The 56,678-nt window shown below is 70.4% G+C and carries 53 protein-coding genes (1 of these 53 running past the window's edge); 36 read left to right on the top strand and 17 right to left on the bottom strand.

All coding sequences use genetic code 11. The features are described from left to right. On the bottom strand, positions 1–928 hold the 5' portion of the coding sequence (uvrB, locus tag VJ693_RS12780; RefSeq protein ID WP_324154636.1) for an excinuclease ABC subunit UvrB. The gene continues 1,202 nt to the left of window position 1, outside the view; the window shows 928 of its 2,130 coding nt (coding positions 1–928); its start codon is at positions 926–928; its stop codon lies off the left edge, out of view. 152 nt (positions 929–1,080) lie between these two features. Between uvrB and VJ693_RS12775 the strand changes: the two genes are divergently transcribed. From VJ693_RS12775 to VJ693_RS12690, 18 genes are all read left to right on the top strand, one after another. Further along, entirely contained in the window at positions 1,081–2,277 is a 1,197-nt protein-coding gene (locus VJ693_RS12775) for an amino acid aminotransferase (RefSeq protein WP_324154634.1), read from the top strand. A 96-nt stretch (positions 2,278–2,373) separates the two neighbouring features. Next, positions 2,374–2,778, top strand: coding sequence for a VOC family protein (locus tag VJ693_RS12770; protein WP_414652272.1), 405 nt, complete (start codon positions 2,374–2,376; stop codon positions 2,776–2,778). Continuing rightward, positions 2,775–3,788 (top strand): questin oxidase family protein, encoded by a 1,014-nt coding sequence (locus VJ693_RS12765; RefSeq protein ID WP_324154631.1) that lies wholly within the window; start codon positions 2,775–2,777, stop codon positions 3,786–3,788. Before VJ693_RS12770 ends, VJ693_RS12765 begins: the two co-directional genes overlap by 4 nt. Continuing rightward, positions 3,785–5,050, top strand: a complete 1,266-nt coding sequence (locus VJ693_RS12760; protein WP_324154630.1) for an MFS transporter — start codon at positions 3,785–3,787, stop codon at positions 5,048–5,050. The genes VJ693_RS12765 and VJ693_RS12760 overlap by 4 nt, the downstream gene beginning before the upstream one ends. Continuing rightward, complete coding sequence (locus tag VJ693_RS12755; RefSeq protein ID WP_324154629.1) at positions 5,047–5,676, top strand: metalloregulator ArsR/SmtB family transcription factor; 630 nt, start codon at positions 5,047–5,049, stop codon at positions 5,674–5,676. Before VJ693_RS12760 ends, VJ693_RS12755 begins: the two co-directional genes overlap by 4 nt. 210 nt (positions 5,677–5,886) lie before the next feature. Further along, positions 5,887–7,194 carry a polyhydroxyalkanoate depolymerase gene (locus tag VJ693_RS12750; RefSeq protein WP_324154627.1) on the top strand — a complete coding sequence of 436 codons (1,308 nt, stop codon included), beginning with the start codon at positions 5,887–5,889 and terminating at the stop codon, positions 7,192–7,194. A 71-nt stretch (positions 7,195–7,265) separates the two neighbouring features. Next, the gene (locus tag VJ693_RS12745; protein WP_324154625.1) at positions 7,266–8,036 is read left to right on the top strand and encodes a substrate-binding periplasmic protein; all 771 of its coding nucleotides are present in this window, start codon (positions 7,266–7,268) and stop codon (positions 8,034–8,036) included. Between the two features lie 31 nt (positions 8,037–8,067). Next, complete coding sequence (locus VJ693_RS12740) at positions 8,068–9,423, top strand: GGDEF domain-containing protein (protein WP_324154624.1); 1,356 nt, start codon at positions 8,068–8,070, stop codon at positions 9,421–9,423. A 21-nt stretch (positions 9,424–9,444) separates the two neighbouring features. Beyond that, complete coding sequence (locus VJ693_RS12735; protein WP_324154622.1) at positions 9,445–10,182, top strand: transporter substrate-binding domain-containing protein; 738 nt, start codon at positions 9,445–9,447, stop codon at positions 10,180–10,182. A gap of 25 nt (positions 10,183–10,207) precedes the next feature. Beyond that, positions 10,208–10,939, top strand: coding sequence for an electron transport complex subunit RsxB (gene rsxB / locus VJ693_RS12730; protein WP_324154620.1), 732 nt, complete (start codon positions 10,208–10,210; stop codon positions 10,937–10,939). Beyond that, positions 10,936–11,574, top strand: coding sequence for an endonuclease III (nth, locus tag VJ693_RS12725; RefSeq protein WP_324154619.1), 639 nt, complete (start codon positions 10,936–10,938; stop codon positions 11,572–11,574). The genes rsxB and nth overlap by 4 nt, the downstream gene beginning before the upstream one ends. Continuing rightward, positions 11,574–12,446 carry a cobalamin-binding protein gene (locus VJ693_RS12720; protein WP_324154617.1) on the top strand — a complete coding sequence of 291 codons (873 nt, stop codon included), beginning with the start codon at positions 11,574–11,576 and terminating at the stop codon, positions 12,444–12,446. The genes nth and VJ693_RS12720 overlap by 1 nt, the downstream gene beginning before the upstream one ends. A gap of 133 nt (positions 12,447–12,579) precedes the next feature. Next, positions 12,580–13,020: a hypothetical protein gene (locus VJ693_RS12715; RefSeq protein WP_324154616.1), complete on the top strand. Its 441-nt coding sequence runs from the start codon at positions 12,580–12,582 to the stop codon at positions 13,018–13,020. 7 nt (positions 13,021–13,027) lie between these two features. Next, the gene (locus VJ693_RS12710) at positions 13,028–13,447 is read left to right on the top strand and encodes a hypothetical protein (protein ID WP_324154615.1); all 420 of its coding nucleotides are present in this window, start codon (positions 13,028–13,030) and stop codon (positions 13,445–13,447) included. A gap of 45 nt (positions 13,448–13,492) precedes the next feature. Then, positions 13,493–14,500, top strand: coding sequence for a D-2-hydroxyacid dehydrogenase family protein (locus VJ693_RS12705; RefSeq protein WP_324154613.1), 1,008 nt, complete (start codon positions 13,493–13,495; stop codon positions 14,498–14,500). Then, positions 14,497–15,738, top strand: a complete 1,242-nt coding sequence (locus tag VJ693_RS12700; protein ID WP_324154612.1) for an MFS transporter — start codon at positions 14,497–14,499, stop codon at positions 15,736–15,738. Before VJ693_RS12705 ends, VJ693_RS12700 begins: the two co-directional genes overlap by 4 nt. Next, entirely contained in the window at positions 15,728–16,357 is a 630-nt protein-coding gene (locus VJ693_RS12695; RefSeq protein ID WP_324154611.1) for a chromate transporter, read from the top strand. The genes VJ693_RS12700 and VJ693_RS12695 overlap by 11 nt, the downstream gene beginning before the upstream one ends. 29 nt (positions 16,358–16,386) lie before the next feature. Further along, the gene (locus VJ693_RS12690) at positions 16,387–16,884 is read left to right on the top strand and encodes a chromate transporter (protein WP_324154661.1); all 498 of its coding nucleotides are present in this window, start codon (positions 16,387–16,389) and stop codon (positions 16,882–16,884) included. Here VJ693_RS12690 and VJ693_RS12685 read toward each other — a convergent pair. The 5 genes from VJ693_RS12685 to VJ693_RS12665 are packed head-to-tail and all read right to left on the bottom strand — an operon-like array spanning position 16,881 to position 22,275. Beyond that, positions 16,881–17,291, bottom strand: a complete 411-nt coding sequence (locus tag VJ693_RS12685) for a low affinity iron permease family protein (protein ID WP_324154609.1) — start codon at positions 17,289–17,291, stop codon at positions 16,881–16,883. The genes VJ693_RS12690 and VJ693_RS12685 overlap by 4 nt on opposite strands. 13 nt (positions 17,292–17,304) lie before the next feature. Then, complete coding sequence (gene upp / locus VJ693_RS12680; RefSeq protein ID WP_324154608.1) at positions 17,305–17,946, bottom strand: uracil phosphoribosyltransferase; 642 nt, start codon at positions 17,944–17,946, stop codon at positions 17,305–17,307. A gap of 42 nt (positions 17,947–17,988) precedes the next feature. Beyond that, a complete protein-coding gene (locus tag VJ693_RS12675) occupies positions 17,989–18,744 on the bottom strand; it encodes an NAD-dependent protein deacylase (RefSeq protein ID WP_324154607.1) in 756 nt (251 codons plus the stop codon). A gap of 2 nt (positions 18,745–18,746) precedes the next feature. Continuing rightward, entirely contained in the window at positions 18,747–19,499 is a 753-nt protein-coding gene (gene rlmB / locus VJ693_RS12670) for a 23S rRNA (guanosine(2251)-2'-O)-methyltransferase RlmB (protein ID WP_324154606.1), read from the bottom strand. A gap of 34 nt (positions 19,500–19,533) precedes the next feature. After that, the gene (locus VJ693_RS12665) at positions 19,534–22,275 is read right to left on the bottom strand and encodes a protein kinase domain-containing protein (RefSeq protein ID WP_324154605.1); all 2,742 of its coding nucleotides are present in this window, start codon (positions 22,273–22,275) and stop codon (positions 19,534–19,536) included. 191 nt (positions 22,276–22,466) lie between these two features. On the opposite strand from VJ693_RS12665, the gene VJ693_RS12660 reads away from it, so the two are divergent. Beyond that, the gene (locus VJ693_RS12660) at positions 22,467–23,114 is read left to right on the top strand and encodes a hypothetical protein (protein WP_324154603.1); all 648 of its coding nucleotides are present in this window, start codon (positions 22,467–22,469) and stop codon (positions 23,112–23,114) included. A gap of 134 nt (positions 23,115–23,248) precedes the next feature. Continuing rightward, complete coding sequence (locus VJ693_RS12655) at positions 23,249–24,907, top strand: hypothetical protein (RefSeq protein ID WP_324154602.1); 1,659 nt, start codon at positions 23,249–23,251, stop codon at positions 24,905–24,907. Here VJ693_RS12655 and VJ693_RS12650 read toward each other — a convergent pair whose 3' ends face one another. Further along, on the bottom strand, positions 24,908–25,693 hold the full coding sequence (locus VJ693_RS12650; RefSeq protein ID WP_324154601.1) for a heparan-alpha-glucosaminide N-acetyltransferase: 786 nt from the start codon (positions 25,691–25,693) through the stop codon (positions 24,908–24,910). A gap of 68 nt (positions 25,694–25,761) precedes the next feature. Between VJ693_RS12650 and VJ693_RS12645 the strand changes: the two genes are divergently transcribed. Beyond that, entirely contained in the window at positions 25,762–26,670 is a 909-nt protein-coding gene (locus tag VJ693_RS12645; protein ID WP_324154600.1) for a DUF2167 domain-containing protein, read from the top strand. A gap of 12 nt (positions 26,671–26,682) precedes the next feature. Further along, positions 26,683–27,414: a site-2 protease family protein gene (locus VJ693_RS12640; RefSeq protein ID WP_324154599.1), complete on the top strand. Its 732-nt coding sequence runs from the start codon at positions 26,683–26,685 to the stop codon at positions 27,412–27,414. Here VJ693_RS12640 and VJ693_RS12635 read toward each other — a convergent pair whose 3' ends face one another. Genes VJ693_RS12635 through VJ693_RS12615 form a run of 5 tightly spaced genes read right to left on the bottom strand, consistent with a single transcriptional unit; the run spans position 27,415 to position 32,762 of the window. Beyond that, positions 27,415–29,577, bottom strand: coding sequence for a 3-hydroxyacyl-CoA dehydrogenase NAD-binding domain-containing protein (locus VJ693_RS12635; protein WP_324154598.1), 2,163 nt, complete (start codon positions 29,575–29,577; stop codon positions 27,415–27,417). It lies immediately after the preceding gene. 2 nt (positions 29,578–29,579) lie between these two features. Beyond that, a complete protein-coding gene (locus tag VJ693_RS12630; RefSeq protein WP_324154597.1) occupies positions 29,580–30,785 on the bottom strand; it encodes an acetyl-CoA C-acetyltransferase in 1,206 nt (401 codons plus the stop codon). A 25-nt stretch (positions 30,786–30,810) separates the two neighbouring features. Next, complete coding sequence (locus VJ693_RS12625) at positions 30,811–31,989, bottom strand: acyl-CoA dehydrogenase family protein (RefSeq protein WP_324154596.1); 1,179 nt, start codon at positions 31,987–31,989, stop codon at positions 30,811–30,813. Positions 31,990–32,002: 13 nt separating this feature from the next. Then, positions 32,003–32,452 (bottom strand): MerR family DNA-binding transcriptional regulator, encoded by a 450-nt coding sequence (locus tag VJ693_RS12620; RefSeq protein WP_324154595.1) that lies wholly within the window; start codon positions 32,450–32,452, stop codon positions 32,003–32,005. Between the two features lie 13 nt (positions 32,453–32,465). Continuing rightward, entirely contained in the window at positions 32,466–32,762 is a 297-nt protein-coding gene (locus VJ693_RS12615; RefSeq protein ID WP_324154594.1) for an SCP2 sterol-binding domain-containing protein, read from the bottom strand. 113 nt (positions 32,763–32,875) lie between these two features. Here VJ693_RS12615 and VJ693_RS12610 point away from each other — a divergent pair, with 113 nt between their 5' ends. The 8 genes from VJ693_RS12610 (at position 32,876) to VJ693_RS12575 (ending at position 42,101) form a co-directional block, all read left to right on the top strand. After that, a complete protein-coding gene (locus tag VJ693_RS12610; protein WP_324154593.1) occupies positions 32,876–33,775 on the top strand; it encodes an SDR family oxidoreductase in 900 nt (299 codons plus the stop codon). 510 nt (positions 33,776–34,285) lie between these two features. Beyond that, positions 34,286–35,896 (top strand): acyl-CoA carboxylase subunit beta, encoded by a 1,611-nt coding sequence (locus tag VJ693_RS12605; RefSeq protein ID WP_324154592.1) that lies wholly within the window; start codon positions 34,286–34,288, stop codon positions 35,894–35,896. Between the two features lie 10 nt (positions 35,897–35,906). Then, complete coding sequence (locus tag VJ693_RS12600) at positions 35,907–37,064, top strand: acyl-CoA dehydrogenase family protein (RefSeq protein ID WP_324154591.1); 1,158 nt, start codon at positions 35,907–35,909, stop codon at positions 37,062–37,064. Further along, a complete protein-coding gene (locus tag VJ693_RS12595) occupies positions 37,064–37,867 on the top strand; it encodes an enoyl-CoA hydratase/isomerase family protein (RefSeq protein WP_324154590.1) in 804 nt (267 codons plus the stop codon). Before VJ693_RS12600 ends, VJ693_RS12595 begins: the two co-directional genes overlap by 1 nt. 7 nt (positions 37,868–37,874) lie before the next feature. Then, positions 37,875–39,893: an acetyl/propionyl/methylcrotonyl-CoA carboxylase subunit alpha gene (locus VJ693_RS12590; RefSeq protein WP_324154589.1), complete on the top strand. Its 2,019-nt coding sequence runs from the start codon at positions 37,875–37,877 to the stop codon at positions 39,891–39,893. Then, a complete protein-coding gene (locus tag VJ693_RS12585) occupies positions 39,890–40,777 on the top strand; it encodes a 3-keto-5-aminohexanoate cleavage protein (protein ID WP_324154588.1) in 888 nt (295 codons plus the stop codon). Before VJ693_RS12590 ends, VJ693_RS12585 begins: the two co-directional genes overlap by 4 nt. After that, positions 40,774–41,619: an NAD(P)-dependent oxidoreductase gene (locus tag VJ693_RS12580; RefSeq protein WP_324154587.1), complete on the top strand. Its 846-nt coding sequence runs from the start codon at positions 40,774–40,776 to the stop codon at positions 41,617–41,619. The genes VJ693_RS12585 and VJ693_RS12580 overlap by 4 nt, the downstream gene beginning before the upstream one ends. Beyond that, entirely contained in the window at positions 41,619–42,101 is a 483-nt protein-coding gene (locus tag VJ693_RS12575; RefSeq protein WP_324154586.1) for a thioesterase family protein, read from the top strand. Before VJ693_RS12580 ends, VJ693_RS12575 begins: the two co-directional genes overlap by 1 nt. On the opposite strand, the gene VJ693_RS12570 is transcribed toward VJ693_RS12575, so the two are convergent. Both VJ693_RS12570 and VJ693_RS12565 read right to left on the bottom strand, forming a co-directional pair. Next, complete coding sequence (locus VJ693_RS12570; RefSeq protein ID WP_324154585.1) at positions 42,094–42,657, bottom strand: response regulator; 564 nt, start codon at positions 42,655–42,657, stop codon at positions 42,094–42,096. The two genes, VJ693_RS12575 and VJ693_RS12570, sit on opposite strands and share 8 nt — an antisense overlap. Then, entirely contained in the window at positions 42,645–43,070 is a 426-nt protein-coding gene (locus VJ693_RS12565) for a hypothetical protein (RefSeq protein WP_324154584.1), read from the bottom strand. The genes VJ693_RS12570 and VJ693_RS12565 overlap by 13 nt, the downstream gene beginning before the upstream one ends. Positions 43,071–43,180: 110 nt before the next feature. Here VJ693_RS12565 and VJ693_RS12560 point away from each other — a divergent pair, with 110 nt between their 5' ends. From VJ693_RS12560 to thrH, 3 genes are all read left to right on the top strand, one after another. Beyond that, positions 43,181–44,017 carry a helix-turn-helix transcriptional regulator gene (locus tag VJ693_RS12560; RefSeq protein ID WP_324154582.1) on the top strand — a complete coding sequence of 279 codons (837 nt, stop codon included), beginning with the start codon at positions 43,181–43,183 and terminating at the stop codon, positions 44,015–44,017. 61 nt (positions 44,018–44,078) lie between these two features. Further along, positions 44,079–46,325, top strand: a complete 2,247-nt coding sequence (locus VJ693_RS12555) for a molybdopterin-dependent oxidoreductase (RefSeq protein ID WP_324154581.1) — start codon at positions 44,079–44,081, stop codon at positions 46,323–46,325. Between the two features lie 49 nt (positions 46,326–46,374). Next, positions 46,375–46,992 carry a bifunctional phosphoserine phosphatase/homoserine phosphotransferase ThrH gene (gene thrH, locus VJ693_RS12550; protein ID WP_324154579.1) on the top strand — a complete coding sequence of 206 codons (618 nt, stop codon included), beginning with the start codon at positions 46,375–46,377 and terminating at the stop codon, positions 46,990–46,992. Between the two features lie 14 nt (positions 46,993–47,006). Here thrH and VJ693_RS12545 read toward each other — a convergent pair whose 3' ends face one another. Beyond that, positions 47,007–47,999 carry a hypothetical protein gene (locus VJ693_RS12545; RefSeq protein WP_324154578.1) on the bottom strand — a complete coding sequence of 331 codons (993 nt, stop codon included), beginning with the start codon at positions 47,997–47,999 and terminating at the stop codon, positions 47,007–47,009. Positions 48,000–48,129: 130 nt separating this feature from the next. On the opposite strand from VJ693_RS12545, the gene VJ693_RS12540 reads away from it, so the two are divergent. The 3 genes from VJ693_RS12540 to VJ693_RS12530 all read left to right on the top strand — a co-directional run bounded on the left by VJ693_RS12540 (position 48,130) and on the right by VJ693_RS12530 (position 53,917). Then, positions 48,130–48,738 (top strand): NAD(P)H-dependent oxidoreductase, encoded by a 609-nt coding sequence (locus tag VJ693_RS12540; RefSeq protein ID WP_324154576.1) that lies wholly within the window; start codon positions 48,130–48,132, stop codon positions 48,736–48,738. A gap of 69 nt (positions 48,739–48,807) precedes the next feature. Next, positions 48,808–51,948 carry an ATP-binding protein gene (locus VJ693_RS12535; RefSeq protein ID WP_324154574.1) on the top strand — a complete coding sequence of 1,047 codons (3,141 nt, stop codon included), beginning with the start codon at positions 48,808–48,810 and terminating at the stop codon, positions 51,946–51,948. A gap of 100 nt (positions 51,949–52,048) precedes the next feature. Then, positions 52,049–53,917 carry a putative bifunctional diguanylate cyclase/phosphodiesterase gene (locus VJ693_RS12530; RefSeq protein ID WP_324154572.1) on the top strand — a complete coding sequence of 623 codons (1,869 nt, stop codon included), beginning with the start codon at positions 52,049–52,051 and terminating at the stop codon, positions 53,915–53,917. 25 nt (positions 53,918–53,942) lie between these two features. On the opposite strand, the gene VJ693_RS12525 is transcribed toward VJ693_RS12530, so the two are convergent. Both VJ693_RS12525 and VJ693_RS12520 read right to left on the bottom strand, forming a co-directional pair. Continuing rightward, on the bottom strand, positions 53,943–55,079 hold the full coding sequence (locus VJ693_RS12525; RefSeq protein WP_324154571.1) for a glycoside hydrolase family 5 protein: 1,137 nt from the start codon (positions 55,077–55,079) through the stop codon (positions 53,943–53,945). Positions 55,080–55,138: 59 nt separating this feature from the next. Further along, a partial coding sequence (locus VJ693_RS12520; RefSeq protein WP_324154569.1) for a phosphoribosylformylglycinamidine synthase subunit PurQ occupies positions 55,139–56,678 on the bottom strand: 1,540 nt, incomplete at its 5' end.

The raw sequence follows: 56,678 nt of genomic DNA, 5'->3' as shown, positions 1-56,678 counted from the left end.
GGCGCTGCGCTTCGACGAGCTTGCCCTCCTTGACGAAGAAGTCCAGCCGCTCGCGCAGCTCGGCCTTGATCGTCTCGATGGCGGCCAGCACACGGTCGCGCGGCGTCACGTAGTGGCTCGACGGGTAGATCGTGAAGCGCGGCACCTTCTGCCGGATGCGGCCGGTCAGCGGATCCAGCAGGCTCAAGGATTCGACCTCGTCGTCGAACAGCTCGATGCGCACCGCGAGCTCCGAGTGCTCGGCCGGGAAGACATCGATCGTGTCGCCGCGCACGCGAAACGAGCCCCGCGAGAAATCGGTCTCGTTGCGCGTGTACTGCATGCGGATCAGTTGCGCGATCACGTCGCGCTGGCCGATCTTGTCGCCCACACGCACGATGAAGCGCATCTGCGTGTAGTCCTCGGGCTTGCCGATGCCGTAGATCGCGCTGACAGAGGCGACGATCACCGTGTCGCGCCGCTCGAGCACGCTCTTGGTGGCGCTCAGGCGCATCTGCTCGATGTGCTCGTTGATCGACGAGTCCTTCTCGATGAAGAGGTCGCGCTGAGGCACGTAGGCCTCGGGCTGGTAGTAGTCGTAGTAGCTGACGAAGTACTCGACGGCGTTCTTCGGGAAGAACTCTCGAAACTCGGAATACAGCTGCGCCGCCAGCGTCTTGTTCGGCGCGAAGACGATCGCCGGCCGGCCCAGGCGCGCAATCACGTTGGCCATCGTGAAGGTCTTGCCCGACCCGGTGACGCCCAGCAGCGTCTGGTACGCCAGGCCGTCGTTGACACCCTCGACGAGTTGCTCGATCGCAGTCGGCTGATCGCCAGCTGGCGGGTACGGCATGAAAAGCTGGAACGGCGAATCGGGGAAGCTGACGAATTCGCCCTGCGGCGCCTCTTGGGCATCGGCTTCCGGCATCACCTCAGAAATATCCGGCATGGGGTTATCCCTGGTCGAACGACTAAAATCGGCCGCGCTGCCGGGGGCCCCGACCCACGCGAAGAACCTGGCAGCTTAAAGCCTGCGCGGTTCCCTTGCCTACCCAGGCCCCTGCCTCCTCCTGCCACCGTCCCTTCAGGAAGCTTTCAGCGATGTCCATGTTTGCCGCCGTCGAAATGGCCCCCCGTGATCCGATCCTGGGCCTGAACGAGCAGTTCAATGCCGACCCCAACCCCGCCAAGGTCAACCTGGGTGTCGGCGTCTACACCGACGAGAACGGCAAGCTCCCGCTGCTGGCCTGCGTGAAGGCCGCCGAGGCCCAGCTGGTCGAGGCCGCTCGCGCCCGAGGCTACCTGCCGATCGACGGCATCGCCGCCTACGACAAGGCCGTGCAGGGCCTGGTGTTCGGCGAAGGCAGCCCGCTGCTCGCCGCCGGCCGTGTGGCCACCGTGCAGGCCCTGGGGGGCACCGGCGGTCTGAAGGTGGGTGCCGATTTCCTGAAGAAGGTCAACCCGGGCGCCAAGGTGCTGATCAGCGACCCGAGCTGGGAGAACCACCGCGCCTTGTTCACCAACGCCGGCTTCACCGTCGAGACCTACCCCTACTACGACGCCGCCAAGCAGGGCGTCGACTTCGACGGCATGCTGGCCGCCCTGAACGCCGCGCCGGCCGGCACGATCGTCGTGCTGCACGCCTGTTGCCACAACCCGACCGGCTACGACATCAGCACCGCCCAGTGGGACGCGGTGATCGAAGCGGTCAAGGCGCGCAAGCTCGTGGCCTTCCTCGACATGGCCTACCAGGGCTTCGGCGACGGCATCGCCGAAGATGGCGCGGTTGTCGGCCGCTTCGCCGCCTCGGGCGTCGACTTCTTCGTCTCGACCTCGTTCTCGAAGAGTTTCTCGCTCTATGGCGAGCGCGTCGGCGCGCTGTCGGTGGTCTGCGAGAGCAAGGAAGAAGCGGCGCGCGTGTTGTCGCAGCTGAAGATCGTGATCCGCACCAACTACTCGAACCCGCCGACGCACGGCGCCCAGGTGGTGGCCACCGTGCTGACCACGCCGGCGCTGCGCGCGCAGTGGGAGCAGGAGCTGGCCGGCATGCGCAACCGCATCAAGGCCATGCGGGGCGCGCTGGTGGAGAAGCTCAAGGCCGCCGGTGTGAAGCAGGACCTCGGCTTCATCACCACCCAGCGCGGCATGTTCAGCTACTCGGGCCTGACCAAGCCGCAGATGGAGCGGCTGCGCAGCGAGTTCGGTGTCTACGGCGTCGATTCGGGCCGCATCTGCGTGGCGGCGCTGAACGACAAGAACATCGGCTACGTGGCGGAGTGCATCGCGAAGGTGCTCTGACCCGGCGCACCGGTGACGCAGTCCCAGGGCCGCAAGGCCCTTTTCGTTCCGGTGTTTATAAACTATTTGTTTATGAATGGCGGCATCATGCGCGCCATGCTTGCTCACCTTCGCATTGCCCGCCCCGTCCCCGACCTCGATCGCAGCGCAGATCTCTACACCCGCGGGCTCGGCCTTCAAGTGCTGGGCCGATTCGAAAACCATGGGGGTTTCGACGGCGTGATGCTCGGCCAACCCGGCGGCGCGTGGCACTTCGAGTTCACGCATTCGCGCGCCCACGCGATCACGCCGACGCCCACACCGGAAGACCTGGCCGTCCTGTACCTGCCCGACCCCCCTGAGTGGCACGCCACCTGCCAACGCATGCTCACTGCGGGCTTCCGCGCCGTGGCCTCGTTCAACCCGTACTGGGACCAGCACGGCCGCAGCTTCGAGGACCCGGACGGCTACCGCGTGGTGCTGCAGAACGCCGACTGGCACAACGCCGCCGAGACACCATGACGGCCGGTGCCATGCCGATGGGCCGTGCAGAGCTTCACGGGGCACTCGACGCGAGCCTCGCCTATGCCGCAACCTACCCTGCCGGTGGGATGCGGCTGTCGAATCACCTGCCAATGGTGCTGACCGCGCTGTGGCATCTCGGCGCACCAGCCGATGCGCTCCATGCACCGCTGCGGCGCGCCGAAGAGCGGCTGGAACGCCTCACCCCCGACCGCTCGGAGGCGCGAGTTGCGAGCGAACTGTCGGCCAGGATCAGCCGCAGCGGCGTGCCCGATGTGTTGATGGAAGAACTGCCGGAGTTGCTCCTTGCCGCTGAAACCGCCGCGTTTCACGGCCTCATCCGTCTCGCTTATGCCCTGGCGGCGGATCACCAGCGTGAAATCGCCCAGGCGTTGGCAGCGTGGCGAACGACGCTCGTGCGCCTGGGCCCGCCCATGGACGCGCGACCGGCCGGGAATCACCCGAGCATCGCAAGCGCCCTCGGCGCGCTGCGCCAGCGCCCGGGCCTGGCCTTCGGGCCGCGCAGCGGCACGACCATCACGGCCGACATGCAAGCCTGCGTCGCGCTGCCGGGCTTTGACGCCGCAGTTGCGGGCGCGGATGCACCAACCGACACAGCGCTGACGCCCGATGCATTGGCCGAAGCGTCGCTGGCCGTCTACCTGGCAAGCCGCGATTTCACGGCGCTACACCTGGTCACCGCCTGTCATGCCTGGCGCCAGGTCGAGCCGCTGGCGCATTTCGACGCGGACCGGGCCCGCATCGCACGCCGCGGCCTGTGGCGTGCCTGGCTCGCCGCCTGGCTGTCGATCGGTAGGCCGAAACCGGACTTCGACGCAGTGCATGCAGGAGGGGCCACTGAGATCCTGTGGGAAGCAGCCTTGCCTGGATTGGCCGCCTCCCCGGATGAGCATCGGATCAAGCTCGCATGGACCGCGCTGGACGAATGGCGGCATCGGGGATGGCCAGGGTATGCCGGGGCGCTGCCGGCGCCCAGGACGCAACCATGACCGGCAACGGCGGTTCCTGGCGCCTGCTCGTTGCCGTCTGCGCCGTGACGCTGCTGTGCACGATCGGCGTCGCGATGCCCTACCCGATCCTGGCGCCGATCTTCGTCGATGGGCCGGCCGACGGCTTCACGCACTTTGCCGGCATGCCACCGGAATGGCTGCTGGGTGTCGCGCTGGCAGCCAACCCGGCCGGCATCTTGCTCGGCAGCCTGGTGCTGGGGCCGCTGTCGGATCGGCTCGGCCGCCGGCGCGTGCTGATGGCCACGCTGCTGGCCTGTGCGCTGGGCTACCTGCTGACCGCTGCCGCGCTGCAAGCGAGGCTGTACCTGCTGTTCGTCGCCGCGCGCTTCGCGGTCGGGCTGACCGAGGGCAACATCGCGGTCGCCCGCGCCTTGCTGGCCGACCACTACGCCGAAGCGATGCGCGTCAAGGCCTTTGCGTGGCTCAACGCCTTCCAGTATGGCGGCTGGCTGCTCGGGCCGCTGATCGGCGGCCTGCTGCTGCGCTGGGGCGAAGCGGTGCCTTTCGCCTTGGCGGCCGGCGCGATGCTGCCTTGCCTCGGGCTGGTGATGATCGGCGTGCCGGCCGGCGCGCCACCGCATGCCAAGGCGGCAGCGGGCGCCGAGGAGCGCCATCGGCCGATGACCGGATCGACGCTCGCTCCGCTGATGCACGACCCGGCGCTGCAGCGGCTGTTCGCGCTGCAAATGGCCTACATGTGCGGCGTGACCGCGCTGTACGAGTACGCGCCGCTGTGGTGCGTCACCGAGGCCGGCATTGGCCCGGCAGGCATCGCCTGGATCACCGCGGTGCAGTGTGCGGCGATGGTGGCCGGCACGGCGCTCGCGAGCCGCTTGCCGGCGCTCGACCACCCCTTGCGAACGACTGCGCTGGCGGCCCTTGCAGGCGCTGCCGGCCTCGCGCTGCTGGTCGTCGTGCCGGCCACGCCGGGCCTGGTGACGATCGTCGCGCTGGGCGTGCCCCTGGCCGTGTACAACGCCTTCATGCCGGCCTGGGTCTCGTCGCGCTTCGCCCGGCACGGCCAGGGCCGGGTGATGGGCCTGCTGACGACGATCTTCTGCTTCGCCAACGTGCTGGTCGCGCTGGCCGGCGGGCTGCTGTCGCTGTGGTCGGTGCGGGGCGTGATGGCCCTCGGTGCGCTGTGCGCCGGCACGGCGGGCTGGGCGCTGTGGCACTGGGCGCGGCGCGAGGCCGCGGCCGACGGCGCCGCGGTGGCGACCGAACCCGCCCTGACGCGATGACAAGCACCGCCGACCGCCTGCTCTACCAGCTCAAGAGCCGCGGGCCGCAAAACGCCGCCACGCTGGCCGGCGCCTGCGCGATCACGCCGATGGGCGCGCACAAACAGCTCCAGGCGCTGGCCGCGCAGGGCCTGGTCGCCTTCCACGACGAAGCCCAGGGCGTGGGCCGCCCGCGCCGCATCTGGACGCTGACCGACGCAGGCCACGGCCGGTTCCCCGACCGCCATGGCGACCTCGCCGTCCAATTGCTGCGCCACGCCGCCGAGCGGCTGGGCCCCAAGGCACTGGACACGCTGATCGCCGCCCGCGAAGCCGAGGCCGAAGCGCTGTACGCGGGCCGGCTGGCCGGCCTGGCCAACCTGGGCCAGCGGGTGCAGGCGCTGGCCGCCTTGCGCAGCGAAGAGGGCTACATGGCGCGCGCGCTGCCGGCCGACGATGGCGGCTGGCTGCTCGTCGAAGACCACTGCCCGATCTGCGCCGCCGCAACGCAATGCCAGGGCTTCTGCCGCTCCGAGTTGGCGATCTTCCAGCGCTGCCTCGGCCCCGGGGCCAGCGTCGAGCGCACCGAACACCTGCTGGCCGGCGCGCGCCGCTGTGCCTACCGCATCCGGCCGCGCTCGCCGTGAACTGATGACCCAGCGCGCCCCTTTTCGGTGCTTGGCGCACCCTGGCGCGGCGTTCTAATGCGGGTGAATGCCGATCGTGAATCCACTCATGCAGGCGTGGATGTTGCGATGCACAATCCTGTATGAAAACGTTTGTGTCAGCCGTTCAGTCGGGCCGGCGCACCATGGCCGCTGCCTCTCCCCGCCTGCACTGTCCCCGGAGTCTCCTCAATGCTGTACCAGCTCTATGAAACCCAACGTGCGCTGATGGCGCCGTTCGCCGAGTTCGCGAGCGCCTCGGCCAAGCTGTACAGCCACCCGCTGTCGCCCTTCACCCACACCCCGATGTCGCAGCGCGTGGCCGCCGGCCTCGACCTGATGCACCGCCTGGCCAAAGACTACGAAAAGCCCGAATTCGGCATCAAGTCGGTGAAGGTCGACAACGTCGACGTGGCCGTGCAGGAGCAGGTCGCGATCGAGAAGCCGTTCTGCCGGCTCATCCGCTTCAAGCGCTTCACCGACGACGCCCGCGCGCTCGCCGACATGAAGTCTCAGCCCACGGTCCTGGTCGTCGCGCCGCTGTCGGGCCACCACAGCACGCTGCTGCGCGACACGGTCAAGAGCCTGCTGCAGGACCACAAGGTCTACATCACCGACTGGACCGACGCCCGCATGGTGCCGGTCGAGGCCGGCCCCTTCCACCTCAATGATTACGTGACCTATGTGCAGGAGTTCATCCGCCACATCGGCCCCGAGGTGAACGTGATCTCGGTGTGCCAGCCGACCGTGCCGGTGCTGGCTGCCGTGTCGTTGCTGGCCAGCAACGGCGAGTTCACACCGCGCACGCTGACGATGATGGGCGGCCCGATCGACGCCCGCAAGTCGCCTACGGCTGTGAACAACCTGGCGATGAACAAGAGTTACTCCTGGTTCGAGAACAACGTCATCTACCGCGTTCCCCCGCATTTTCCGGGCGCCGGGCGCTGGGTCTACCCCGGCTTCCTGCAGCACACCGGCTTCGTGGCGATGAACCCGGACCGGCACCTCTCGTCCCACTACGACTACTTCCTGGATCTGGTGCGCGGCGACGATGACAGCGCCGAGTCGCATCGCCAGTTCTACGACGAGTACAACGCCGTGCTCGACATGCCGGCCGAGTACTACCTGGACACGATCAAGACCGTGTTCCAGGACTTCGCGCTCGTCAACGGCACCTGGGAAGTCGACGGGCAGCTGGTGCGCCCGCAGGACATCACGACCAGCGCGCTGCTGACGGTCGAAGGCGAGCTCGACGACATCTCCGGCGCCGGCCAGACCCGGGCGGCGCACGACCTGTGCACCGGCATCCCGAAGTCGCGCCAGTTCCATTACGACGTCGAAGGCGCCGGCCACTACGGCATCTTCTCGGGCCGTCGCTGGCGCGAGAAGGTGTATCCGCAGATCACGGAGTTCATCGCTCGTTTCAACCGGCCGGCCGAGATCTTCGAGTCGGCCGCGCCGGCCCGCAAGCGCGTGGCCCGCGCGCGCAAGGCGGCCTGACGCCCCCCCGGCGCCGGGGGCCCGTGGCGCCCGGCGCTCAACTCGGCACCGCCGCGGCCGATAAAGGCGGCATGAAGCTTCTCGCCCTCACCGGCCGCATGCTGCGGCCGCTGTGCGCCATGGCGCTGGCCTGGTTCGCCACCGCCGCCTCGGCGGGCGGCGGCCTGCAGGTCGTCACCGAGGAGCTGCCGCCTTACAACATGACCCAGGGCGGCCGGATCACCGGCATGAGCACCGAGGTCGTGCAGGCCGTGCTGAAGGAGGCAGACCTGCAGGCGAGCATCCATTCGATGCCGTGGGCGCGTGCCTACGACACCGCGCTGAACGGCGAGAACGTGCTGATCTACTCCATCACCCGCACGCCGCAGCGAGAGACGCTGTTCAAGTGGGTGGGAATCGTCGCGCCGACCCGCTGGTACCTGTTTGGCCGGCCTGGCGTCGGCGCGTCGATCAGAAGCCTTGACGACGCCCGCAAGTTCCAGATCGCGACGGTGAACGAGGACGCGGGTGAGCAGTACCTCGTCTCCAAGGGTTTCGCCGTCGGCAAGAACCTGCAGTCCAGCAACAAGTACGAGTTCAACTACGAAAAGCTCAAGCTCGGTCGGGTGGATCTGTGGATCGCCAACGAGTTGAATGCGCTGTACCTGATGCGCCAGGCCGGCGACGACCCCGAGCGACAGTTCGTGCGCGTGCTCGAGCTGCCCGACTTGGCCAGCGACGGCGGCCTGCACCTGGCCGCGAGCCGCAAGACGCCCGATGCCACCGTCGAGCGCCTGCGCAAGGCGCTGGAAACGGTGCGCCACAACGGCAGCTACGAGGCGATCCGGCGCCACTGGCAATGAACCGGCAGCGCGCACAGACGAAACGCCTGCCGTGAGCGCCACCCCCGAGCTCGAATCGATCTGGCCCGAGGCCGCCGCCGTGGTGCCGCCGCGCGCCAGCTCGCTGGGCCGGCGCATGGTGCTGGCCACGCTGGTCTTCGGCCTGCTGTTCACGCTCTGCGCGGTGGCGGTGCGGACCTGGTCGGCCTGGCAGTCCAACGTCGAGGCGATGAGCGGCGAACTCGCGCTGATCGACCAGGTGTTCCAGCGCACGCTGTCCAAGGCGATCTGGGAAATGGACCGCGACGCGCTGCGCACCCAGCTCGACAGCGCCTCGCAGGTGGCCTCGGTCGGCGCGGTCACGCTGCGCGTGCTGCGCGAGGGCCGTGCGCCCGAGGTGCTGGTGGCCAAGCACCTGGACGTGACCGGGTCGAACCGCGCGCCGTCCATCCACCGCCAGCTGACCTATGAGCCCTACGCCGGCGCGTCGGAGGTCGTCGGCGAACTGACCCTCGTCGGCAATGAGCAGCTTCTGTGGGCCCGGCTGCGTGAAGAAGCCGCCGGCATCGTGCTGACCCAGGCCATCCAGACCCTGCTGCTGGCCGGCCTGGTGATGTGGATGTTCAACCGCTCGGTCACGGTGCACGTGCGCTACATTGCCCGGCACCTGAGCGGGCTCACGCCATCCACGCTGGGCCGGCGTCTGCACCTCACGCGGCGTGGCGGCACCGGCGACGAACTGAGCCTGCTCGAGACCGGCGTCAACGACCTGCAATCCAAGCTGTCGAGCTACCTCGAAAGGCACCAGCAGCACGAGCGCGACCTCGCCTCGCACCGCGACCGCCTGGCCGAGCTGGTCGACGAGCAGACCGCCGAGCTGCGCGCCGCAAACAAGCGGCTGGAGGAGGTGTCGCGCATCGACCCGCTGACCGGCCTGGCCAATCGGCGCCACTTCGACGAGCTGAAGGAAATCGAGTTTCGCCGTGCGCAGCGCACGAGCCAGCCCTTGACGGTGTTGATGTGCGATGTCGACCACTTCAAGCGCTACAACGACCAATACGGCCACGCCCAGGGCGACGCTTGCCTGGTGGCGGTGGCGCAGCTGCTGCGAGACAACTTTGCCCGTGCCGGCGAGCTGGTCGCCCGGGTTGGCGGCGAGGAGTTCGCGGTGCTGCTGCCGGGCGTCGACCTCGCGCAGGCCCGCGTGGCGGCCGAGCGGCTGCAACGCCGCATGCAGGCCCAGGCGATCCCGCATGAGGCCTCCACCTCGGCGCCCCATGTGACGCTGAGCATCGGCCTGGCCCCCTTCGACCCGGCCACCATGGACCGCTTCGACCAGCTCCTGCGGCAAGCCGACCAGGCGCTGTATCGCGCGAAGAGCCAGGGCCGCAATTGCATTGCCGACTGAACGCCTGAACCGGGAGACCGCATGTTCCGACGCCCCTTCGCCTTGCTCGTGCTGACGATGTCTGCCCTGGCGGCCCCGGCCATCCGGGCCGAGCCGATCCAGATCGTCACCGAGGATTCGTCCTACACCTACCTGCAAGGCGGCAAGGTGGCCGGCCCGGCCACCGAGATCGTCGAGGCGACGCTGAAGCGGGCGGGCCTGTCCGATTACCGCATTGCGCTCTACCCCTGGGCGCGGGCCTACGACATGGCGCTGCAGGAGCCCAACACACTGATCTTCCTGATCGCCCGCACGCCGGCGCGCGAGGCGCAGTTCAAGTGGGCGGGCGAGTTCATGCGCATCGAGTACCACCTGTACAAGCTGCGCAGCCGGCACGACGTCACGGTGCGCAATCTCGACGACGCCCGCCAGTACGCCGTCGGCGTGATGCGCGACGACGTGCGCCAGCAATACCTCCAATCGCGCGGCTTCGACAAGCTGGTGGTGTCGGCACGCAATGCCGACAGCCTGCGCATGCTGCTCGAGCGCAAGGTGCATCTGCTGCCGCTGCCCGAGAACGACGTGATCCGCTTCTGCAAGGAGGCCAACGTCGACCCCGCCGCGCTCGAGAAGGTGCTGACGCTCAGCGAGATGACCACCGGCATCTACATGGCCTACAGCCACAGCACGCCCAACGAGACCGTCGCCCGCACGCGCGCCGCGTTCGACCGGCTGAAGGCCGACGGCACGGTCGCCCGCCTGATGAACAGCCGGCCCTGAGTGGGCCGCTGGGGATAATCGGCGGGTGATCCGCCCCGCGCCCACCGACCTTCCTCCCGCCCAGGCCGCGCTGGCCGAGCGCTTGAACGATGCGCTGCCGCAGACGCAGTGCACGCGCTGCGGCTACCCCGACTGCCACGGCTACGCCGCCGCCATCGCCACCGGCGAGGCCGGCATCAACCAATGCCCGCCCGGCGGCGCCGAGGGCATTGCCCGACTGGCGGCGATCGCCAGCTCACCCGTCATGGCGCTGAACCCGGAAAACGGCCACGAAGGGCCGCGCGGCGTGGCCATCATCGACGAGTCCTGGTGCATCGGCTGCACGCTGTGCATCAAGGCCTGCCCGGTCGACTGCATCGTCGGCGCGGCGAAGAAGATGCACACCGTGATCGAGGCCGAGTGCACCGGTTGCGAGCTGTGCCTGCCGGCCTGCCCGGTCGACTGCATCGCGATGGCGCCGGTGACCGGCGAGAGCAGCGGCTGGAGCGCATGGAGCTCGGCTCAGGCCGCCCAGGCGCGCGAGCGCTACGCCTTTCGCCAGCGGCGCCTGGCGCGCGAGAAGCGCGAGAACGACGAGCGCCTGGCCGCCAAGGCGGCCCACAAGCTGGCCGACCTGGCCAACCAGACCCTGCACACCGACCCGGCGGTGATCGAGCGCAAGCGGGCGGTCATCGAGGCCGCGATGGCCCGCGCCCGGGCGCAGCGCGCCGCGGCCGAGCAGAAGGACAAGGACGACCTGGACACGCCGAAAACATGACGCCCGAGCAGATCGAACACATCTTCGCCACGCTGAAGGCGGCCAACCCGCAACCCGAGACCGAGCTCGAGTACACCAATGTGTTCGAGCTGCTGGCCGCGGTGCTGCTTTCGGCCCAGGCCACCGACGTGAGCGTGAACAAGGCCAGCCGCGCGCTGTTCGCCGCCGCGCCCACGCCCCAGGCCATGCTGGCGCTCGGCGTCGACGGGGTCGAGCGCTACATCAAGACCATTGGCCTGTACCGGACCAAGGCGCGCCACCTGGTCGAAGCCTGCCGCATCCTCGTCGAGCAGCACGGCGGCCAGGTGCCGCGCGAGCGCGCGGCGCTCGAAGCGTTGCCCGGCGTCGGTCGCAAGACCGCCAACGTGGTGCTCAACGTGGCCTTCGGCGAGGCGACGATGGCGGTCGACACCCACATCTTCCGCGTCGCCAACCGCACCGGCCTGGGCCCCGGCAAGACGCCGCTGGCCGTCGAGCAGGCGCTGCTCGAGCGGGTGCCCGAGGCCTACCGCGTCGATGCGCACCACTGGCTGATCCTGCACGGGCGCTATGTCTGCCAGGCGCGGCTGCCTCGCTGCGGCATCTGCCGCATCCGGCCTTGGTGCGAATACGATTCGAAAACGGACGCCCGCTGATGCAGCGCTGGCTACGCCTGCTCGCGGCTGCGCTGGCGCTGGCGGCCACTGCGGCCCTGGCCCAGCCGGTCAGCGGCGTCGACGACAGCGGCCGCACGATCCGCCTGGCGCAGCCGGCGCGGCGCGTGATCACCCTCGGGCCGCACCTGACCGAGCAGGTCTTCGCGCTCGGCGCCGGCGCGCAGGTCGTCGGCGTCAGCCGCTTCAGCAACTTCCCCGCCGAGGCGCAGCGTCTGCCGGTCGTCGGTGATGCGGTCGCGATCCACCACGAGCAGATCGCCACCCTCAAGCCCGACCTGATCCTCGTCTGGCGCACCGGCTTTCCCGAGCGCGCCCGCGCGCCGCTGCAGGCGCTGGGGGTGCCGGTGTTCGAAAGCGAGATCCGCTCGGTGGCCGAGCTGGCGCGCAGCCTGCGCACGCTGGGCGTGCTGCTGGGCCGGGCCGAGGCCGGCGAAGCCGAGGCGCGCCGGGTCGAGCAGCAATGGGCGCAGCTGCAGGCCGAGTACGCCAGGCGCAGGCCGGTGCGCGTGTTCTACCAGCTGTGGCACCAGCCGCTCATGACGATCAACCGCGAGCACCTGATCAGCCAGGCGATCAGCGCCTGCGGCGGCGTCAATGTCTTCGGCGAGCTGCCGCCCTTCACCCCCACGGTCAGCTGGGAAGCCGCGGTGCAGCGCAACCCCGAGCTCATCGCGATGGCCGGCGCCGCCAGCGACCACCCCGAGCTCGGCCAGTGGCCGCGCTTCCCGTCGGTGGACGCCGTGCGCCACCAGCGTTTCGCGCTCATCGACGGCGACCTGATCGGCCGCATGGGCCCGCGCTTCGTGCAAGGCGCGCGGGCGCTGTGCGAGGCGATCGACAAGGCGCGCTGAGCCGCGGTCGGCGTCATCCGGCCGTCACGCCTGGAAACAAGCCGGCCCGGACCCGCCTTTTCGGCCCTTCGGCCAGCCCTGCCAGCCGAACAATGACCTCATGTTGCAGGTCGTCACGTCCGAAGAGCAAGGAATGGGTCCCCCCCGCCTGTTCCGCCGTTTCCTCAAGCAGGTGCCTCCGTCGAGCAGCCTGCCGAGCCGTACCGCCGTGCGCCCGCCCGCCATCTGGGGGCAGGCCGAGCCGGTGTGGAAGGCGCTGCTGAACTGGCTGCGCTCCGGCGACGCCCCGGCCGAACGCCGCCTGCACACACTCGACGAGGCGCGCCGCGACTTCGCCAACTCGCTCGCCGACCTGCCCTGCGACGACGCCTGCGACCTGCGCCGCCGCGGCCAGACGGCCCGCTCGCTGCGCGAGCTGTGGCATCTGCGCGCCGAGCTGTACAGCGTCGTGGCTCAGCACCGCAGCCAGGCCGAGGCCGACCGGCGCCTTCGCCTGGTGAACCGCCACTTCCCGACCAGCACCACGCCGACCACCACCGCCACATCGCGGCCGGGCCAGCACCTGGACGTCTGAGGCCCCCATGGCACACGATTTCGACGACACGGCCTTCGACACCGTCATCGACACGGGTTTCGGCCACGGTGGCATGCCGCAGGACCGCGCCGCCCGGCTCGCCGCGCGCCGCGCCTTCGTCGACATGAAGTCGCTGTTCCTGCGCGCCACGGCACCGCTGGAAGACCGCAAGGGCGAATGGCTGCGCCACCAGGTGCGCCTGGCCAACGACCCGATGGACCTGTGGCTGCTGCGCGGCCCGGTGCTGCGCGCGCTGAGCATGGACGACCAGCGCCACCGCGGCATGCGCGCCGAGCTCTACCGCAGCCTCGACAGCATCTTCCCCGAGGCCTTCGGCTTCGACCCCGGCGCCAGCCTGCCGCCGACGATGCCCGCACCGTGGGAAGCGATGGCCGGCGACGGCCGCCACGGCAGCTACATTCGCTGACCGGCGCAGGCCTGAACGGCCGCACCCCCGGTGCAAAATCGGGGCGTGAACATCATCATCCTCGACGACTACCAGGACGCGGTCCGCAAGCTGCGCTGCGCGGCCAAGCTGCACGACCTGAACGCCAAGGTGTTCACCAACACCGTCAAGGGCCTGGGTCAACTCTCCATCCGTTTGCGCGATGCCGAGGTGCTGGTCGCGATCCGCGAGCGCACCCAGTTCAACCGCCAGCTGCTCGAGAAGCTGCCCAAGCTTCGCCTGATCGCCCAGACCGGCCGGGTCGGGCCCCACATCGACATCGACGCCTGCACGCGCCTGGGCATCGCGGTGGCTGAAGGCGTCGGCTCGCCGTATGCGCCGGCCGAGCTGACGTGGGCGCTGATCATGGCCGCGATGCGCCGGCTGCCGCAGTACATCGGCAACCTGAAGCACGGCGCCTGGCAGCAATCGGGCCTGAAATCGGCGTCGATGCCGCCCAATTTCAGCATCGGCATGCAACTGCGCGGCAAGGTGCTGGGGATCTGGGGCTACGGCAAGATCGGCGCGCTGGTGGCCGGCTACGGCCGCGCCTTCGGCATGGACGTGCGCATCTGGGCCAGCGACGAGTCGCGCGAGCGCGCCGCGGCCGATGGGTATGCCGTGTTCGAGTCGCGCGAGCAGGCCTTCGTGCAGAGCGACGTGCTCACCGTCCACCTGCGCCTGTCCGACCGCACGCGCCAGGTCGTCACGCTGAACGACCTGAGCCGCATGAAGCCCACGGCGCTGTTCGTCAACACCTCGCGCGCCGAGCTGGTCGAGGATGCCGCGCTGGTCGCCGCGCTGAACCGCGGCCGGCCCGGCATGGCGGCGGTCGACGTGTTCGAAACCGAACCCATCCTGCAAGGCCACCCGCTGCTGCGGCTGGAGAACGCCGTCTGCACGCCGCACATCGGCTACGTCGAACAGGACAGCTACGAGCTGTACTTCGGCGCCGCGTTCGACAACGTGGTCGCCTTCGTCAACGGCAAGCCTACCAACATCGTGAATCCGGATGCGCTGAGGGTCTTGCGGTGAAGGACGTGGGGGCGGCGGCACGCGCGCCGAGCGCCGGGCCGCCCCAAGCCGGCGCGCATCCCCTCGGCGGCCGAGGGGCGCTGCTCTACGGCAACTTCGTCATCGGCTGCGGTGTGATGGTCGTGGCCGGCTCGTTGAACGACCTGACGCGCTCGCTGGAGATCAGCGTGGCGGTCGGCGGCCAGTTGATCACCGTGGCCGCGGCGGTGATGGCCCTGGGTGCACCGCTGCTGGCGGCCTGGGTCGGCGGCATGGACCGCCGGCGGCTGCTCACGTGGTCGCTCGCCTGGTACGCGCTCGGCCACGCGCTGTGTGCCGCGATGCCCGATTTCACGAGCCTGCTGCCGCTGCGCGCACTGAGCATGCTCGCCGCGGCGGTCTTCACGCCCCAGGCGGCGGCCGCCATCGGCTGGCTGGCGCCGCCCGAGCAGCGCGGCCGCGCGATCACCTTCGTCTTCCTCGGCTGGAGCGTGGCCTCGGTGTTCGGCATGCCGCTGCACGCCTACATCGGCGAGGCCTTCGGCTGGCGCTATGCCTTCGGGCTGGTCGCGCTGCTGGCCGTGGCCGGCGCGGCCTGGGTCTGGCGCGCGCTGCCCGACGGCATCCGCCCCCCGCCCATGGGCCGCGCGGCCTGGAGCGAGGTCTTCACCCACCCGGCGCTGATGGCGATTGTGGCGGTCACGGCCATGTCGGGCGCCGGCCAGTTCACGCTCTTTGCCTACTTCGCGCCCTATTACCGCCAGCAACTGCATGCCGACGCGTCGATGATCAGCTTCCTGTTCGCCTGGTTCGGCGGCTTCGGCCTGATCGGCAACGTGCTGCTGTCTCGCAACGTCGACCGCCTCGGCGCCGGCCGCGCGGCGACCGCCCTGCTGGGCGGCGTGGCGGTGTCGATCGCGCTGTGGCCGCTGGCGCGCAGCCCGGCCGTGATGATGGCGGTGATCCTGCCCTGGGCGCTGGGCTGCTTCGCGTCGAACTCAGCCCAGCAGGCGCGGCTGGGCGCGGCCGCGCCCAAGCTGGCACCGGCGCTGATGGCACTGAACACCTCGGCCATCTACCTCGGCCAGGCGCTCGGCGCGGCCGGCGGCGGCGCGCTGATGGCCGCGAACCAGGCCGCCGGCCGGCCGGACTACGACGGGCTGCACCTGGTTGCGCTCGCCTGGCTGGTCGCGGCCGTGGCCGCGAGCCTGTGGGCCGGCCGGGCGCTGGCCCGCCGGGGCGTGGCCCATGTCCGATGACGCCCTTGCCACGCCGATGGCCGGCCAGCGCAGCCGGCCCACCGGCTGCTGGGATCTCTTCGTCACTTTCAGCCGGCTGGCGCTGCAGGGTTTCGGCGGCGTGCTGCCGATCGCGCAGCGCGAGCTGGTCGAGCGCACCGGCTGGCTGACGGCTGCCGAATTCGCCGAGAGCCTGTCGGTCGGCCAGGTGCTGCCGGGGCCGAACGTGGTCAACCTGTCGCTGATGGTCGGCGACCGCTTCTTCGGACTGCGCGGCGCACTGTCGGCGCTGGCCGGCATGCTGCTGCTGCCGATGGTGCTGGTGCTGCTGCTGGCCACGCTCTACCGCGGGGTCGCGGACGTGCCGGCCGTCGCCGGCGCGGTGCGCGGCATGGGGGCGGTGGCCGCCGGCCTGGTGCTGGCGATGGCCTTGAAGCTGCTGCCCACGCTGCAGCGCAACCCCTTGGGCCGGTCGCTGTGGGCGCCGATCGCGCTGGTCTGTGCGATGGCCATGGCCTGGTGGCGCTGGCCGCTGCTGGCGGTGATCCTGGGGCTGGGCGGCGCGAGTTGCCTGCTGGCGTGGTGGCGGCTGGGCCGCCCGGCACCCGCCGCGGGCGCCGATGTCGACGCCGAGGCGTGACCGCCGTGGCCGACCTGATCGCCCTGTTCATGCACTGCCTGCTGCTGAGCCTGCTGGCGATCGGCGGCGCGATCGCGACCGTGCCCGACCTGCAGCGCTTCGTCGTGGTCGAACAAGGCTGGCTCGGTGCCGCCGAGTTCACCGGCTCGGTCGCCCTGGCGCAGGCCGCCCCGGGGCCGAACCTGCTGTTCGTTGCGGTGGTCGGCTACAACGCGCTGGGCCTGGCCGGGGCCGTCGCGGCGATGGCCGGCATGCTGCTGCCGAGCACCACGCTGACCCTGGTGGTCACCCGCTGGGGTTCGCGGCGGCGCGACACCCGCGGGGTCAAGGCCTTCATCGCCGGCATGGCGCCGATCACGCTGGGGCTGCTGCTGGCCACCGGCTGGCTACTGGCGGCGCCGGTGGTACACGCACCCGTCGCGCTCGTGCTGATCGCCGCCACCGTGGGGCTCTTGTGGCGCACCCGGCTCAGCCCGCTGTGGCTGCTGGGCGCGGGGGCGGTGGCCGGCGCGGCAGGCTGGGTTTAGGGCTCCGGGCTGCCGGTGTCGGAATAGCCCTGGTCGAGCTTGGCGCGCGCCGCACTCGCGAGAGCCTCGTAGCGGTCGCGGAATTCGGCGAGCTGTTCGTCGTCGAGCTCTTCCAGATCCAGCAGCGCGTTGTGCGCGCCCCGGGTGGCGCGGATCAGCTCGTCGAGCTTGATCTGGATGGCCTCGGTGTCCCGGTTCTGGGTGTTCTGGATCAGGAACACCATCAGGAAGGTCACGATGGTCGTGCTGGTGTTGATCACCAGCTGCCAGGTGTCGCTGAAATGGAAGATCGGCCCGGTGATGCCCCAGACCAGGATGATCGCCAGCGCGAAGACGAAGACGCGGGGCCGCCCGCAGAAGCGCGACGACGCCTTGGCGAATCGGGAGTACCAGGTGCCGTTGTTCATGCCTCTCAACCTCTCAGACCGTCCCCTCGTCCTTGGTGCCGAAGATCTTGTCGCCCGCGTCGCCCAGGCCCGGCATGATGTAGCCCTGATCGTTCAGGTGGTGGTCAATCGCCGCCGTCCAGCAGCGCACGTCGGGGTGGGCCTTGTCGAGCGCGGCGACGCCCTCGGGTGCCGCCACCAGCACCAGCGCGCGGATGTCCTTGCAGCCGCGGCGCTTGAGCAGGTCGACCGTCGCGATCATCGAGCCGGCCGTGGCCAGCATCGGGTCGATGATCAGCGCGGTGCGTTCCTCGAGCTTGCCGACGAACTTCTCGAAGTAGTTCTCGGGCTGCAGCGTCTCGTGGTTGCGCGACAGGCCGACGACGCTGACCTTGGCGTTCGGGATCATGTCGAGCACGCCGTCGAGCATGCCCAGGCCCGCGCGCAGGATGGGCACCACCGTGACCTTGCGGCCAGCGATCTGCTCGATCTCGGTCAGGCCGCTCCAGCAGTTGATCGTGGTCTTGGCCAGCGGAAAGTCGGCGGTGGCCTCGTAGGCCAGCAGCCGGGCCAGCTCGCCAGTCAACTCGCGAAACTTCTTGGTCGAGATCTCGGCCTCGCGCAGCAGGCCGATCTTGTGGCGCACCAGCGGGTGGGAAACGGCGATGACGGGCATGGTGGAATAGGCGGTTCAGTGGTCGATCCGGCCACAGTGTAGTCAGGCGGTCGCGTCGGAAAGAAGCCCTGGCAATACCCGTGCCGCGGTGCCGCGCACGAGCTGGTGCGCATCGCCGTCGATCTCGGTTTCGTCGGGGTTGACGATGGCCACCCAGGCACCCGCCCGGCGCGCGCGGGCCGCGAGCCCCGCCGCCGGCCACACCGCGCCGGAGGTGCCGACGACCAGCATCAGCTCGGCGCGGTCGGCCGCCGCCTCCGCCGCCGACAGCGCCCCGAGCGGCAGGTCCTCGCCGAACCAGACCACGCCGGGCCGCACCAGGTTGCTGCAGTCCCGGCAGCGCGGCGGCTCGCCGGGCGCCGCCCCTTTCGTGTCACAGGCGGAGCCGCAGCGCCGCGGGCAAGGGTCCAGCCAGCGGTCTTCGAGGATGTCGCCGTGCAGGCGGATCGTGTCAGGGTTGCCGGCGCGCTGGTGCAGGTCATCGACGTTCTGCGTCACCACCGTCAGGCGCCCCGGGTGGCGCTGCGCGAAGCCACCGAGCGCCAGGTGGCCGGGGTTCGGCTGGGCGGCGCGCACGCCGAGCCGGCGCTCGGCATACCAGTTCCAGACGCGCTGCGGGTGGGCGCGAAAGCCCGCCTCGCTGGCGAGCTGCATCGGGTCGAAGCGGGACCACAGGCCTGTCAGCGTATCCCGAAAAGTCGGGATGCCGCTCTCGGCCGACATGCCGGCGCCGGTGAGCACGACGATGCGCTGCGCGGCCTGCACGCGCTCGCGCAGGGCGCCGAGCCCGCCGTCCATCGTCAGTCCTTGTGGCGGCGTTGCCGCCTGGCCTCGTACAGGCAGACCCCCGCGGCCACCGAGACATTGAGGCTTTCCACCGCCCCGGCCATCGGGATGCTGACCAGCTCGTCGCAGGTCTTGCGGGTGAGCTGGCGCATGCCCGCCCCCTCGGCGCCGAGCACCAGGGCGACCGGGCCGCTCAGGTCGACGTCATACAGCGTCTGCGTCGCGTCGTCGCTGGTGCCGACGATGCGGATGCCGCGCTCCTTCATCTCGTTCAGGCTGCGCGCGAGGTTGGTCACCATCAGGTAGGGCACGGTCTCGGCCGCGCCCGACGCCACCTTGGCAACCGTCGCATTCAGCCCCACGGCATGGTCCTTGGGCGCGATGACGGCGTGTGCCCCCGCGCCGTCGGCCACGCGCAGGCAGGCGCCGAGGTTGTGCGGGTCGGTCACGCCGTCCAGCGCCAGCACCAGCGGCGGGTCTTCCTTGGCCGCCTCGACGCCCTCGAGCACCTCGTCGAGGGAATGCGTCGGCGGCAGCGCTTCGGCCCGCGCCACCACGCCCTGGTGGCGCGGGCTGCCGGCGAGCTTGCTCAGGCGCGCATCGTCGCTGTCGACAACGCGCACACCGGCCTCCTTCGCCCGCTCGACGAAACCGCGCATGCGCGCGTCGCGCCGCGTCGTGTCGACGTGGATCTCGGTGATGGACGAAGGCGCCGTCTTCAGGCGAACGGTGACGGCGTGAAAGCCGAACAGGATGCGGGTGGCCATGGCGGCAAGCGTACCAGCCGCGCTCGGCGGCCCTTCACCGGTCCAGCCGGGCCTGCCAGCGCTCGACCACCGCACGGCTGTAGCGCACGCTGTGGCTCGCCGGGTCGATGCCGGCCGCGGCATCGGCCAGTGCGAGGCGGGCTGTATCGCGCTGGCCCTGGGCCAGTGCCAGCCGGCCGCGCAGCAGGGCCAGCCGGGCCGGCCAATCCTGCTGCGGCTGGGCCACGTTCAGCGCCTCGGGCGTCAGGCCCTGCACCAGGGCCGGCACCTCGCCGGGTTGCCCGCGTTCGAGCAGCGCATCGGCCAGCACGAAGCGGATCTGCTGCACCGCCGGCGCCTCCTCGGCCTGGCTGGCGCGCGCATGGGCCAGCGAACTGCGCAGGTAGGGCTCGGCGCGCGCCGCATCGCCGCTGAGCAGGTAGGCCTGGCCGATGTTGGACTCGGCGTTGATGCTGCGCGGGCTGGCCTCGCCCAGCAGGCGCCGGTAGCCGGCCAGCACCTCCGTCCATTGCGCCGCGGCACGCGGGTAGTCGCCGCGGCGATACAGCACGCCCGCCAGCTGGTCACGCGCCACCAGGGTCTTGCGGTCGCCAGGCCCCAGGGCGCGTGCCAGGCCCTCGGCGGCCTCGCCGAGCATCGTCTCGGCGAGGCCGGTGTCACCTGCCTGGCCCAGGCAGGTGGCCAGCGCGACCCGCGTGTACAAGGGTTGCGCGTGCGCGGCGCCGTAGTGCGCCTCCTGCTGCGCGAGCAAGGCGCGCAGGATCGCCTCGGCCGGCGCGTAGTCGCCCAGCATCATGCGCGTCTGGCCCAGGTCGAACTCGACGCGCTCGCGCAGCAAGGCCGCATCGGGCGGCAGCGGCGGGGTTTGCGCGGCCAGCAGGTGCTGCGCCTCGGCCAGCAGGGGCAGCGACTCCTTCAGCTTCATCACACCGCTGGCCGTCCACGAGCGCGCCCACAGCAGCCGGGCGCGCGAGACCACGGTCAGCCCGTCGGCAGCCCCGGCCGGGTCGAACTCCGCCAGCGTGCGACGGGCATCGTCCAGACGCCCCAGCTGCACCAGGTCGACCGCCATCGTCAGGCGCGACTCGGCGGCGGGGTCGCTGGCCGCCTCACCCGCATCGGCGAAGGCGGCCTGCGCCAGCCGGCCCTGGGCCAGCGCCTCGGGGTAGCGCGCCAGGTTCGAGAAGGCGCGCTGCATCGCCAGGTGCAGGCTGCCGCGCAGCGAGGGTGGCGCGGCGGCGAAGCGTTGCTCGACGCCCGACGCCGCCGCCGCGACCGCCTCGGCCACCGTCACGTTGCTGCGCCCGGCCAGCACCGGGTTGGCGGCGGCGATCAGGTCGTCGCTCAACACCCCGTTCAGTGCGCGGACAAGTTGCAGCTGCCGGTCGGCCTCGGCGCGGGCGTGCCGTTGGCCGTCGGCCAGCCACAGCGAGGCGCCCAGGCCCATGGTCAGCAACACCAGCGTGGCGAGCACCCAAGGCCGTCGCACGCGTGCGCGCGCCAGCGCCTGGCGCACCTGCTCCGCCTCGGCCTGGGCGGCTTGCTGCACGGCCTGCTCGGAGCGCCGCTCGGGCAGGCGGCGGATGTGCCCGGCAAACTCGGCCACCGAAGCGAAACGACGCGCCGGGTCCAGATCGGTCGCCTGGGCGAGGTCGGCGGCCAGCAGTGGATCGGCGAGCTCGCGCTCCCAGCCGGGCGCCATCAGGCGGTGCAGGTCGCCGCACACCAACTGGTAGACGATCACGCCCAGCGAGTACAGGTCGCTGCGGGTGCTGAACGCGGTGCCGGTGTGCAGCTCCGGCGCGATGTAGTAGGCCGTCCCGCTCAGCTCGCTGCCGGGGCTTTCGGCCGAGACCGTCATGCCCATCGCGGTGATGTGCAACGCCTGCAGCCGCTGCGGCTCCAGCAGGCCGGCACTGCCGAAATCCGTCAGGCGGATCTGGCAGCCCTCACCACCACCGCTCCCAGCCGCGGACGGCGCGATCAGCACGTTGCCGGGCTTCAGGTCCTTGTGCAGCACGCCCAGCGCGTGCGCGGCAGCCACGGCGTCGAGCATCTGCAGCCCGAGCGCCAGGCGGGCACCGTCCGCCAGCGAGGCCAGCCCGCCGCCGTCGGCCCAGGCAAGCAGGCTCTGGCCCCCGTCTTCGCACTCCAGGAAGTACGGCGGCGTCTCGAAGTTCCAGTCCAGCACCCGCGCCAGGTCGGGCCGCTCGCCCAGGCCCTCGCGCAGCAGCCGGTAGACGGTCGCCTCACGCTTCAGCGCCGCCAGCCGCTCGCCATCGACCGCGAACTTGTAGATCCGGGTTTCGCCGGTGCGCGGCTGGCGCGCACGCCAGGTCTCGTTCTGGTGCGAGGCGCCGAGTTGCTCGGCCAGCACGAAGTGGTCGCGGCCGGGCACCGTCATGCCGGCAGACAGCTCCAGCCGGCTGACCAGGCGACGGCCGGTGGCCACGCGCTCGAGTGGGCCGTCGAAGCGGTATCCCTGCCGGGCCACCGTGGCGATGCGCTGGCCGTTCTCCGGGCCCAGCGCGGTGCGCAGCTTCAGCACCGCATTGGCCAGCACGTTCTCGACCGTGACGCGATCGCCCCAGAGCTGGCGATAGATGTCTTCCCGCTTCACCACTTCGCCCGGCTGGGCGAGCAGCAAGGCCAGCAGTTGCAGCGGCCTTTGCTGCACCTCGACCGCCAGGCCCTGCACCCGCAACTCGGCCCGCGCCTCGTCGAACTCGGCGCTGCCGAAGCGAAAGACATGGCTGACCGGGCCGTTCGAGCTCAAGGGCCGCCCCTCCTTGGCCTTGCGTGGCGCGCCGCAGTGTGTCACGCCGGATCGCCGCAGGCCATCCCCAGTCGGAGGTGATGAATCGGTGAGGTCGGCGTGATGGCTTGCGGCCCCGGCACAGGCTGCAATGGCCGGCGTGGCGGATCGGCTTCGCCACGCCCGCCCACCCCTTCCGGAGGACTTCTGCCATGAGCAACCCATCCACCTACGCCTGCACCTCGATCACCCTGCTGCTCGCCGCCGGCGCCCTGGCCGCGGAAGCGCCGCAATCGATGTTCCTCGAACGCGGGCAGACCCAGGCCTCGGCCAAGCAGGTCCGCAGCTACGGCGTGCCGACGACCGACGAGTTCGGCAAGGTCCTGTACTGGGACATCACGGTCGACCTGGCGGTCAACGCCAACGGCAAGCCCATGGGCAGCGCGACCGTCTCCTCCATCCGGCAGCCCAACGTCCGGACCAACCGGCTGGTCCCCGGCGCCTACACCGACACCTGGGGCGGCGCCTGTACCGTGAACACGACCACCCTGCCCAGCGGCCGACAGGAGGCCTCGGTCACCTGCACGTCCACCAGCTATGTCTGGAACTTCACGGTCGACAACGGCGATGTGGCCGGCCACCCGTTCGAGTTGCAGCTCAAGGCCGCCGGCATCGACCAGATCCCGGACTACCGCGACTACAACTGGGGCATCGACGGCGCCACGTCCAACAACTACGGCGCCTGCTTCTCCACGAACTACGTCGTCGCGGCGCGGCAGGTGGGGCCGCAGATCGTGGTCACGCGGTATGGCTACGACAACATCGGCGACTGCGGGGCGACGCTGACCCAGACGCCATGATGGGCAAACACTTACGAAAAATGTGTTGACGGCACTTTTCCCGCAGCGCAGTATCGCATCGACCCTGATACCCCAATGGGTATTTTGATCAACATCAAGCGCACGCCATCCGGGCGTGCGCGCAGGAGCGAGCAATGCGATCTGTACGCCCTATCGCCAGATGGGGGCGCGGCCTGCTGTTGGCTGCCGCCTGCCTGTCCACCGGCATCACGGCCAGCGCAGCCAACAGCTACAAGCTGCTCGGCTGGAACGACCTCGGCATGCACTGCATGGACGCCGATTACTCGGTGTTCTCGATCCTGCCGCCCTTCAACAACCTGCACGCGCAACTCGTCGATGCCACGAACAACAAGCTCGTGACCAGCGGCGTGACGCTGAGCTTCGAGGCCACGGCCGACCTGCAAGGCTCGGTCAACAGCCACTCGGCCGACAAGACGAACTTCTGGACCTATGCGCTGCCGCTGTACGGCGCCGACCTGCCGCCCGAGATGGGCCTGGGCGGCTGGCTGACCGCCGGCTACACGCCACAGGCGATGCGTTTCGTGCCGGATTCGGCCATGCACGAGGCGGTCGGCATCCCCATCACGCCGATCGACGACAACCGCCAGAAGAACCCCTACCCGATGGTCAAGGTGGTCGCGCGCGACACGGCCGGCAATGCGCTGGCCGAGGGCCACGTGGTGCTGCCGGTGTCGGATGAAATGACCTGCATCGCCTGCCACGCGAGCGGCTCGCAGGAGGATGCCAAGCCCCCGATCCACGGCTGGATGTGGGACCCGCGCGGGCCGGAGAAGGACTACCGACGCAACGTCCTCGCGCTGCACGACGACAAGCAGATCGGTCTGGCCAAGTACAAGAGGGCGCTGAAGCAGCTCGGCTACGACAGGGCCGGCCTGCTCGCCACGTCGGATGGCGGCAAGCCCATCCTCTGCGCCGCCTGCCATTCGTCCAACGCCCTGCCCGGCACCGGCCTGGCCGGCATCTCGCCGTTGACGACCGCCGAGCACGGCCTGCACGCCAAGGTGATCAACCCGAAGACCGGCCTGCCGCTGGACGACGAGCGCGACCGCGGCGCCTGCTACATGTGCCACCCCGGCGCCGAAACTAAGTGTCTGCGCGGCGTGATGGGCAACGCGACGCTGCCCGACGGCACGCCGGCGATCCAGTGCCAGAGCTGCCATGCCGGCATGAGCAAGGTCGGCAGCGCCAAGCGCACCGGTTGGCTGCAGCAGCCGACCTGCCAGGCCTGCCATCACGACGGCAAGCGCGACCTGATGGCCGTAAACGCCAAGGGCAAGGTCAAGACGCCGGCCGACACGCGCTTCGCGACCAACGCCGACGTACCGGCACCCGGCTTCAACCTCTACCGCTTCAGCAAGGGCCACGGCGGCCTGCAGTGCGAGGCCTGCCACGGCTCGACCCATGCCGAGTACACCAGCTCGCATGACGGCGACAACGTGCAGTCGATCGAAACGCAGGGCCACGTCGGCACGATCGCCGAATGTTCGGCCTGCCACACCGCGATCGGTGTCAGCGCCACCGGCGGCCCGCACGGCCTGCACACCATCGGCCAGCAGTGGGTCAACAAGCACGGCAACGTCGCCGAGCGGGACCACCAGCCCTGCGCCTATTGCCACGGGGCCGACTTCCGCGGCGGCCCGCTGGCGGCCACGCGTGCGGCGCGCGACTTCAAGGTGGAGGACCGGCGCGTGCAGTACGCCGCCGCCCAGAAGGTGGGCTGCTACGACTGCCACGACGGGCCCGGCGGCGACCTGAAACTGACCCGCCGCTGATCAGAACGTGCCGGTCGTCCACCAGCGCCAGGTGCGGATCGCGCCGATCAGCACGGGCTGGTGGACCATGTAGAAGGTCAGCGACCAGGTGCCCAGCAGCGCGAGCGGCCGCAAAGCCCGCGGCAGCTCGCCGCGCAGCACCCCCGGGCGCCGCTCGAACAGCCAGGTGCCGAGCAGCACGCCCGCGAGCACGACACCGAGCCACGGCAGCACCGGCACGTAGTCTTCGGCGCGCGGCAATCGGGTGACCAGCCCGGTCCAGTTCAGCCAGCGCGAGTCGAACACCGGGTGCTGCACCAGGCGGGGCAGCACCAGCGACACGAGCGCCAGCCCCAGCAGCGCAGCCCGGCCGGTACCGCCGCGCGCCAGCAGCGGTGGCGCAACCAGCCTCACGATCAGCAGCATCGCCGCGATGCCATGCAACACGCCGAAGCTGATCCAGGTGCGCGGGAACATCGTGGCCGAGCCGATGGACACCAGCACGGCGCAGCCTGCCACCTGGGCCCAGCGGCGCCAGAAGCGCCGCCAGCCCTGCCCTGCCTGCAGTGCCGCCGCCTGGCCCATGCCGGCGCACAGCAGGAACAGCGTCACGATGCAGGTGCGCTGCACCGTCCAGAACGGGTCGAGCTGGAAGCGCTGATGCGGCTGCAGGTAGCCGAAGTAGTTGAGGTCGAAGCAGAAGTGGAAGGCCGCCATCCAGACGATGGCGGCGCCGCGCAGCGCATCGAGCCGGGCATGGCGTGTGTGCGGTGGTGTGGGAGGTGACGAGAGCGAGGCGGGCAGCACGGGCGCGACGATAGCGCATGGGACAATCGCGCCGCATTGACAAGACGGGTTTCGAGGGAGGAACCACCATGCTGCACCAAGCTGCCGCCTCGCTGCGGCGTTTCGTTCTTGCCGCGGCCACACTCGCCGCGGCGGCCGCCCATGCCGAGGGCGCGCCCGATCCCAGGCAGGCCTGGGACGACGCCGCCAAGGCCGCGCAGACCGGCCCTGCCGAGATCAAGCTGCTCGACCAGGCAGTGCTGAAGTTGCCCGAGGGCCGCGTCTTCGTGCCGCAGCCGCAGGCGACCCGGCTGCTGCAGGCCATGGGCAACCCCGGCGAAGACCCGCGCCTGCAGGGCCTGGTCTTTCCGAAGGGCGATGACCAGGGCTGGTTCATGACCGTGCGCTACGAGGACTCGGGCCACATCAAGGACGACGACGCCAAGGAATGGAATGCCGACGACCTGCTGAAGAGCTACAAGGAAGGCACCGAGGCCTCGAACGAGGAGCGGGTGAAGCTGGGCGTGCCGGCGATCGAGATCATCGGCTGGGCCGAGAAGCCCGCCTACGACGCCGCCACCCACCGGCTCGTGTGGGCCATGTCCTCGCGCGAGAAGGGCGAAAGAGTCGCGAGCGCCGAGGACGGCCAGGGTGTCAACTACAACACCTACCTGCTCGGCCGCGAAGGCTACTTCAGCATGAACCTCGTCACCGGCCTGAAAGAATTGCCCCAGCACAAGCCCGAGGGCCAGGCGATGCTGGCCGCGCTGGCCTTCAACGACGGCAAGCGCTATGGCGACTTCGACGAGAAGACCGACCACGTGGCCGAATACGGCCTCGCGGCGCTGGTGCTCGGCGTTGGCGCGAAGAAGCTCGGCCTGCTGGCCATGGCCGGCGTGTTCTTCGCCAAGTTCGCCAAGCTGATCATCCTCGGCGTGGTCGGGGTGGGCGCGGCCGCGGCCAAGCTGCTCGGCCGCAAGAGCAAGACCACGGCCTGAGCGCGCGCGGCGATGGGCAAGCTGCTGCTGTTGCTGCTGTCCGGCGCCAAGCTGGGGCCGCTGCTGAAGACCGGCGGCACGATGCTGGTGTCGGTCGTGCTGTACGCCTTCGTCTTCGGCTGGCGTTATGCGGTCGGCTTCGTTGCGCTTCTGTTCGTGCACGAGATGGGGCATTACCTTGCGGCCCGCCAGCGCGGGCTGGCCGTGGGGGCACCGACCTTCATCCCCTTCATCGGCGCCTGGGTCGAGCTGAAGGATCTGCCGCACGACGCCGAGACCGAGGCCTACGTCGGCCTCGGCGGCCCGCTGGTGGGCACCGTCGGCGCGCTCGTTTGCTACTTCGTCGCCCGCAACGAAGGCATCACCTGGCTGCTCGCGGTCGCGTACTCGGGCTTCTTCCTGAACCTGTTCAACCTGATCCCGCTGTCGCCCTTCGACGGCGGCCGCATCACGGCGGTGCTGTCGCCGCGCATCTGGCTGCTCGGCGTGCCGGTGCTGGGCGCGCTGTTCTACTACAACCCCAGCCCGATGCTGATCCTCATCGCCGTGCTGGCGGCACCGCAGGTGATGAAGGCGATCCGGTACCGGTCGGACAGCCCGGAAGCGGCGACCTATTACGCCGTGCCGACACGAACCAAGTGGGAGTACGGCTTCTACTACCTCGCCTTGCTCGGCTTCCTTGCCGTGATGACGCACGACGTGCACGAGATGCTGGGCGCGGCGCGCGCCACTGGCGGCACCTGATCACACGGGCGTCGGCCCGCCCTGCTCGAAGCGGCCACCCTGCTCCGCCAGGGCCACCACATTGGCTGCCGGCTCGAAGCGCGCGCCGTAGCGCGCAGCCAGCTCGCGGCAACGCTCGACGAAGCGCGCCGGCCCGACGTGGTTGACGAACTGCAGTGCGCCGCCCAGGAAGGGCGCGAAACCCCAGCCGAGGATCGAGCCGACATCGCCGTCGGCCACCGATCGCAGCACGCCCTCTTGCAGGCAGCGCGCGGCCTCGTTGGCCTGGGCGTACAGCAGGCGGTCGATCAGCTCGCGCTGGTCGGGCTGCTCCGGCTTGACCGGGAACAGCCCGCCCAGGCCCGGCCACAGCCGCTTCTCGCCTGGCTCCCCTTCGGCCGGCCAGTCGTAGAAGCCCTTCCCGGCCTTCTTGCCGACGCGGCCGATCTCGCACAGCTGCCGAAGCACGCCTTCACCGGGGTGGGCCACGTAAGGCTTGCCTTCGGCGGCCAGATCCTTGCGCGTCTGGTCGGCCACGTGCACGCCCAGCGACAGGCTCACCTCGTCCTGCAGCGCCAGCGGCGGCATCGGCATGCCGGCCTGCAGCCCGGCCACCTCGATGCTGCGCGGGTGCACCCCCTCCTTCAGCATCGCCAGGCCCTCCATCACGTAGGTCGCGAAGACACGGCTGGTGTAGAAGCCGCGGCTGTCGTTCACGACGATCGGCGTCTGGCCGATCTGGCGCACGAAATCGAAGCCCTTGGCCAGGGTCTCGTCGCTGGTCCGCGCACCGACGATGATCTCGACCAACGGCATCTTGTCGACCGGTGAGAAGAAGTGCAGCCCGATGAAGCTCGCCGGCCGCACGCTCGCCTCGGCCAGGCCGGTGATCGGCAGCGTGGAAGTGTTCGAGGCGAACACCGCGCCGGGCGCCAACTGCGCCTCGGCCAGGCGGGTGACCTCGGCCTTGACCGCCCGGTCCTCGAACACCGCCTCGATCACCAGCTCGCAGCCCTGGAGCGCGGCGTAGTCGGTGGTCGGCGTGATGCGCGCCAGCAGCGCATCACGCTGCGCGGGCGTGCGGCGCCCCCGCTTCACCGCCTTGTCGAGCAGGCCCTGGCTGTAGGCCATGCCCTTCTCGGCGTTCGACTGGCTCGTGTCGAGCAGCACCACCTCGATGCCCGCCCTGGCGCTGACGTAGGCAATGCCCGCGCCCATCATGCCGGCGCCGAGGATGCCGAGCCTGCGCACGGTCGATGGTGGCGGCGCGGCCGGCCGAGACGCGCCCTTCTTGATTGCGCCGAGCTGGTACCACAGCGTGCCGATCAGGTTGCGGCTCTCGGGGCTCACGACGCAGGCGGCGAAGTAGCGGCTCTCGATCGCCAGCGCCGCGTCGAAATCGACCAGGCCGCCCTCGAACACGCTGCTCATGATGTGCGTCAGCGCGGGGTAGTTGCCGAAGCTCTTGGCACTGGCGATCGACGGGGCGATCGCCAGCATCTGTACCGCCGCCGGGCTGCGCGAATCGCCGCCCGGGTAGCGGAACTTCGGCGCGTCCCAGGGCTGCACCGGCTTCGGGTTGGCCGCGATCCAGGCACGCGCCTGGGCCAGCATCTCGTCGCGGCTGGTGGCCAGTGCATGCACCAGGCCGCTGGCGAGCGCCTGCGCGGCCTTGACCTCGGTGCCCTCGGCCATCCACTGCAGCGCCTGCTGCATGCCGACGAGCCGCGGCAGCCGCTGCGTGCCGCCACCGCCGGGCAACAGGCCGAGCTTCACTTCGGGCAGGCCGAGGCGGGCCGCGCCATCATCGAGCACGATGCGGTGGTGGCAGGCCAGCGCGATCTCGAGCCCGCCACCCAGGCAGCGGCCGTGGATCGCCGCGACCACCGGCTTGCCGCAGCGTTCGATGCGCCGCAGGAAGCCCTTGAAGCGCATCGACTCGTCGAAGGCCTGCTGGGCCGTGGTGATGCCCCACAGGTGATCCACATCGGCGCCGGCGAAGAAGTCGGCCTTGCCGGAGGTGAGGATCAGCCCCTTGACCGCGGCATCGGTCTCCAGCCGCTCGACGAGCGCCGCCAGCGCCTCGGCCATCTCGGCGTCGATGATGTTCATCGGTTTGCCGGCCAGGTCCATCGTCGCCAGCAGCACGCCGTCCGCGCCCAGTTCACATTGGATTGCCGGCATGTTCAGACCCGCTCGATGATGGTGGCAATGCCCATGCCGCCGCCGACGCACAGCGTGGCACAGCCGGTGGAAAGGTCGCGGCGCTCGAGCTCGTCGAGCACGGTGCCGAGGATGATGCAGCCGGTGGCCCCCAGCGGGTGGCCCATCGCGATCGCGCCGCCGTTGACGTTGACGCGCTCGATGTCGATGCCGAGTTCGCGCGCGCACTTCAGCGGCACCGCGGCGAAGGCCTCGTTGACCTCCCACAGGTCGATGTCCGAGGCGGCCATGCCGGCCTTGCCCAGCGCCTTGCGGCACGATGGCGCGGGGCCGGTCAGCATGATCGTCGGCTCGGAGCCGATCACCGCCATGCTGCGGATGCGGCCGCGCGGCTTCAGCCCGGCGCGCCGGCCGGCCTCGGCCGAGCCGACCAGCATCAGCGCCGCCCCATCGACGATGCCGGAGGAATTGCCGGCGTGGTGCACGTGGTCGATGCGCTCGACGGTGGTGTACTTGCGCAGCGCCGTGGCGTCGAAACCCATCTGGCCCATCATCGCGAAGCTGGGCTCCAGCTTGGCGAGCGTGTCGGTCGTGGTCGACGGGCGGATCGTTTCGTCCTCGGCCAGCATCAGCAGGCCGGCGATGTCGTGCACCGGCACGATCGAGCGGGCGAAGCGGCCCTCGGCTCGCGCCGCCGCGGCATGGCGGTGCGAGCGCGCGGCGAAGGCATCGACATCCGCGCGGCCCCAGCCCTCCAGCGTGGCGATCAGGTCGGCGCCGATGCCCTGCGGCACGAAGCCCAGGTGCTGGTTGACGCGCGGGTCCATCACCCAGGCGCCGCCATCGCTGCCCATGGTCCAGCGGCTCATGCTCTCGACGCCACCGGCCACGACCAGGTCCTCCAGCCCGCTCATCACCTTGGCAGCCGCGAGGTTCACCGCCTCCAGGCCCGAGGCGCAGAAGCGGCTGAGCGTGACGCCGGCCACCGTCTGCGCCCAGTCGGCATCGAGCACGGCGGTGCGGGCGATGTCGGCGCCCTGCTCGCCGATGGGTGTCACGCAGCCGAGCACCACGTCGTCGACGAGCGAGGTGTCGAGCTGGTTGCGTTGCGCCAGCGCCTTCAGCAGCCCGCGCAGCAGCCACACGGGGCTCGCCTGGTGCAGGCCACCGTCCTTCTTGCCCTTGCCCCGCGGGGTGCGGACGTGGTCGTAGACGAAGGCGTCGGTCATCGTGGGTCCTTGTTGCGGGCCGACGTCACATCGAACGTGAAGCCAGCTCCTTCATGATTTCGTTGGTGCCGCCGTAGATGCGCTGCACCCGCGCATCGGCATACAGCTCGGCGATCGGGTACTCCATCATGTAGCCGTAGCCGCCGAACAGCTGCAGGCACTCGTCCATCACCTTGCACTGCGCTTCAGTGACCCAGGCCTTGGCCAGCGCGGCGCGCGCCGCATCGAGCTCGCCCTTCAGGTGGGCTGCCATGCAGGCGTCGACGAAGGCCCGCGCGGCGAGCACCGTGGCCTGCACCTCGGCCAGCTTGAAGCGGGTGTTCTGGAACTCCCACACTGTCTTTCCGAAGGCCTGGCGTTGCTTCACATAGGCCAGCGTCTCGTCGAGCGCCCGCTCCATAGCGCCGATCGCGCTCAGGCAGATGATCAGCCGCTCCTGCGGCAGCTGCTCCATCAGCTGCACGAAGCCCTGGCCCTCCACGCCGGATTCGCCGCCCAGCAGGTTGGCCACCGGCACGCGCACCTCGTCGAAGAACAACTCCGAAGTGTCCTGTGCCTTCATGCCGACTTTCTCGAGGTTGCGGCCGCGGCGAAAGCCTGCCGCAGGCTTGCCGTCCTCGCCGTCGGTCTCGACGACCAGCAGCGACATGCCCTTCGCGCCGGCCGCGCCGCCGGTGCGGCAGACGACGATGATCAGGTTCGCGTTCTGCCCGTTGGTGATGAAGGTCTTGGCGCCGCTGAGCACGTAGTGGTCGCCATCGCGCCGCGCGCTGGTCCGCACCGACTGCAGGTCGCTGCCTGTGCCCGGCTCGGTCATCGCGATGGCGCCGATCAGCTCGCCGGTGGCCATCTTCGGCAGCCAGCGGCGTTTCTGTTCCTCGCTGCCGTAGTGCAGGATGTACGGCCCGACGATGGCCGAGTGCAGCCCGCCGCCCCAGCCCGAGAGGTTGGCCCGCGCCTGCTCGAGCAGGATGACGGCCTCGTGGCCGAAATCGCCGCCGCCACCGCCGTATTCCTCCGGCAGGCCGACGCACAGCAGCCCGTTGGCCCCGGCATCGCGCCAGGTGTCCGGCCCCATGATGCCGGCCTCGCGGAACTCCGCCGCGCGCGGCACCCAGCGCTCGTGGATGAATCGGTGCACGCTGTCTTGCAGCATGCGGTGCTCCTCGGTCATCCAGACCGACGGGAAGTTCGGCAATGCCATGTGGTGCTGGCCCTCAGCGGCGCTCGGCCAGGCCGCGGCGCACGGTCTCGTTGATCACCCGCAGCTCGGCCAGTGTGGCGTCGATGTCGGCACGTCGTTGCTCCAGCTCGGCAATCGCCTCGTCGGTGCGGTTCAGGACATAACGCATCTGCTGCACGCGGCCCTCGCCGTGGGTGCCGTACAGATCCAGGTAGTGCTTGATTTCGGCGAGCGACGAGCCGATCGACTTGGCGCGCAGGATCAGCGCCAGGCGCGCACGGTCGCGCCGGGTGTAGACGCGCGTGCCGTTGACCCGCCGCGGCTGCAGCAGGCCCTTGTCCTCGTAGAAGCGGATCGCCCGCAGCGAAATGCCGAACTCGCGGCACAGCTCGGTGATCCCGAACAATTCGCTCGTCGCCTCGTCGCGGTGGGCCGCCACCGCGTCCTGGGGCGACAGCACGACGATGTCGTCCTGCCGGGTCATTCGGGCGCCGTCTTCAGAGCAGGTTTTGCAACTTCAGCGCCACGCTCATGTCGCCGCTGACCTTGATCTTGCCCATCATGAAAGCCGTGGTCGGCTCGAGCTCGCGCAGGATCAACCGGCCCAGTGTGTCCAGGCTGAGCGCGATCGTGCAGGCGGCGTCGCCATCGTGGTTGCTGACGGTGTTCGGATTCGCGGTGCCGTCGATCAGCACCTTGCCTTCGCTGCCGCAATCGAGCTTCAGCGTCGTGCCCAGGCCGCTGTCACTGCCCACGCGCTCGCGCAACACCTTGGTGGCGGCTTGCATGTCCATCGTCTTCTCCTCGGATTCGGGGTTCGCTCCACTGTAGGCGGCCGTTGCGCGGCCCTGCACTAGCGTAATTCCCTATTAGCCATCTAGGTGACGTTAACGTTACCCTCCGACCCATGACTGCCAAGCCAGCCGCCCGCTACGACAGCGTGTTCCGCCCCGGCCTGTTCGCCGGCCAGCGCATCTGGGTCACCGGCGGGGGCTCGGGCATCGGGCGCTGCGTTGCGCACGAACTGGCCTCGCTCGGGGCGCAGGTCCTCATCAGCGGCCGCTCGGCCGACAAGCTCGAGCGCGTCGCGGCTGAAATCATCGAAGACGGCGGCCGCTGTGACTGGCGGGCCTTCGATATCCGTGACGAGGACGCGGTCAAGGCGCAGGTGGCGGAAGTGGCCGCCCAGGGCCCGATCGCGGGGCTGGTCAACAACGCCGGTGGCCAGTTCCCTTCGCCCATGCTGGCGATCAGCAAGCGAGGCTTCGACGCCGTGGTCGCCAACAACCTGACCGGCGGCTTCCTGATGATGCGCGAGGTGTTCGTGCAGAGCATGCAGCAGCACGGCGGCGCCATCGTCAACATGACGGCCGATTTCCGCAACGGCATGCCCGGCATGGCGCACTCCGGCGCCGCCCGCGCCGGCATGGCGAACCTGACGCAGACGGCCGCCTACGAATGGGCCCATGCCCACGTGCGGGTCAACGCGGTGGCCCCGGGCTGGGTGGCCTCCAGCGGCATGGATACCTATGGCGGCGCGGTGAAGGCCATGATCCCGAAGCTGAAGCACCACGTGCCGCTGCGGCGCCTGGCCACCGAATCGGAGGTCGCCTCGGCCATCGTCTTCCTGCTCTCGCCGGGGGCTTCGTTCATCACCGGCGTGACGTTGCAGATCGATGGGGGCGCGTCGCTCGGCAGTGCGATCTACCCCAGCATTGACCATGCGGGCTCGCCGCCTTACGACGGCTTTCACCGGGCGCGGGTGCCGGAAGTGCTCAAGCCTGCGGCCGAGGGTGGGGATGCGTGACTCGGCCGCAATCGGCTCGTTGCTGTCGGTCGGGGTCGGGCCGGACTGCCTGGGTTGTGGCGAGCAGGGCGGCGGCGGCGCCCCCGTTCTCCGGCCCACCACGCGGGGCACCCTCGCAGCGAGGCACGGACAGCCGCATCAACACGGTGGTGCCCTGGATGCATGGGAGGCTACCGCGAATGGGGCCTGCGCCCGGGGGCACCACCACCGCCCTGCAGGCACCTCGGGTGGCGTGCCTCGCCGTGGCGTGCCGCGCGGGTGCCGAGGGTCGGTGGCTTGGGGCACGGGCGCAGGCCCCATTCGCGGTAGCCTCCCATGGCTGCAAGAGAAAACCGTGTTGATGGAGAGCCGCCTGCAGTCTGCAGACCGTGCCCCGCGTGGTGGGCCGGAGAACGTGCCCCAAGCCGCCGGCCCCAGCGCGACCACCGCATGCAGCCCGCGGCGATCAACCCCAACGGGTAGAGAACCGCTGCCCGCAACTGCGCCGGCTATCACCACCTGGAGCAACCCGTGCCCGTGCTGACGAGCGTCATCGCTACGCAATCCCCAGCGTTTCGAGCCAACGCCGCGCGCATGGCCGAGCGCCTGGCCGAGGTGCAGGCGCTGCAGGCACGGGTGGCCGCGGAATCGGAGGCGAAGGCCGGGCGCTTCGAGCAACGCGGCCAGTTGCTGCCGCGCGAGCGTGTCGCCCGGCTGCTCGACCGCGGCACACCTTTTCTCGAGCTGTCGCCATTGGCCGGTCTCGGCATGCACGACGACGACGGCCGCAAGGTGGTGATGGGCGGTGGCTCGATCGTCGGCGTCGGGGTCGTCGCCGGCCGGCGCGTTCTCGTCTCGGCCAGTGACTCGGCGATCAAGGGTGGCACGGTGCCGCCGATGGGGCTGAAGAAGGCGCTGCGGGCGCAGGAGATCGCCCGCGAGAACAAGCTGCCGCTGGTCTACCTCGTCGAGTCGGGCGGCGCGAACCTGATGTACCAGAGCGAGATGTTCGTCGAGGGCGGGCGCAGCTTTGCGAACCAGGCGCGGCTGTCGGCCGCCGGCATCCCGCAGGTCGCGGTGGTGCATGGCTCGTCGACTGCCGGCGGCGCCTACCTGCCCGGCCTGGCCGACTACGTGGTGCTGGTGCGCGGGCGCTCCAGCATCTACCTCGCCGGCCCGCCGCTGGTGAAGGCCGCGATCGGCGAAGACGCGACGGACGAAGAACTCGGCGGCGCCGAGACGCACGCCGAGATCACCGGGCTGGGCGAGTACCTGGCCGAGAACGACGCCCACGCAATCGCACTGGCCCGCGAGCTGCTCGCGGCGCTGCCGTGGGACGACGTGCCCGCGACGGCTTCGGCCCCGGAACCGCTCTACCCGCCCGACGAACTCATGGGCGTCGTGCCCGCCGACGATCGCGAGCCCTACGACGTGCGCGAGGTCATCGCCCGGCTGGTCGACGGCTCCGATTTCCTCGAGTTCAAGGCGCTCTACGCGACCGACACCATCTGCGGCCACGGCCGGCTCGCCGGCCACCGCATCGGCCTCGTCGGCAACAACGGGCCGATCCAGCCCAACGGCTCGACCAAGGCGGCGCAGTTCATCCAGCTGTGCGACCAGAGCGGCACGCCACTGGTCTTCCTGCAGAACACCACCGGCTACATGGTGGGCAAGGCCGCCGAGCGGGCCGGCGCGATCAAGCACGGCAGCAAGATGATCCAGGCCGTGGCCAACGCCCGGGTGCCCAAGTTCACGGTCGTGCTCGGCGGCTCGTTCGGCGCCGGCAACTACGGCATGTGCGGCCGCGGCTTCGACCCGCGCTTCATCTTCAGCTGGCCCAGCGCCCGCACCGCGGTGATGGGCGGCGCCCAGGCGGCGCAGGTGATGGAGATCGTCGGCCGCGGCAAGCTCGAACGCGGTGGCCACCCCGTCGACAACGAGGCATTGAAGACCATGGGCGACCAGCTTCGCCAGCGCATCGACCGCGAATCGAGCGTGCTGTTCGGCACCGCGCGGCTGTGGGACGACGGCGTGATCGACCCGCGCGACACCCGACGCATCCTCGCGCTGTGCCTGGGTCTCGCGGCCGAAGCCGAGACGCGGACCCTTCGCCCCAACACCTTCGGCATCGCCCGACTCTAGGAGACCCGGCATGAAACTGACCCAGGAGCACCGCGCGCTGTCCGACACGGTCGTGCGATTCGTGCGCGAGGAGATCAACCCCCACGTGGCGGAATGGGAGCGGGCCGAGGAGTTCCCGAGCCATGCGCTGTTCAAGCGGCTGGGCGATCTCGGGCTGCTGGGCCTGAAGTACCCCGAGGAGTACGGCGGCGCGGGCCTGGACTTCAGCTACTCGATGGTGATGGCCGAGGCGCTGGGTGAGTGCAACTGCGGCGGCGTGCCGATGGCCATCGGTGTGCAGACCGACATGTGCACCCCGGCGCTGGCCCGCTTCGGCTCCGACGAACTTCGCCGCGAATTCCTCGCCCCGACGATCGCCGGCGACTACGTGGGCTGCCTGGGCGTCAGCGAGGCCGGCGGCGGCTCGGACGTGGCCGCGGTGAAGACCACCGCCCGCAAGGAGGGCAGCGACTACGTCATCAACGGCAGCAAGATGTGGATCACCAATGGCCTGAAAGCCGATTGGTGCTGCCTGCTCGCCAATACGAGCGACCAGGGCGGCCCGCACAAGAACAAGAGCCTGATCGTCGTGCCGATGGACGCGCCCGGCATCGCCAAGCAGAAGATCCACAAGGTCGGCATGAACTCGTCCGACACCGCGCAGCTGTTCTTCGACAACGTACGCGTGCCCCAGCGCCACCTGATCGGCCAGGAAGGCATGGGCTTCATGTTCCAGATGATGCAGTTCCAGGAGGAGCGGCTGTGGGGCGCGGCGTCCAGCCTGCGCGGCCTGGACCGGCTGATCGACCTGACCATCGACTACACCCGCCAACGCCAGGCCTTCGGCAAGAGCATTCTCGACAACCAGGTCGTGCACTTCCGCCTGGCAGAGCTGCGCACCGAGGTCGAGGCGCTGCGCGCGCTGACCTACTCGGCCGTCGAGCAGTACGTCTCCGGCAAGGACGTGACGCGCCTGGCCTCGATGGCCAAGCTCAAGTGCGGGCGTCTCAGCCGCGAGGTGGCCGACAGCTGCCTGCAGTACTGGGGCGGCATGGGCTACACGCTCGACAACCCGATCTCGCAGGCCTGGCGCGACAACCGGCTGGTCTCGATCGGCGCCGGAGCCGACGAGGTGATGCTCGGCATCATCTGCAAGCTCGAGGGCACCTTGCCGAAGGGAGCGCATTGATGCCGGTGCTGATTCACAGCGAGCCGGCGCCCGGCGGCGCGCCCGGCCGGGTCGTCCACCTGACCCTGAACCGCCCCGAGCTGCGCAACGCGATGTCGCTGGCGATGGTCGATGCGCTGCTGGCCGCCCTGTCGGAGGCCGAAGCGGCCGGCGACGTGCGCATCATCGTGCTGCGCGGCGCCGGCGGGCACTTCTGCGCCGGGGCGGACCTGAAGGACATGGCCGCGGCGCGGCTGGCGGTCGACGGACGGGCGGCGATGGCGGCCGTCAACGCGCGCTTCGGCGAGCTGTGCGTTGCCTTCGCCGGCACCGGCATCGCCACGCTGGCCGTCGTCGAAGGCACGGTGATGGGCGGCGGCTTCGGCCTGGCCTGCGTGGCCGACGCAGTGATCGCCGGCGACTCCGCGCAATTCCGCCTGCCCGAGACCTCGCTCGGCCTCGTGCCCGCGCAGATCGCGCCCTTCCTCGTCGAGCGGCTGGGCTATGCCGAGGCCAAGCACCTGGCCGTGACCGGCGGCAAGCTCGATGCGCGCGAGGCGCTGGCGCTGCGGCTGGTGCACGAGGTGCATGCGGCCGGCGCGCTCGACAGCGTCGTGCAACGCCGGCTGCTGGAGATGCTGCGCTGCGCGCCCCAGGCGGTGGCCGCCACCAAGGCCCTGCTGGCCAGGTCCCGGGGGCAGGCACCCGCCAGCCTGGTGGCCGAGGCCGCGTCGGTGTTCGCGGACGCGGTGACCGGCCCCGAGGGCAGCGAGGGCACGGCCGCCTTCGTGGGCAAACGTTCGCCGGGCTGGGCGCCCCAGTGAGCCCCCAGTGAAGTTCAGCAAGCTCCTCATCGCCAACCGCGGCGAGATTGCCTGCCGGGTGATCCGCACGGCGCGGGCGCTGGGCTACCGCACGGTGGCCGTTTACAGTGACGCCGATGCGGGCGCGCCGCACGCCGCGCTGGCCGACGAGGCGGTGCGCATCGGGGCGCCACCCGCCGCCGAGAGCTACCTGGCTATTCCCGCCCTGCTCGATGCCGCGCGCCGCACGGGCGCCGACGCCGTCCACCCCGGCTATGGGTTTCTCTCCGAACGCGCCGACTTTGCCGCCGCCTGCGCCGACGCAGGCCTGGTCTTCATCGGCCCGCCGCCCGCAGCCATCGAGGCGATGGGCGACAAGGCCGGCGCCAAGCGCCGCATGCTCGCGGCCGGCGTGCCCTGCGCGGGCGGCTTCCTCGCCGACGACCCCGCCGGGCAGGCCGACGAGCGGCTGCAGGCCGAGGCCGAGCGCCTGGGCTTCCCGCTGCTGGTCAAGGCCGTGGCCGGCGGCGGTGGGCGCGGCATGCGGCTGGTGCGCTCGGCCAATGAGCTGCCCGCCGCGCTCGCCGGGGCGCGGCGCGAAGCCGCGAGCGCCTTCGGTGACGACAGGCTGATGCTCGAGCGGCTGATCGAGAACGGCCGCCACATCGAGATCCAGGTCTTCGCCGATGCCCATGGCCACGCGGTGCACCTGGGCGAGCGCGACTGCAGCGCCCAGCGCCGGCGCCAGAAGGTGATCGAGGAAGCGCCCTCGCCGGTCGTCAGCCCGGCGATGCGCGAACGCATGGGCGCCGACGCGGTGGCCGCGGCGCTGGCGGTCGGCTACGTGGGCGCCGGCACGGTTGAGTTCATCGTCGATGCCGAGCTGAACCACTACTTCCTCGAGATGAACACCCGGCTGCAGGTCGAGCACCCGGTCACCGAATGCGTGACCGGGTTCGACCTCGTCGAGTGGCAGTTGCGCGTCGCGGCCGGCGAGCCGCTCGCGGCCTGGCTGCCGAACGGGCAGGCCGATGTGCGGTTCGCGGGCCACGCCATCGAGGCCCGGCTGTACGCCGAGGACCCCTACGATGGGTTCGCACCGCAGGCCGGGCGCGTCCTGCACTGGCGGCCGTGCGTCGCGGTCGAGGCCGGCCGGGTGCCTGGTGCAGGCGCCTCGTCGGTGCGCATCGACGACGGCATCGCCGAGGGCGGCACGGTGTCGCCCTGGTACGACGCGATGGTCGCCAAGCTGATCGTGCACGGCCGCGACCGGGCCGACGCGATCCGCCGCCTGCAAGCCGCGATCGACGACGCGCCGCTGCTCGGCATGGCGAACAACGGACGCTTCCTGCGAGAACTGCTGGGGCACGATGATTTCGTTGCGGCGCGGATGACGACCACGCGGCTCGACGAATGGGCGCGCGACGGCCATGCGCCGATGCAGCGGCCGGTGCCCGAAGAAGCCACCTGGCTGGCCGCCGCCGCCCTGGCCGCCCGCGGTGACCTGCGTGCCGGCGAGGCGGCCGGCCTGCGGCCTGCGGCGCTGGCGACGCAGACCCTGGCCCTGCACTGCCAGGGCCAGACGCGCCACTGGCGTGCGCGGCTGGACGGCGATGCGGTGCAACTCGAAGCGGCCGGTGCCACCCACACCGTGCGCGTGCGCGGCGAACAAGGCCACGCCTGGCGCCTCGACATCGACGGCGTCGCCCGACGCGTCGTCGCCCGGCGCGATGCCGCCGGTGCCTGGCACCTTGCCGAGCACGGCGCAGGCTTCATCTTCAGCGAGCCCTCGGCCCGGCCCGACACCCTCGACGGTGCCGACCCCGGCCGCGCCCACGCGCCGGTCGCCGGCATCATTGCCCAGGTGCTGGTGCAGCCGGGCGACCGCGTCAGCGAGGGCCAGCCGCTGCTGTGCGTCGAGGCGATGAAGATGGAGATGTGGCTGCATGCCGGTGCCGCCGGCACGGTGCGCGCGGTGCACGCACGCGAGCGCGACGCGGTGGCCGCCGGCGCGTTGGTCGTCGAACTGGAGATCGAAGCCGCATGAACCCCGACAAGGCGATCCTCACCTGCGCGCTGACCGGCGTGCTGACCGACCCGAAGCAGCACCCGGTGCCGGTGACGCCGGCCCAGATGGCCGCCGAGGCGCGCGACGCCTTCAACGCCGGCGCTGCCGTGATGCACGTTCACCTGCGCGCGCAGGAGCCCGGCATGGGCCACCTGCCGAGCTGGGACCCGGACGTGGCCGAGGCCGTCGTCGGCGCGATCCGCGCGGCCTGCCCCGGCGTCATCATCAACCTGACGACTGGCGTGATCGGCAAGGACATTTCGGGCCCCGCCGCCTGCATCCGCCGCGTGAAACCCGAGATCGCCGCCTGCAACGCCGGCAGCCTGAACTACCTGAAGCTCAAGGACAACGGCCAATGGGCCTGGCCGCCGATGGTGTTCGACAACCCGGTCGCCAAGGTGCAGCAGTTCCTCGACGTGATGGCCGAGTGCGGCACGCACCCCGAGTTCGAATGCTTCGACGTCGGCATCGTGCGCTCGGTCGCGATGTACGTGAAGGCGGGGATGCTCAAGCCCGGGATGGGAAGACCCGAGTGCAATTTCGTGATGGGAGTGGCTTCGGGCATGCCCTGCGACGCCGACCTGCTCGCGCTGCTGCCTCGCTGGCTGCCCGAGGGCGCCGTCTGGCAGACCACTTTGATCGGCCGCGCCGAGATCTGGCCCGTGCACCAGCGCACCGCCGAGCTGGGCGGCATGCTGCGCACCGGTCTGGAAGACACCTTCTACCTGCCGACGGGCGAGCGCGCCGCCGGCAACGGCGCGCTGATCGAACAACTCGCGGCCTGCGCCCAGCGCGCCGGCCGATCCATCGCCTCGCCCGACGAGGCTCGAACGTTGCTGCAGCTACAAGGAGCACGCGCATGACGACCACCGAACGCAGCCTCAAGGGCAAGACCCTGTTCATCACCGGCGCCTCGCGCGGCATCGGCCTGGCGATTGCCACCCGGGCCGCCGCCGACGGCGCCAACATCGCGCTGATCGCCAAGACCGTCGACCCGAATCCCAAGCTGCCCGGCACGCTGCACAGCGCGGCCGAGGCGGTGCGCGCCGCCGGCGGCCAGGCGCTGATCTTGCAGACCGACATCCGCGACGAGGAGCAGGTGGCCGCGGCCGTCGCGAAAACGGTCGAGCACTTCGGCGGCATCGACATCCTGGTCAACAACGCCAGCGCGATCAACCTGACACCGACCGCCGCGACGCCGATGAAGCGCTTCGACCTGATGTTCGGCGTCAACGTGCGCGGCACCTACTGCTGCACGCAGGCCTGCCTGTCGGCGCTGACCGCCAGCGCCAAGGCCGGGCGCGCGCCGCAAGTCCTGACGCTGTCGCCACCCTTGAACATGAAGCCGCACTGGTTCGGCAACCACGTGGCCTACACCATGGCCAAGTACGGCATGAGCATGTGCACGCTCGGCCACGCCGAAGAGTTCAAGCGCATCGGCATCGCGGTGAACAGCCTGTGGCCGCGCACGGCCATCGCCACCGCGGCGCTGCAGATGATCCCGGGTGTCGACCCGAAAATGTGCCGCAAGCCCGAGATCCTGTCGGATGCGGCCTGGCTCATCCTGACCGACCCGGCCCCGGCGCCCAGCGGCAACTTCTACGTCGACGACGAGGTGCTGGCCGCCCACGGTGTCAATGATCTCGAGCCCTACAGCGTGGTGCCGGGCACCAGGCAGTTCCTGCCCGACTTCTTCCTCGATTGATGCCCGCCACCAACCGCCGCAGCGCCGCGGAGCAGCATGAGCTCCACACCACCCTGACCGACCTGTTCGAGCAGCGCATCAGCTTCAACCAGGTGCTGGGCCTGAAGGTCGTCACGCTCGACCCGGCCCGCCCCACGCTGCGCTTCGACATGCGGCCGGAGTTGGTCGGCCACTACCTCTACGGCCGCCTGCACGGCGGCGTGATTTCGGCCACGCTCGATGCGATGGGCGGCTTCGCACTGATGGTGGCCATCGCCGAAAAGCACGCCAATGAATCGGCCGAGCAGGTGCTGCACCGATTCGCCCGCATGGGGACGATCGACCTGCGGGTCGATTTCCTGCGCCAGGGCATCGGCCAGCACTTTCTCGCGACGGCCGAGGTCACGCGCCTGGGCGGTCGCGTGGGCTCCACGCAGATGCGCCTGACCAACGACGAAGGCACGCTGATCGCGACCGGCGCCGCCGCGTACATGATCAGCTAGCGGCTGGCCCGCCTGGCGTGCCTTTGGGTTTCTTTCGCGCCTTGACCGCGAGCGCACGCCCCAAGGCGGCCTCGAGCGCCGGCAGCTTCACCGGCTTGACCAGGTACTCGAAGGCACCGAGGCTCATGGCCTTGAGAACGTCGATGTTGAGCTTGTCCGCCGTCAGGAGGATGACGCGGAAGGCCCCGGCCGCGATGTCTTCACTGAGCCTGCGGACAACCTCGATGCCGGAGATGTCCGGCAGGTGCATGTCGAGCAAGATCGCGTCGGGATGCTCGCTGCGGGCACGGCTGACGCCTTCTTCTCCGGTTGGTGCCCGCACGAGACGCAAGCCCGGATGCCCAGACAGCAGGCCTTCCACCAGGGCAAAGTTGATGGGTTCGTCCTCGATGTACAGGACGGAGCCCTGTAACGTTGCCAAGGTCGACTTCTCGGTCGAATGCAATGTCGTCATGGCGCGCTCCACGGAGTCGGTGGACTGCAGTGCCAGATTCTTGCAGGAAAGCCTCCCGGGCGCAGCGATGGCTGAATGGCCGGGCTGCGTCAGCGTGCCCAAGCGCCAACACCTGGCGAGACCACCGCCGAGGCCCGCCGCAGCCCCACCCATTCGAGCTCGGCGAGCACCACGGTTCCCACGGCCTGCATGGCCAGCACGGCCACGCCCAGGCCTTGCGGCGAGCCGACGATGCCGAAGGCGGCAAGGGCACAGTCCAGCGCCCAGACGAAATTCAGCGCGATCACGGTGCCGATCGCCGCACCGGGCACGCTGGCTCTGCCGGCCAGCCAGGCGAGCAGGCCGACCCAGGGGACGAGGGCCACCCCGATGCCCTGCAGGGCGGCGGCGGGCAGGCCCGTCCAGGCGGCCAGGGGTTCGGCGTCGGCCATCAGGGCCAGCGCGGTCGCGCCGCTCAGCGCGGCATCGATACGCAGCACATTGCGCAGGAAGGGGGTCATCGTGCGGTGGGTCATGGCGATCTCCTGTTCGGGTTGGGGATGGCGCCATCGTGCTGGCGCGATCGCAGCCGGTCCATGACCTCCGAGGTCATGGCAGGGCTTCGCCGCGGCGCTATCGTAGGCTCATGGATGCCGTTGCCACCCCGCCCCGCAGCATCGACGCGGCCGCCCCGGTCGGCGAGCTGATTCGCCACTGGCGACAGCACCGCCGCTGGAGCCAGCTCGACCTCGCCACCGAAGCCGAGGTGTCCACGCGGCACTTGAGTTACATGGAGACCGGCCGCGCGCTGCCCAGCCGCGAGATGCTGCTGCGCCTGTCCGAGCGCTTGCAGGTGCCGCTGCGCGAGCGCAACCGCCTGCTTACCGCTGCCGGCTATGCGCCGATGTACCGCGAGCGGCCGTGGACCGACCCCGCGCTGCAGCCCGCGCACGAGGCGGTCCAGCGCGTGCTCACCGCCCACGAGCCCTACCCCGCGCTGGCCGTCGACCGGCACTGGAACCTCGTCGCCCACAACCAGGCGGTGACCGCCATGCTGACCGGGTTGCCGGCCGAGCAACTGGCGCCGCCGGTCAACGTGCTGCGCCTGTCGCTGCACCCCGATGGCCTGGCCCCGCGCATCGTCAACCTGCCCGCCTGGCGCGAGCACCTGTTCGAGCGCCTGGCGCACCAGATCCAGTCCAGCGGCGACCCGGTGCTGGCCGAACTCGCCGCCGAATTGCGCGCCCTGCCCGCTCCAGTCGGCTCGCCCGTCGACCCGGCGCCCCCGGGCGGGCTGCCCGCCCTGGCCGTGCCGCTGCAATTGCGATCTCCCGCCGGCACACTGAGCTTCATCAGCACCATCACCGTATTCGGCACGCCAGTGGAGGTCACACTGTCCGAGCTGGCCGTCGAGGCCTTCTTCCCGGCCGATGCCTTCACGGCCAAGGTCCTGGCCGAGTTCGCGGCCGCGTCGCCAAGGTGACGGACAGCGCGAACTTGACCTGCGACAACCCTTGCCGCCCCCCTTCTTGTAGGAGCCCGCCATGAGCAGCACCCAGGCCACCGAAACCCGCTACCGCATCTGCCCGCTGTGCGAGGCCTGCTGCGGGCTGGACGTGCAGGTGGCCGACGGCCAGGTCGTCGCGATCCGCGGCCGTGCCGACGACGTGTTCTCGCACGGCTACATCTGCCCCAAGGGCTACGCGCTCAAGGACCTGCACGAAGACCCGGATCGGCTGCGCCAGCCGCTGGTGCGGCGTGACGGGAAGCTGCAGCCCGCGAGCTGGGACGACGCCTTCGGCGAGATCGAGCGCCGCCTGGTGCCGGTCATCGAGCAATACGGCGCCGACGCCGTGGCACTCAGCGTGGGCAACCCCGCCGCGCACAAGATGGCGCTGCTGCTGTACTTCGCGCGCCTGGCCCGTGCGCTCGGCTCGAAGAACGTCTACTCCGCCTCCACGCTGGACCAGATGCCCAAGCAGCTCTCGTCGGGCTGGATGTTCGGCCACTGGCTGTCGGTGGCGGTGCCCGACATCGAGCGCTGCGACTTCCTGCTGATCCTCGGTGCCAACCCGATGGCCAGCAACGGCAGCCTGTGGACGGTGACCGACTATCGCGGCAAGGCCAAGGCACTGCGTGCGCGCGGCGGGCAGATCGTCGTGGTCGACCCGCGCCGCAGCGAGACCGCCGCGGTCGCCGATGCACACCACTTCATCCGCCCGGGGGCCGACGTGTTCCTGCTCGCGGCGATGGTGAACACGGTGTTCGCCGAAGGACTGGCGCGGCCCGGTCGGCTGGCCGAATGGACCGCGGGCATCGACGCCGTGCGCGAGGCGGTGGCTGCCTTCACCCCGGAGGCGGTCGCGGCTCGCTGTGGCATCGCCGCCGAGACGATCCGCGGGCTTGCCCGCCGGCTCGCCACCACCGAGCGCGCCTGCGTCTACGGCCGCATCGGCACCTGCACGCAGGAGTTCGGCACGCTGTCGTCCTGGCTGGTCGATGTGCTGAACGTGCTCACCGGCCACCTCGACGCGCCCGGCGGCGCGATGTTCCCCAAGGCCGCCGCCTTCGCCGCGAACACCCTGGGCAAGCCGGGCCTCGGCCGCGGCATCGTCACCGGCCGGCATGCCAGCCGCGTCAGCGGCGCGCCCGAGGTGATGGGCGAGCTGCCGATGACGCTGCTGGCCGAGGAGATCGAGACCCCCGGCAAGGGCCAGATCAAGGCGCTGATCACCGTGGCCAGCAACCCGGTGCTTTCATCGCCCGGCGGCCCGCGGCTGGCCAAGGCGCTCGATTCGCTCGAGTTCATGGTCAGCCTGGACATCTACCTCAACGAGACCAGCCGGCATGCCGACGTGGTGCTGCCCGGCGTGTCGCCGCTGCAGGACCCGCACTACGACGTGACCTTCCCGCAGCTCTCGCACCGCAACCACGCGCGCTTCAGCCCGCCGGTGTTCGCGCCCGACGCGGGCGAGCCGACCGAGTGGGAGAACCTGCTGCGCCTGCTGGCCGTCGTGCGCGGCCAAGGTGCGCGGGCCGACGTGCTGGCGCTCGACGACGAACTGCTCGCGCAGGAGGTGGGCAAGCAGGCCGGTGCCCACGCTCCGGCTGTGCTGGCCGCCCTCGGCGCCAGCGGCCGCCGCGGGCCCGAACGGCTGCTCGACCTCGCGCTGCGCAGCGGCCCCTACGGCGACCGCTTCGGCCTGGAGCCCGACGGCCTGAACCTCGACAAGGTGATGGCCGCGCCGAACGGCATCGACCTCGGGCCGCTCGAGCCGCGCATCCCCGAGATGCTGCGCACCCCCAGCGGCCGCATCGAGCTGGCCCCGCCTGCCTGCCTGGCCGACATGGCCCGGGCACGCGAGCGGCTGGCGGAACCTGCGCCCGAGCTGGTCATCGTCGGCCGGCGCGAGGTGCGCAGCAACAACAGCTGGATGCACAACCTGCCCACGCTGGCCAAGGGCCCGCAGCGCTGCACCGTGATCGTCCACCCGGCCGATGCGCAGCGCCTGGGCCTGGCCGACGGCGCCCCGGCGCGCATCAGCGCCCGCAGGGCGAACGGCGACGCTGCCCGCGCGGTGACGGCGCCGGTGGCGGTCAGCGCCGAGATGATGCCCGGCGTGGTCAGCCTGCCGCACGGCTGGGGCCACGATCTGGCCGGCGCGCAACTCCACGTGGCCGCCGAGCGCCCCGGCGCCAACCTCAACGCCGTGCTGGACGAGCACCTGCGTGACCCGCTGTCCGGCAACGCCGTGCTGTCTGGCGTGGAAGTCGTCTTGGCGCCCCTCTGACCCCGAACAGGTACGATTCGCCCCGGCCACCCACCGGAGCGAATCGTTCATGCAAGTCGTCTGCCTCGATCTCGAAGGCGTCCTGGTTCCCGAGATCTGGATCGAGTTTTCCCAACGCACCGGCATCGCCGAGTTCTCGCGCACCACGCGCGACGAGCCCGATTACGACAAGCTGATGCGCTTTCGCATCGACCTGCTGGCACAGCATGGCCTGAAGCTGGCCGACATCCAGGGCGTGATCGCCGGCATGAGCCCGCTGCCGGGCGCGCGCGAGTTTCTCGCCGGCCTGCGCGAGCGCTTCCAGGTCATCATCCTGTCGGATACCTTCTACGAATTTGCCGACCCGCTGATGCAGCAGCTCGGCCGGCCCACGCTGTTCTGCCACCGCCTGCTGATCGACGACGAGGGCTTCGTGCGCAACTACCAGCTGCGCCAGCCCGATCAGAAACGCCACGCGGTCAATGCGCTGAAGAGCCTGAATTTCCAGGTCATCGCGGCCGGCGACTCGTACAACGACACCGGCATGCTCGGCGCCGCCGACGCCGGCTTCCTGATCCACCCGCCCGAGGCGATCGCAAAGCAGTTCCCGCAGTTCACCGCCCACCACGGCTACGAGGACCTGCGCCGCTCGATCGACGCCGCCGCGCAGCAACTCGCGTCCGGCTGAGACCGGCCGGCCGCCTAGAACCGCATCTTCAGGCTGACGCCCACCGCCCAGGCGCTGCGGCGTTCGACCAGTGCGTTCTCGCGCGGCCAGAAGTGGCCGACGACGACGCCGCCGAGCAGCCAGTCTTCATGCACCGGTTGCTCCCAGCGCACCTGCACCCCATAGTCGCTGGGCTCCACGCCTGGGCCCTGCTCGCCGCTGACCAGGGCCTCGAGCGCCGCCACCCGCTGCTCGCCGAAGGAACGGTAGGCACCGACCAGGCTCGACCACTCGAAGTACTTGGACTCCTGGGTGATCGTGGCCGAGTTCAGCCAGCGGGCGGCCAGCTCCGGCGTGAAAGCATGCTCGTAAGAGAGCGCCGTGGTCGAACCGAAGTGGTCGTCGAGGCTCCAGAACACGGTCTGCCTGAAATCGGCCAAGTCGTTCGGGCCGAGCAGCCACTGCCGGCGGTAACGCGCCTGGGCGAACGGCTTGAGCCCACCGCGCAGGCCCAGCCGCAGGTCGACGGAATCGGTCAGCGAGCGCCCGATGCCGGCGAAGAACTCGCGGTCGCGGGCCTCCTCCAGCAGGCGGTCCTGGCGCGAGAACGCACCGGGCTTGTCGGTGACCACGTCGCGCTGGTCGTCGCGGCCGATGAAACCGTAGATCCGCTCCTCGATGTTCGGCAGCCGGAAACGCGCGTTGAAGCGCACGTCGAAGTCGGGCCTGTCGTGTTGCCTGAAGAGCAGCGCGGCACTCAGGCGGCCATCGCTGACCTTGCCACCGTCCTCGAAGGGGCGGTCACCGAACCAGCTGTCGACGCCACGCGCCAGCCAGACCGTCATCGACCGCACCGTGCTGCGCGCCGACTCGGCGACTTCGCCGGCTTCGCTGGCTTCATGCGCTTGCGCCGGGGCCTGTTCGGCGACAGGCTCCGCCGTCAGCGCGCACTGGGCCGGCGCGGCCGCGCCGGCTGCAAGAAACCCCAGCAAGAGCGACGCGATGCGGTGGAAAGCGGGCTTGGACACTTTGTCAATGTACCGCGCAGCGCGGCCACCGCGCGGCGCCCGCTTTGTCGACCGTCAAGCACGGCAGCGGCGCGTTCATCCACAGTGGACGGCACCATCACGATGGTCGCCTGCGCGCGCCGATGCCCCCATGCCCCGCCGCCTCCTGCTCATCCAGGGCCACCCCGATTCGGGTGGAAGTCACCTCTGCCATGCCCTGGCGGCCGCCTATGCCGAGGGTGCCCGTGCCGCCGGGCACGAACTGCGCACGCTCGACGTCGCGGCGCTCGACTTCCCGCTGCTGCGCAGCCAGCAGGACTGGGAGCACGGCCCACTGCCGCCCAGCCTCGCGCCGGCCCAGGCCGACATCGCCTGGGCGCAGCATCTGGTGCTGCTGTTCCCGCTCTGGCTGGGCGACATGCCGGCGCTGCTCAAGGGCTTTCTGGAGCAGGTCGCGCGGCCCGGTTTCGCGTTCAAGGGGCAAGGGCCCGCGCCGGAGGGTGAAGCCAGCAACGCATTCCAGCACAAGGGCCTGGTGGGGCGCTCGGCCCGCATCGTCGTCACGATGGGCATGCCGGCCCTGGTGTACCGCTGGTACTTCCGCGCCCACAGCGTGAAATCGCTGGAGCGCAACATCCTCGGTTTCGTCGGCATCGCACCGATCGAGCACACGCTGATCGGCGGCGTCGGCACGCTCGGCGCGGCCAGCGCCAAGGCCTGGCTCACCCGGCTGAGCCGCCTCGGCGAAAAAGGCGAGTAAGCCCGAACCGTCGGGTGGGGTGGCGGCCCCTATCATCGGGTGAGCGCCGCCCGCGCCCCACCCGACCGGATGATCGACCGCCCGATTTCGTCGCTGTCACCCGGCACCCGCTTGCTGGTGCTGAACTTCGCGCTGGCGCTGGCCTACTACCTGACGGCCCTGCTCGGCATGGCGCTGGGCATCGGGCCGCTGCACATCACCGCCATCTGGCCCCCCTCGGGCATCGCGCTGGCCGGTTTCATGCTGCTGGGCACGCGCGCGCTGCCCGGCCTTGCGATCGGCGCGGTACTCACGCACTACCTCGACTTCTTCGGCCCGCAGATGGACTGGAACGGCGCCGCCGTGCTGGGCTCGGTCCTCCTGGCCAGCGGCTCCATCCTGCAGGCCGCCCTGGCCGCCCAGCTGACGCGCGGCGTGCCCGGCCGCATCGAGGCCAGTCCGGTGCGGCCGACGGTGCGCTTTGCGCTGGTCGTCCTGGCCTGCGGCCTGATCGCCGCCACCGTGGGGCGCGCCACGCTGTACGCCTTCGGCGTGCTCGCACCGCGCGAGCTCTTCTACGGCTGGCTGACCTGGTGGGTCGGCGATGTGGTCGGCATGCTGATCGTCGCGCCCGCGCTGCTGCTGCTATGGCATCCGGCGCTGCGCACCCGCCGCGTGGCCGTGCAGGCCTTTCCGATCATCTGCCTCGGCCTCGGGCTCACGCTGTTCTCGACCTTGTCGATCGGCGTGATGGAGCGCGACGTGCACATCGAGCGCTTTCGCGCCGAAGGCAGCCGCCTCGCGATGGCGCTGCAGAACCACGTCGACATGGCCCAACGCGATCTCGAAACCCTGCAACGTCTGTTCTACAAGAACGAGCTCGACCCGGCAGAATTTCGCGCCGTCTCGGGCCCGATGCTGAACCGCAGCCCCTGGCAGCAGCATTTCGCCTACCTGCCGCGCGTGGCCGCCGCCGAACGCGACCGCTTCGAGACGCGCCAGGGCGGCATCTCGCTGCGCGAACTGAGCCCGCGCGACACCGTCGTCATCGCCGGCGCACGGCCCGAGTACTTCCCCGTGCTGTGGACCGCCCCCGAGGCCGGTCACGACGCGCTGGTCGGCATCGACCACCTGGCCGATCCACAGCGCGGCCCGGCGGTCGAGAAGGCCCGCGCCAGCGGCCAGATCGCCGCGTCGCTGCCGCTGCACTCGGTCGCCCAGTCGGCCACGGACGAGCTGGTGCAGGTGCTGTATGCGCCGCTGTCGAACACCAACCTGAGCGACCGGCTGCCGCACGACCCGGCCCAGGTCAACGGCATGGTGGCGGCCACGATCGACCTCGGCCAGCTGCTGCGCGCCGCGGTTGCGCAGATGGACACCGGCGGCCATCACCTGCTGCTGTACGACCCCGACGCACCGGCCGCCCACGCGCTCGAATGGCCGGTCGGCGAGGCCTTGGCGGTGCGCGACCAGGCCGAGCGCCAGCGCGTCCTCCCCGTGCTCAACAGCGGAATCCACCACGAGGTGGCGCTGCGCGTGGCCGACCGGCGCTGGGCGCTGCTGATGCAGCCGGCCTGGGCCGAGCTGGCGCCCGAGCCCGGCTGGCTGCAGCTCGGCGTGCTCTCGTCGGGGCTGATCTTCACCGTGCTGCTGACCGGCTTCATGATCGCGCGCCGCCGGCATGACCTGCTGGTCGTCGGCCAGCAACAGGCACTCGAATCGCAGGTCGCCGCGCGCACCGCGGAGCTGGCGCATTCGAACGAGACGCTGCGCGCCGAGGTGGCCGAGCGCGAGCGGGCCGAGGGCGAGCTGCGCGAGGCGCGCCAGCGCGCCGAGTCGGCCAACCGCGCGAAATCGATGTTCCTGGCGAACATGAGCCACGAGATCCGCACGCCGCTGAACGCCGTGCTGGGTTTCGCGCAGATCCTGCTGGCCGACCGCAGCCTGCCGGCTGCCACGCGCCACCGGCTGGAGGTGATCCACTCGGCCGGCAACCGGCTGCTGAACCTGATCAACGACGTGCTCGACCTGGCCAAGATCGAGTCCGGCAAGCTCACGCTGGTGGCACAGATCTTCGACCTGCACCGCGAGCTGATCGAGATCGGCCACCTGTTCGCCAGCCGCGTCAGCGCCAAGGGCCTGGCCTGGCAGCTTGAGCTCGACGAGCTGCCGGCGCCGGCCGTGGTGCACGCCGACCGCACCAAGCTCGGCCAGGTCGTGATCAACCTGCTGGGCAACGCCTTGAAGTTCACCGAGGCCGGCTGCGTGCGGCTGCGGGCCTGGCGCGACGGGCCCGCGGTGTGGATCGAGATCGAGGACACCGGCCCAGGCATGGGCCAGGCCGAGCTCGAGCGCCTGTTCGAGCCCTTCAGCCAGGGCGAGGCCGGGCGCGACAAGGGCGGCTCGGGGCTGGGCCTCGTGCTGTCGCGCGACATCGCACGCGCCATGGGCGGCGAGCTTTCGATCATCAGCGCTCCGGGCGCCGGCACCCGTGCCCGGGTGATGCTGCCGCTGCCGGTCGTCGCGCAGGACGCCGGACTGCCGGCGGCCGAACCGGACATCGCCCGCCTCGAGCCCGGCAGGCGCTGCCGCGCGCTGGTGGTCGAAGACGACCCGGACAGCCGCGAGTTGCTCGTCAAGCTGCTGAAGGACATCGGCTGCCAGGTCGAACAGGCCGAGGACGGGCAGGCGGGGCTGGACGCCTGCCGCCGCCAGCCCTTCGACATCGTGTTCAGCGACATCCGCATGCCGCGCCTGACCGGTGTCGACATGATCCGCGCGCTGCGTGCCGACCCGGCGACCGCGACGCTGCCAGTGGTCGCGGTGACCGCCTCCAGCCTCGAGCACGAGCGCCGCTTCTACATCGAGATCGGCTTCCAGGACTTCGTGCCCAAGCCCTTCCCCTTCCGCGACATCTACCGCATGCTGGCGCAGCACGCCGACGCGCGCTTCATCGCCGGCGAGGCGGACCGGCCAGCGGCACCCGAGGCCGACGCACCGCTTCCGCTGCTGCGGCCCGATGCCGACACCCTGAGGCGCCTGCGCGAGTTGCGGGCCGCCGCGGCCGAGGGCGACCTGGGCCGGGTCAAGCGGGCGCTTGCGGCGATCGACGACGCCGCCCTGGGGGCCGCGCGCCGGCAGGCCTGGGAAGACGCCGCGCGGCGCTACGACTTCCAGGGCTTGGAGGAGGCCGTGCGCACCACGCTGGCGCAGGTGACCGCGCCCGCCTGATCCGGGGCGACTCCGCGGCAAACGCACGATCTCGGCCTGCGCAAATGCTTGAGCCCCGGCGGAAGCACTGGCATAAACTGGCTGTTCCGCGGCATCGACCATGCTCCACGTGACCGGCATCAAGCTCACCGTCCTGATCGTGGACGACACGCCCGAGAACATCGATGTCCTGAGCGCCGTGCTCGAGGGCCTGGGCTGCGAGCTGATGGCGGCCACCAGCGGCCCGCGGGCGCTGGAGCTGGCCGCGCGCCGCCGGCCCGACCTGATCCTGCTCGACGTGATGATGCCCGGCATGGACGGCTTCGAGGTTTGCCGGCACCTCAAGGACGACATGGCGCTGGCCGACATCCCGGTCATCTTCGTCACCGCCCGCGCCGACGACATCAGCACCGGCTTTGCTGTCGGCGGGGCCGACTACATCACCAAGCCGATCAACGCCGACGAGGTGCTGGCCCGCGTGCGCCACCAGATCGAGCGCCAGGTGCTGCTGCGCGACCTGCGCGAGCTCAACCGCAGCCTGGAGGAGCGGGTGCGCGAGCGCACCGCCGAGCTGACGCTGGCCAACCGCCAGCTGCGCATCGAGATCAACGAGCGCCGCTACATGCAGGACCGGCTGAACTACCTGGCCACGCACGATTTCGTGACCCGGCAGTACAACCGCGGCGCGCTCGACGCCCACGTCTCCGAGTTGCTCGCGCGCGTGCAGCGCCAGGCCACGTCGGCCGTGTTCCTGCTGGTCGACATCGACCAGTTCCGCCTCGTCAACGAGACCTGCGGCTGCGTGGCCGGCGACGAACTGCTGCGCCAGTTCGCCGAGCTGGTCGGCGGCGCGCTGACCCGCAGCGACTTCTTCGCCCGCGTCGGCGGCGACAAGTTCGCCGTCGTCAGCGAAGACCAGTCCGAGGAAGGCGGCATGGCGCTCGCGCGCCAGATCCACAAGCACATCGCCGAGTTCGAGTTCCAGTGGGAGGAGAGGGTGTTCCGCCTGGCCGCGTCGATTGCGGTCGTGCGCATCCAGCGCGACATCGTCTCGTTCGACCAGCTGATGCTGATGGCCGACGAAGCGGCCTACCACGCCAAGCGCGAAGGCCGCGGCGCGATCTGCCTGTACGACGCCAAGCGCAGCGCCACCGACCCGCACCGCGAGTCGGTCAACTGGGCGCTGGTGCTGTTCGATGCGCTCAAGCAGGATCGGCTGCGCATGCACGGCCAGCGGCTCGAGCCGCTGGCCAACGGTGCGGCCGCCGGCCCCCGCCGGCTGCACGTCGAGACGCTGGCCCGGCTGTGGGATCCCGTGCGCGACAAGCTGCTGATGCCCGCGCAGTTCATCGCCCCGGCCGAGCGCTTCCACCTGATCACCGACATCGACTGCTGGATGATCGGCCAGGCCGTCGCGCTGCTCGGCCAGGTGCCCGAGCTGCACGAACGGATCGGCCAGTTTGCGATCAACCTGTCGGCGATCTCGATCCGCGATGCGACGCTGGCCAAGCACGTGGCCGACCTGCTGGCGCAACACAATGTGCCCGGCCGTCTGCTGTGCTTCGAGATCACCGAGACCGAGGCGATCACCAACCTGCAGAGCGCCGGCAGCTTCATGCAGCAGCTGCGCGACCTCGGGTGCCGCTTCGCGCTCGACGATTTCGGCAGCGGCTTCGCATCGTTCAGCTACCTGCGCCGCCTGCCCTTCGACTCGATCAAGATCGATGGCATGTTCGTCCGCGACATGGACACCGACGACGTGCACAGCGGCATGGTGCGTTCGATGGCCGAGATGGGCCGGCTGCTCAACAAGCCGGTCGTCGCCGAGTGCGTCGAGAACGAGCGCGTGGCCGACATGCTGCGCTCGCTCGGCATCGACTGGGGCCAGGGCTACGCGTTCCACACGCCCGAGGAACTGACGCCGCAGCTGCTGCGCAGCTGGCTCGCCGTCGACGAGGGCGTGGGCGCCGACGCGCAGCAGACCGCCTGAACCCGGCGGGCCGTTTCGCCGGCCGTCAGGGCGCCATCGCGCCGCGCAGCACCTTGTCAAGCTCGGTCTTGAGCTTCCAGCCGTCGCCGGGGTTGTACCAAAGGCCGTGCTCCAGCGGGCCGGCGTTGTTGACGCGGTAGGTCCAGAACGCGTAGTGCAGCTGGTTGGCCTTCAGCAGGCCCAGCACGTCGCGCATGTAGTCGAGCACGCTGGGCGCCGAGCTGACGCAGCCGACCTGGTCGACGAAGACCGGCACCCTGTTGCGTGCCCGAAAATCCAGTGCCGGCTGCAACGCCGCCGCCAGCGCGTCGCGATCGACCCGGCGGCTCACGCCCTTGCGGTCGACATATGCACCCGGATAGGCCACCGGCGAGCCCATCACGTCCTGGCGCCGCCAGGGCTTGCAGTATTCGGTGGGCAGGTAGAAGTTGGCCGCGTAGACCAGCTTGTCGTCGACCTTGGTGTGGACACCCTGGAGCTGGTTGATGTCGTAGTGGTCGTTCGGCCCGATGACCAGCGGCGTGCGCGTGTCGTGGCGGCGCACGTTGGCGATCAGCTCCTCGTAGAAGCCGCGCAGCTCGGCGCTCGTCACCGGCTTCTTCGGGTGCGGCTCCGACAGCAGCTCGTAGGCCGCGATGCGCGGCGTGTCCTTGTAGCGCTGGACGATGAAGGCCCAGGCCTCGAAGAACTCGCGCCTGAGCGCCGGGTTGTTCCAGTAGTTGCTCTCGCGGTTGTCGCCGGCGCCCTGGTCGGAACCGGCGAACAGCACGACCCACAGGCCTGCGTCGGTGGCCCACCTGATCTGCTCGTCCAGCTGTTTCAGGCCCTCGGGCTTGAAGTGGCCCGGCGCGTCGGTCTGGCGGATGTCGGCCTTGGGCCCGGTGAAGTTCCAGCGAAACGGGATCCGCACGACGTTGGCCCCGCGCTCGGCATTGCCGCGGCCATCCTCGGGCAACGCGGAGCCCCAGCGGCCCCAGTTGAAGCCCCTCAGCCAGATCGGCTTGCCGTCGGGCGTGAGCAGTTGCGCGCCCGAAACCGTCAGGCGCACGGCCGGTTCGGCCGCAGCGGCGGCGCCGGCCGCCCCACCGGCCAGCGCCGATGCGCAGGCTGCCACGGCCAGGCCGGCCTGGCGCCACCATGTTCCTTCGCTGCACTTCACCATCGGAGAGCCTCCTCGGGGAAAAGCCAGCACGATCGCCCCCGCGCCCGCGGGGGCGATCGTCAGGCCAGCCAGCGGCGGGCGTTGCGGAACATCCGCATCCAGGGGCTGTCGGCGGCGATGTCGCCGCTCGTCCAGCTCATCTGGACGTTGCGGAAGACGCGTTCCGGGTGCGGCATCAGCGCGGTGAAGCGGCCATCGGCGGTGGTCACCGCGGTCAGGCCGCCGGGGCTGCCGTTCGGGTTGAACGGGTACGCGTCGGTCGCGCGTCCCTGGTGATCGGTGAACCGCATCGCGGCAATGACACCGGCCGGGTCGCCCCGCTGGGCGAAATTGGCGTAACCCTCGCCGTGCGCCACGGCGATCGGCAGGCGGCTGCCCGCCATGCCGGCGAAGAACAGGCTGGGCGACTCCAGCACTTCGACCTGCGACAGCCGCGCCTCATAGCGCTCGCTGCGATTGGTCGTGAACCGCGGCCAGGCGCCGGCGCCCGGGATGATGTCCGCCAGTTCGGCGAGCATCTGGCAGCCATTGCACACGCCCAGCGCGAACGTGTCCTGGCGATCGAAGAACGCCTTGAACTGCTGCGCCAGCCGGTCGTTGAAGGTGATGCTGCGCGCCCAGCCGATGCCCGCGCCCAGCGTGTCGCCGTAACTGAAGCCGCCGCAGGCGACGAAGCCCTTGAAGTCCTCCAGGCGCGCGCGGCCGGACTGCAGGTCCGTCATGTGCACGTCGTAGGCGTCGAACCCCGCCTCGGTAAAGGTGTAGGCCATCTCCACGTGGGAGTTGACGCCCTGCTCGCGCAGGATCGCCACGCGTGGGCGCGCCAGGTTCAGGAACGGCGCGGCGACGTCCTCCTGCGGGTCGAACGACGGCGCCGCCTGCAGGCCCGGGTCCGACGGCTCGCCGGCCGCGGCATGCTCCTGGTCCGCGCCCGCAGGGTTGTCGCGCTGCCGGCAGATCTTCCAGCTCACGCTGTCCCAGACCTGGTGCAGGTCGGCGAGGCTCGCGGAAAACACCGCCTTGGTGTCGCGCCAGACCTGCACCTCGCCCTTGCCGACGTCGATCGCCGACCCCGCGGGCCGCGTCGTGCCGACGAAGTGGCTGTAACGGGACAGGCCGTGCTCGCGCAACACCTGCATGACCTCGTTGCGTTCGCCGGTGCGCACCTGCAGCAGCACGCCCAGCTCCTCGTTGAACAGCGCCTTGAGCGTGAGTTCCTCCCGCCGCGGGCCGACCTGCGCCGCCCAGTTCTTGGCGTCGCCGTATTCGGCCCGGCTGTCGGAAATGCCGTCGCCTTCCGTGACCAGCATGTCGACATTGAGCGACACGCCCACGTGGCCCGCGAATGCCATCTCGCAGGCGGCGGCGAACAGGCCGCCGTCGCTGCGGTCGTGGTACGCGAGGATGCGGCCCTGCGCACGCAGCGCGTTCACCGCGTTCACGAGGCTGACCAGGTCCTGCGGTTCATGCAGGTCCGGCACCTCGTGGCCGACCTGGTCCAGCGCCTGCGCCAGCACGCTCCCGCCCATGCGGTTGCGTCCCCGTCCCAGGTCCACCAGGACCAGCGTCGTGTCCTCGTGTGCGTCCAGTTGCGGCGTC

It is taken from the genome of Ideonella sp., from assembly GCF_035254525.1.
Taxonomy (GTDB): Bacteria; Pseudomonadota; Gammaproteobacteria; order Burkholderiales; family Burkholderiaceae_C; genus Ideonella.
The sequence above is the reverse complement of the archived record's forward strand: the minus strand, read 5'-3'. Positions and strand labels throughout refer to the sequence as shown.

Bases quoted from the DNA above. Each gene is read 5' to 3' on its own strand.
- VJ693_RS12755 (WP_324154629.1), top strand. From the start codon at position 5,047: ATGACAAGCACCGCCGACCGCCTGCTCTACCAGCTCAAGAGCCGCGGG.
- VJ693_RS12555 (WP_324154581.1), top strand. From the start codon at position 44,079: ATGAGCAGCACCCAGGCCACCGAAACCCGCTACCGCATCTGCCCGCTG.
- VJ693_RS12595 (WP_324154590.1), top strand. From the start codon at position 37,064: ATGCCGGTGCTGATTCACAGCGAGCCGGCGCCCGGCGGCGCGCCCGGC.
- VJ693_RS12710 (WP_324154615.1), top strand. From the start codon at position 13,028: ATGGCACACGATTTCGACGACACGGCCTTCGACACCGTCATCGACACG.
- VJ693_RS12600 (WP_324154591.1), top strand. From the start codon at position 35,907: ATGAAACTGACCCAGGAGCACCGCGCGCTGTCCGACACGGTCGTGCGA.
- VJ693_RS12535 (WP_324154574.1), top strand. From the start codon at position 48,808: ATGATCGACCGCCCGATTTCGTCGCTGTCACCCGGCACCCGCTTGCTG.
- VJ693_RS12620 (WP_324154595.1), bottom strand. From the start codon at position 32,452: ATGACCCGGCAGGACGACATCGTCGTGCTGTCGCCCCAGGACGCGGTG.
- VJ693_RS12585 (WP_324154588.1), top strand. From the start codon at position 39,890: ATGAACCCCGACAAGGCGATCCTCACCTGCGCGCTGACCGGCGTGCTG.
- VJ693_RS12625 (WP_324154596.1), bottom strand. From the start codon at position 31,989: ATGGCATTGCCGAACTTCCCGTCGGTCTGGATGACCGAGGAGCACCGC.
- VJ693_RS12615 (WP_324154594.1), bottom strand. From the start codon at position 32,762: ATGGACATGCAAGCCGCCACCAAGGTGTTGCGCGAGCGCGTGGGCAGT.
- VJ693_RS12530 (WP_324154572.1), top strand. From the start codon at position 52,049: ATGCTCCACGTGACCGGCATCAAGCTCACCGTCCTGATCGTGGACGAC.
- rlmB (WP_324154606.1), bottom strand. From the start codon at position 19,499: ATGGCCACCCGCATCCTGTTCGGCTTTCACGCCGTCACCGTTCGCCTG.
- VJ693_RS12760 (WP_324154630.1), top strand. From the start codon at position 3,785: ATGACCGGCAACGGCGGTTCCTGGCGCCTGCTCGTTGCCGTCTGCGCC.
- VJ693_RS12735 (WP_324154622.1), top strand. From the start codon at position 9,445: ATGTTCCGACGCCCCTTCGCCTTGCTCGTGCTGACGATGTCTGCCCTG.
- VJ693_RS12645 (WP_324154600.1), top strand. From the start codon at position 25,762: ATGCTGCACCAAGCTGCCGCCTCGCTGCGGCGTTTCGTTCTTGCCGCG.
- VJ693_RS12560 (WP_324154582.1), top strand. From the start codon at position 43,181: ATGGATGCCGTTGCCACCCCGCCCCGCAGCATCGACGCGGCCGCCCCG.
- VJ693_RS12640 (WP_324154599.1), top strand. From the start codon at position 26,683: ATGGGCAAGCTGCTGCTGTTGCTGCTGTCCGGCGCCAAGCTGGGGCCG.
- VJ693_RS12580 (WP_324154587.1), top strand. From the start codon at position 40,774: ATGACGACCACCGAACGCAGCCTCAAGGGCAAGACCCTGTTCATCACC.
- VJ693_RS12655 (WP_324154602.1), top strand. From the start codon at position 23,249: ATGCGATCTGTACGCCCTATCGCCAGATGGGGGCGCGGCCTGCTGTTG.
- VJ693_RS12695 (WP_324154611.1), top strand. From the start codon at position 15,728: ATGTCCGATGACGCCCTTGCCACGCCGATGGCCGGCCAGCGCAGCCGG.
- VJ693_RS12630 (WP_324154597.1), bottom strand. From the start codon at position 30,785: ATGACCGACGCCTTCGTCTACGACCACGTCCGCACCCCGCGGGGCAAG.
- VJ693_RS12525 (WP_324154571.1), bottom strand. From the start codon at position 55,079: ATGGTGAAGTGCAGCGAAGGAACATGGTGGCGCCAGGCCGGCCTGGCC.
- VJ693_RS12675 (WP_324154607.1), bottom strand. From the start codon at position 18,744: ATGGACGGCGGGCTCGGCGCCCTGCGCGAGCGCGTGCAGGCCGCGCAG.
- VJ693_RS12745 (WP_324154625.1), top strand. From the start codon at position 7,266: ATGAAGCTTCTCGCCCTCACCGGCCGCATGCTGCGGCCGCTGTGCGCC.
- VJ693_RS12635 (WP_324154598.1), bottom strand. From the start codon at position 29,577: ATGCCGGCAATCCAATGTGAACTGGGCGCGGACGGCGTGCTGCTGGCG.
- VJ693_RS12775 (WP_324154634.1), top strand. From the start codon at position 1,081: ATGTCCATGTTTGCCGCCGTCGAAATGGCCCCCCGTGATCCGATCCTG.
- VJ693_RS12660 (WP_324154603.1), top strand. From the start codon at position 22,467: ATGAGCAACCCATCCACCTACGCCTGCACCTCGATCACCCTGCTGCTC.
- VJ693_RS12765 (WP_324154631.1), top strand. From the start codon at position 2,775: ATGACGGCCGGTGCCATGCCGATGGGCCGTGCAGAGCTTCACGGGGCA.
- VJ693_RS12565 (WP_324154584.1), bottom strand. From the start codon at position 43,070: ATGACCCACCGCACGATGACCCCCTTCCTGCGCAATGTGCTGCGTATC.
- thrH (WP_324154579.1), top strand. From the start codon at position 46,375: ATGCAAGTCGTCTGCCTCGATCTCGAAGGCGTCCTGGTTCCCGAGATC.
- VJ693_RS12610 (WP_324154593.1), top strand. From the start codon at position 32,876: ATGACTGCCAAGCCAGCCGCCCGCTACGACAGCGTGTTCCGCCCCGGC.
- VJ693_RS12750 (WP_324154627.1), top strand. From the start codon at position 5,887: ATGCTGTACCAGCTCTATGAAACCCAACGTGCGCTGATGGCGCCGTTC.
- VJ693_RS12715 (WP_324154616.1), top strand. From the start codon at position 12,580: ATGGGTCCCCCCCGCCTGTTCCGCCGTTTCCTCAAGCAGGTGCCTCCG.
- nth (WP_324154619.1), top strand. From the start codon at position 10,936: ATGACGCCCGAGCAGATCGAACACATCTTCGCCACGCTGAAGGCGGCC.
- VJ693_RS12690 (WP_324154661.1), top strand. From the start codon at position 16,387: ATGCACTGCCTGCTGCTGAGCCTGCTGGCGATCGGCGGCGCGATCGCG.
- VJ693_RS12770 (WP_414652272.1), top strand. From the start codon at position 2,374: ATGCTTGCTCACCTTCGCATTGCCCGCCCCGTCCCCGACCTCGATCGC.
- VJ693_RS12575 (WP_324154586.1), top strand. From the start codon at position 41,619: ATGCCCGCCACCAACCGCCGCAGCGCCGCGGAGCAGCATGAGCTCCAC.
- VJ693_RS12685 (WP_324154609.1), bottom strand. From the start codon at position 17,291: ATGAACAACGGCACCTGGTACTCCCGATTCGCCAAGGCGTCGTCGCGC.
- VJ693_RS12720 (WP_324154617.1), top strand. From the start codon at position 11,574: ATGCAGCGCTGGCTACGCCTGCTCGCGGCTGCGCTGGCGCTGGCGGCC.
- VJ693_RS12540 (WP_324154576.1), top strand. From the start codon at position 48,130: ATGCCCCGCCGCCTCCTGCTCATCCAGGGCCACCCCGATTCGGGTGGA.
- upp (WP_324154608.1), bottom strand. From the start codon at position 17,946: ATGCCCGTCATCGCCGTTTCCCACCCGCTGGTGCGCCACAAGATCGGC.